Raw genomic sequence first — 57671 nt, 5'->3', positions numbered from 1 at the left:
TAGTGCACTTATTCAAGGTGAACCCGATGCTAGCTCTTTTCCCCATGGCGGTATTCGTACAACTTTTGAAGCACGCGGCTATACTGCCTGGGATGTTACCAGCCCAGCCTATATTCTAGAGAACCCCAATGGAAAGACCTTGTGTATCCCAACAAGTTTTGTCAGTTGGACCGGTGACGCACTGGATAAAAAAACACCATTGTTGCGTTCCATGCAGGCATTAAACAAGCAGGCCCAGCGGATATTAAAATTTTTTGGTCATGCCAATCCGAATCTGGTAGTTTCCACGGCGGGTGCGGAGCAAGAATATTTTCTGATCGACCGTAATTTTTATTTTGCCCGCCCGGACCTTTATATCGCCAATCGAACCCTTTTTGGAACTGAACCACCTAAAGGTCAGGAATTCGAAGATCAATATTTCGGCACCATACCCGAGCGTATTCTGGCTTGCATGCTTGAAACCGAGCATGAACTTTACAAAATAGGTGTGCCGGTGAAGACACGACATAACGAAGTGGCACCCAGTCAGTATGAACTTGCACCCGTATATGAGAATGCGAATGTGGCTACTGATCATCAGCATTTGATTATGCTGACACTGCAGCGTGTAGCTCAAAAGTATGACCTGGTTTGTCTGCTGCATGAAAAGCCTTTTCGCGGAATCAATGGTTCCGGAAAACATTTGAACTGGTCGATGAGTTGCAGTGGTATCGGTAACCTGCTTGAGCCCGGTCAAACGCCGCATGACAATGCCCAGTTCCTGGTTTTTTGTGCAGCTGTGATTCGAGCGGTTCATAAGTATTCCAAGTTGCTTCGCGTCACTATTGCTCACGCCGGCAACGATCATCGTCTGGGGGCCAATGAAGCGCCACCAGCCATTATCAGTATCTTCCTTGGTGATATGCTGACTGATGTTTTTGAGCAGATTGAGCAAGGCGCTATCAAAGGATCGAAGTTAGGGGGGTCTTTAACCGTTGGTGTGAGCACTCTGCCGCCACTTCCCAAACATAGCGGTGACCGCAACCGCACTAGCCCTTTTGCCTTCACCGGTGACAAGTTTGAGTTTAGGGCGGTGGGCTCCAATCAATCCATTGCAGGACCATTGGTGGTTTTGAATACCATTGTGGCAGAGAGCCTGGATGCTATTGCTACAACACTGGAAAACGAACTGGGTGATAGTCATACAGATCAAATAAAATTCAATAAAGCAGTCCAAAAAATTTTGCAAAAAGTAATTAAAGAACACAAGGCAGTGATCTTTAATGGTGATGGTTATTCGCGAGCCTGGCATGAAGAAGCTGAAAACCGTGGATTGCCCAATCTGAGGAATACAGTCGATGCGCTGGCTGAATTAATCAATGAAGAAAACATCCGGTTGTTTGAAAAATACAATGTTTTAAGTGAACGGGAGACTCATAGTCGTTATGAAATCTACATGGATCGCTATTGCAAGGACATCAACACGGAAGCGCATCTTTGTCTGAGCATGGCGAAACAAATAATCGCTCCAGCCGGTTACCGTTACTTGGGTGAATTGGCTGCCATAGTTTCATCGGCAAAATTTAAAAGTCTGACTCTCAGTAAAATGACTGAGCTAGTAGGCGCCCTGGAACAAAGCATTGCCAAGCTGGAGAAGGCTGTGTCGTACGAAACCAGCGTCAGTGTTTTACAGGATGCTCAGTATTATCGCGATCAGGTGATTCCCGCGATGGAAGACCTCCGCCATGTGGCGGACCAGCTAGAAAAAATCGTACCAGATGATTTATGGCCACTGCCCAGTTATCGTGAAATGCTGTTTATTAAATAAGTATTAGTACTCTATCATATTGATAGAGTACTAGGATGTTGTAAATTAGCTGTCGATTTAGTAGAGTTTTAATGTGAATTGAGCGTCATGCCTTACCATTTCCGGTGCTTTTAGGTGAATATTCCAGTGAGTCCGACAGAAACAGCTGCAACAGATCGTTTAAAAAACGCTTACCCAAATGCGTTGGCCTGATATGCCGATGGTCGCGCGTGATCAAACACCGCTGCTCAGCTTCGTCTAACTGCGGCATAACAATGCTAATGGGCAGTCCTGTGCGCTCCTGAAACAGGGCGCTCTCAAATCCACCGGTGAGGCGTAGCGCATTCATCATAAATTCAAAGCACCGGTCGTTGTTTGACAGTGTCTGCCTGCTTTGCACTGTTGTTTCGGATCCTGCACCTGCAAGCGCGGCTTTCTCAATATATTCCTGTGGTTGCTTATACCGCATTTGGCGCATAATCTGTGTTTCAAAGCTGATTTTACTGTGTGCACCCGCGCCGATACCCAGGTAATCACCAAAAAGCCAGTAATTCATATTATGTTGCGCAACACGGCCACGCTGGGAAAAGGCTGAGGTCTCGTAATGGAGATATTGATGGCTTGTAAGGGTTTGTTCAATCATCTCCTGCATAGCGGCTGATTGTTCGTCACTGGGCAGAACAGGCGGAAAGCGGTAAAAAAGTGTGTTGGGCTCCAGTGTCAAATGATAAACAGAGAGATGGGAGACGCCAAACGCGCAAGCGGTTTTGATGTCGTTGCCTGCGTCGTTAATATTCTGGCCAGGCAACGCGTACATTAGATCAAGGTTGATATTGTCAAAATTTTTCTGTGCGATCTCGATGGCCTTTATCGCGTCCTGACCGTCGTGACTGCGCCCGAGTGACCGTAAATGATCGGAATTGAAACTTTGTATACCGATCGATAGACGGTTAATTCCAGCATCCCGGTATGCTGCGAATTTTTCAGCCTCAAAAGTGCCGGGATTGGCTTCCAGGGTAACTTCCGCTCCAGGCTCCAGTGGGAACAGTGTCTTTATCGCAGTCAGCAGCGTATCAATTGTTGCGGCGCTGAACAGACTTGGCGTCCCTCCACCAAAAAATATGCTGATTAAACGCCGCCCCCAAACATGTGGCAATGTTGATTCGAGGTCGCGAATAAGCGCTGAAACATAGGCTTTTTCATCGATATCGATTCCGGTACGGACTGCATGCGAGTTGAAATCGCAGTATGGGCATTTCTTCAGACACCATGGGATATGAATATACAGGCTCAGCGGTGGTAACGCATTGAGTTTCGGTGCTTGCTTGCCTGGTAACTGCAGTTGTGAAATGATTGTTGACACGAATCCGGCCTATCCTATCTTGCGTAAAGTCAGCAAAGGTGGTGTAGTCAAGGTTGAGCGCGTGCCTATCATACCCGCTACCAATACGCCAGCAGTACTGGCGGCGATACCAATGACCCAGATCCATGGATTAAACGAATAGGCAAGATGCAGGACATGATTGCCGATTGCATAACCCAGCAAGCTTGCACCAGCGGATGCAAATATGCCGGCAAGACTGCCCAGAATGACGAATTCGGCTGCCCAGGCACGGGTCAGTTGGTCGCGTTTTGCACCCAGTGTACGAAATATTGCCGCCTCATAAATACGTTCATCCTGTGTGGCGGCAATTGCTGCATAAAGTACTATAAAACCGGCAAGCAGGGTAAACAAAAAAACAAATTCTATTGCACGTGATACCTGCTGAATCATTTCCTGCACCTGTTTTACGACTGCTGCTACATCAATTACCAGTATGTTTGGGAAGGCTTTGACAAGCTCGTGCATTGTCTTAGCTTCTTCAGGAGGAACATAAAAACTGCTGATATAATTCACCGGATAATTATCCAGAAAACCGGGTGGCGTAACGACAAAGAAGTTAACACGAAAGGAATCCCATTCAACTTCCCGCAAATTGGAAATTGTAGCCGAGAAACGGCTGCCGGCGATATCAAAGGTCAATTGGTCGCCGAGTTTAACCTGCAATGTTCGGGCGATACCTTCTTCGAGTGACAAGACCGGCTCAATGAGGGGCTGATCCGTATCCCACCAGTCACCCTGGGCAAGCAGGTTATCGTGTGGCAATTCGGCGGTCCAGGATAAATTGAAATCGCGTCTGACATGATTGGCGGCGTGTGGATCGGTGTAATCATCCGGCGTAACTTCATTATCATTAATTTCGACCAAACGTCCACGAACCATCGGGAAAACGGGTGGAGTGTCGATGGTATGCTGATTGAAAAAATTTTCCAGCGACGTTAGCTGATCAGGCTGGATATTGACCAGAAAATGATTCGGTGCATTCGGAGGAAGTGTCGTATTCCAGTTTTTAATCAGATCGTCCTGTACCAGAGTCAGCACCAGTAACGCCATGAAACCCAGTCCGAGCGAGACGGCCTGAATTATGCTGGAAATTGCGCGCCGCCTGATATTGGCCAGGCCATAGCGCCAGGCACCACCAGTCTGGCCGCGCAAACCGGTTAATATCCTGACCAGTAGCAAACCGATGAGGCCAAAAACAGCAACAGCAATTGCAAATCCGGCGATTGTAAACAAGCCGAGCTTCAGATCACCGGCTTTCCACACAAACAACAGCGTTAGTGTTGACAGTCCTAGCAGATAACCCGTAACGCTGTGTGTGTTGGGCAAACCGATGTCTCTGCGTAAAACGCGTAAAGCCGGAACACTACGCAAATTCAGTATTGGCGGCAATGCAAATCCAAGCAGCAATACCATGCAAACCAGAAACCCGTGTACGGCAGGGAGGTGGCTTGGCAGCGGCATTTCTGTATCGGTCAGATCGGAAAGCCATGCAGTAAGTATCTCCTGAGCGGCATAGGCGATCAGGCAGCCCATCAGACTGGCGATCACACCCATTGCAATAAAATAAAACAAGTACAGACTGAACAAACCTTGCTGGCTTGCACCCATGCTGCGCATGATGGCGCAACCATCCAGATGGCGCTGGGTGAATCTGCGCACAGCCAGCGCTATGGCAGCAGCTGCCAGTACCACGCTGATCAATGCCGCAAGGTTTAAAAATTTTTCTGCGCGTTCAAGCGCAGATTTAATTTCGGGTCTTGCATCACGAATACCTTCAATTCGTTCAACAGATTTAATCTGTTTTTCTGCCCAGTTGCGGTACGTCTCGACAGCAGAAAACTCACCCGCAATCAAAAGCTGATAGGTTATACGGCTGCCTTCCTGTATCAGTCCGGTAGCGGATAAATCCGCTGCATTGATCATTACCCGTGGCGCCATTTGAATAAATCCCACTGAATGATCAGGCTCTCGCATAATAAGCGCTGCAGACGTCAGTTGCGTAGCGCCGATTTCAAGCTGATCGCCGCGCCTGATATCCATGTATGCCAGCAATTTTTCGTCGATCCACAACGTTCCCTGTTCGGGAATACGGGTGGCAATACGGTTTTCGGGATTGTCGGAGGTGCCTGCAAGATATAGTTTTCCGCGTAAGGGGTAGCCTTCGGTGACAGCCTTGACCATGACCAGCTGGTTGGCATCCCCATTCGATACCATGCTCGGAAACTGTGTGATGCTGGCAGTCTTCAGGCCGCGTCGCTGTGCTTCTTCTGCATAGCGCCCGGATAGTGGACGCTTTGAAATGATCAACAAATCAGCGCCGAGTAATTGATTACTTTCCTGAGACAAGGTTTTATCAACGCGGTCTGCAAAAAATGCAACAGTGGTCATGCCGCTGACGGCAATAATGAGCGCAAGCATCAGCACATACAGCTCACCCGCACGCCAGTCGCGCCGCAGCATGAGTATGGATAATTTCAGATATCGCATATTAAAATAACAAAAACGATCAGTTGTAATGACTGGACCGTACCGGATTGATTATGCAGTTATGATACGTCTAGTCTCGGTTTGGTTTCAGAATCCGGTCGATGTATATCATCGATAAGAAATTTCAGTCGCTGCAATTGCGTCTGATTGTACTCGATTTTTTGGTCTTGCCGGTGGGAATGACTCTGTATCGATATGAGTTGTATGTAGGGTCTTAACGAATAAACTGGTTCAGGCCGAAAAAATCAACCATCATTGAACGATACTGCTCGGCTTTCCTGGTTTGCATCGATTCCAGGGGATTCAGATTGTCTGTAAGAATAACGCCCTGTGTTTGGTCTGGAACAACCAAGCGCTGTATGAACCAGTGACGCAGTAGCGGATTCAGGTGGTCGGCATTGATATTGACAGGCTGGTTGGACGCAACAAAAATAAAATCATTGAATTCTCTGTCTGGCTCGGATATCAATGCGATCTGATGTGGAAAGACTTGGGCCAGTGTTTTAGCAACAGAAGCCAGCGCTGTATTGTGTCCGTTTTCATAAAAAGCAACGAAATTCAAAGCGACGATACCATTGTCTGAAAGTAGCGACTGCAGCTGGCGAATGGATTCGACGGTCAACAGGTGAACGGGTTCTGATCCACCTGTGAATACATCCATGATAACCAGATCGTAGGGGCCTTCCAGTTTGCGTATTTCATACCGTGCGTCACCGATGATGGTTTTGCCTGTGGGCTTGAAGTCAAAATAAGCACGTGCCGCCTCTGCCACGACTGGATCGATTTCCAGCGTATCGGTTTCTATGCCGAACTGTTTGAGTGCTATCGCCATATGACCGGCACCTTGTCCGATCAGCAGTGCACGTTGCATTCCTGGCGCGAGTCTGGGAAGGTGAGTAACAACTTCCTGGTAAGACAGCGCATTTTCACCATGACTGATACTGGCGGCGCCGATAGTTGAAGCGTCCATCATCAATAAGCGGAAATTTTCCTTGTCATTGTCAACGACGCGGACCCATCCGTACAGGCTTTCTCGTTCAAACCGCGTTTGATAGTTACTGTCTTCGGCAGTTTGTCTGCTGGAATCTGTAACCAAGGGTAACAAAAAAATACTGACGGTAAACAACACGGCCACGGCAGGTAACGAAACTGCAAGTTTTATCTGCCTGCGTTCAAAATAGGCTACGCCGAATGCCAGTACCAGCAGGCCCAGGCCAAGGCCGATAAAAATTTCACGCGAACCGACCTGTGGAAACAGGTAAAACCCCAGAAAGAGCGTGCCGATGACGCTACCTACGGTGCTCACGGCATAAATTGATCCGGTACTGGTGCCAACGCCGTCCAGACTGGATGTTGCAAGCTTTACAGCAAACGGACCAACCATTCCAAGCATAAACAGTGACGGCGTAAACAGGATCAATGTGCTGATAAATGTTCCCATGCGAAGACCCATGGGGTCAGTCATTAACAGCACGGGTGCTGTCAGCCAGGGTACCAGTAATGTCAGAAAACCGGAAAGCGCAATAATGGTTGCCAGACCAACGCGTCTAGAACGGTCGGCCCAGCGGCCGCCAACAAAATACCCCAGCGCCAGCGCAATCAAGGTTACAGAGATAACCGATGTCCAGACGTAAAGGCTTGCGCCGTAAAATGGTGCGATCAGGCGTGTACCAAGCAGCTCAATGACCATGACTGCAGCGCCGGTCAGGAATACTGTGCAGTACAGCCAGGCATGGTTGGTAAAATTATGTATAGATTGTTTCATCGGTTAATTAATATCGTCATCACATTATATATTTCAATTTTTTATTGTGAGAATCAAAGCGGACCGCTGCTTCCTTAATTTCAATTAGGCCAGGTAGCAGACATACGATAAAAAACGCAAACCTAACGGAGCATTTCGCTGCGATAGCAGCTTGCTGTGTAGTATGAGGCATTTTATTATATTTTTAGATTTGTGTTTATATAACATAATGTTATGGGATAAAACCGAAACATTTGAATGATATGTATGTGAAAGACGAGAATCTCATCCTGATTTGTTCAAAAAATAATCTTGACAGTACAAATATGATAACTTGCCCGAACGCAATATCTCACTCAGGCGCAATATTTCAGCATTGTGTATTGTAATCAACGCGAATACTTCTGAGAATGCGGCAAAATGTCGCACCTGCGAGGCCAGGTGAGACAATCTGTCGCGTGTGGCATTATGCCGCATTGATTGTTTGGATCTTTTACGGGATAGTAAAAAACATTCAGTGTTTAACTGTAATCAGATAATTGTTTTACTGGCTCCCTGATAACTGGTTACTCCCTGAATGTTTGTTTCGAAAGAAACATGACGATATGTTTAACTTATCATATCTTTTCCTCCATTGATGTGTTGGTGGCGGCAGTTTGTTTTACGATGCAGGGAATTCAAGTGCATTCGAAACAAATTGCCGCAACCGGCCTTCTCAAGACTTTTCTATCTCTTATAATCGTTTTATGGCTTTCCATGGTCAGTAACGTTTCATTTCGCACGATTAATCGGGTCAGATTTTGGATGCCGTTGTCAATGCTCAGGCATTTCAGGAAAACGGATTTTTGGGCAGAATAAGAATTAATCTGTGCGGAGCATGATTGCCTAGACGGAAAAAGCATATTCAGTCAGGTGAGACAATCTGTCGCGTGCGGCATTATGCCGCATTGATTGTTTGGATCTTTTACGGGATAGTAAAAAACATTCAGTGTTTAACTGTAATCAGATTATTGTTTTACTGGCTCCCTGATAACTGGTTACTCCCTGAATGTTTGTTTCGAAAGAAACATGACGATATGTATATCTTATCGTATCTTTTCCTCCATTGACGTGTTGGTGACGGCAGTTTTTTTACGATGTAAGCAGTTCAAGTACATTTAAAACGAACTGCCGTTACCAGCCTCCCAAGTAAAGCAGCCCATACCTGATGTCACCATCACCATGATTTTTCTACCGGCAAACTTTCAATTGGCGTGTTTGGGCTGGATGGGTGAATGACGCCATCAGTCATTTCTCAGGCATTACAAAAAAAAAACGAAGCTGCTACAGAAAATGAACTGGTCTGCTGGGAGTGTTTCGAGATGAAATGTACTGTCCGGTGCGGCAAAATGTCACATTGCTAAACAGGTTATTTTCGGTAATAGTAGAAAAAGGATCAGAAACGACAGACGATAACCGGTCGGTTGATGGAGTTCCGAATCGATGATCGAATGACATTGCTGATCCTTATGTATTGCTGTTTATTGTACTCATCCTCCATGGAAGCGGTGCGGGGCAGGGCATGAGATTAACGGTAGATCCAGTTTGATTTTTTTGGATAGCCCTCTATCGTGAGCGGGATCAAATCCGGGAGTCGAATGCCTGTCCGCGCCGTTTCCACCCTTGTCGTGAGCATTTTTATTCCGGCTGCGTGCGTATATTGCCGATGGTATGACGTTTTTATTCAATCAGTCAGTGCGACACTATGTCACATTGTTTTTTTTTCTTTTTTACACCATAGTGAAGTGGATTCGACAGGAAACGCATCAAGCAGATCAAATACAGTTGTGTTTCATTCGAATTATTATTGTTTACAGCTCTCTCTCCAAGGTTGGTTGCCTGCAGAACGCTGAGTCGATTGCCGCCGGTTTATAGTTGTATTGTTGTATCGCCGGTCACGATGACAGTGCTGCTGGCAACTGCCTTTCCAGCGTTGGTCCGGTGTGGCAGATTTAAAATCGAAAGATCCAAAACTCGCAGGTGCGACAATATGCCGCATTGCTTTTACATAAGCTTTATATAAAACTAAAAATGACTGTTTTTGCTGCAATCCATTGATACCAATGCATGGTCGAATACATGCCATATCAAAATCACAGCAAAAATATTTTCAAGTTTAATCAACATACAAACAATGATGAGATGACCGGGTTATCACGATAACTTATCGTCACTTTTAAGGGAGAGAGAAAAAAAATGATGAAACTGAATAAAAGCCTGTTAACGGTATCAATTGCATCAACCGCATTGCTGGCAGTTGCCAGTCAGAACGTACTAGCACATACTCGTCTGACTGTTACCAGCACGATTGAAAGCTCGTCGGCGCATGGCACATCGGATACCGCTGTAAATGTGCCGCATGGCTGTGGTGATAATCCTGTAATCGGCAATGTTTTTTTTCTGCCGGACACCAACACGGCACCACTCGTACAGACTTCCACTGATAATTTCCAAACATTCGAAACACCCGAAGGTGCAAACGCGCTGAACTATATCGTTAATCCGCCTTTTATTCGATTGATCAAGAGCCGGGATGTGTTTGAGATGCAGGATCTTATAAACGATCCTCTGGGTAACCCGCTTGGTTTCTGGGCGGCAGGTGGAGAACTGCCGCCAAGTAACTGGGTCGCTCAATTACCGTTCAAAATAACAGCGGTTGCCATTCAGCCGGATTCCTGCGCAAATAAAGTAGTTCTGGTTCCTGCGATCGCCAATGTCTGTAAATTAACAACAATGGCGGAAATCGACAGCTCGGACTCTGATAATCCAAACGTTGATTTCTGGACTGCCCCCGATGTTGGATCGTCATTTGACGCACCTTCATGGAGTTATCCTGCCACATATACAATTGAGCGTGATCTCGCGAACAATCCGCTGCCCGAAAGCTGTGGAGAAGGTCTCGCTGTACGGATCATACCGTCAGCTGAACAAGTAAACCGCGACATGCCAGTCAAAATAGACGGTCAACAGGTCTGGCCACTGCCTTAATTCCCGTCGCCGGTAGAGAACCGGCTGAAAATTAATGGTACCAAAAATGGCTGCCTGATAGTTCAGGTGGCCATTGTCGTTTTCAGAGGCACGTAATTTTCAGGTGCGACATTTCGTCGCATTGCACTTTACGGCGTATACCCTGATACTTTCTGTAAGTGTACGCAGCCACACAGGCCAGATGCTTCCATAACAGCCCGAACGACGCGCTGATAACCATCCAGGTGTACAGCTTGAGACGCTGTACATGCAGTACATGATAAATATAATGATATCAATATGATTTAAAAGGGTAAATAATGCATAAAAAATCGATTCTTGCCGGTATTGTTGCCGGTTTGATGGTAGCGGGAGCAGCGCAAAATACTTTCGCACATACCCGATTGAATGTTCCGACTGCTACTGAAGGCGAGCGTGCCATCAACCATATTATGATCGGTCATTCCTGTAATGAAACCACGCATACGATTGGAACTTCGGTTGTTTTTCCAAGTGGTGTTGGTTCCACCATTCTGGTTGACGGTGTTCAGCATAGCGGTTCAATCACGGATTTTCTGACTAACTATGGCAATAATGCCTCATTGTTTTACGATCGTTCGGCATTTGACTACATGGATGAGAAAACCGATGCGAACGGAAACGTGGTCGGTTTCTGGGCGGGCGGAGGCTCAGGCATGCCGGGCAATTTAAGTGTGGCGCTGCCATTCAGACTGACAGCCGCAAGTATTGAACCGTCATCCTGCGCTGCAAGCGTGAAGATTTACATATCCATTGTTGATATTTGTGAAATCACCGGGGTAAACTATTTCGGGGAAGGTACAGTTGAACTATGGACACATGCAGGCCTTGGTACGCCGTATGACCGCGACCTGCATTTTGCTGTTGATGCTGGAACCGATCCCGGTCCGGCATCATTCACCATCAATCGGGACCTGGCAAATAATCCGCTGCCTGAAGATTGCGGTGAAGGCGTTGCTGTTGAAATGAAACCTTCAGCGGCCCAGATCAATCGTGATATGCCAATCAAGTTTAACGGACAACAAGTGTGGCCGTTGCCATAAGCTGTTACTACGCTGATAGACATTAATATAAATCCTGCAGCCGAACGTGGATGCAGGATTTCTTCTATATTCAAAAGGTTATTTCAGGTGCGACATTTTGTCGCATTGCTATCCATACAATTGATAAGGATAATCGATACTAACTATTAAACCATGCCGTTCCCTGGTGATTTGCAGCAATACAAATCGATATGGTCACAAGGCTGTAACGGCAGCAGATGGAGTTTGCAATGCAGAATCGATTTATTTCCAAATTTTCAATCAGTCTTTATATAACCCTATATTTACTGGTTCACGCAGCAGGCAGCAGCGCACACGGCGGCGGTGCAACAATGGATGCCGCGGGCGTGTCCCGGACGTTTACCGCCGTGGTGCTGGTTTCCTGCTTTGATGACGGTAACGGACCCGCAGAAAACCTGATAGCCCGCGTACGTGATAATTCTCCACCGGTGCCGGGGCTGCTCGTCAATTTACAGCTTTTCAAAGGCAACAAGGCAGTCAGTATTACCGATACCGTTTCCGGTGATGCCGATTACAGCCCGTATGTTACGTTGCATGGCGGACCGGGTGTTTATTATATGATTATCAACAAAACAGATGTCGGCGCGCGCTCGGTTGACGCCGAGTGGCATTGTAATACTGTCGACGGCATACATACAGGAACAGAGATATCAATATCACAATTTAATTAAGTATATGAATTATTGATGGCCTCTTTGCCTTATTTGTTTAATTGAGAACTTGAAAACATCAGTGATGAAAACAGAAACACAAGACGTGTGCGCAACGGTTATTCGTAATTTGGCGATTCTGCTTTCCTGCGTTTATATAGCGACAGGCGCGGCTGCTGCACAGCTTGCCAACGAAATGTCACCGCCATGCGAGCTTTCAACACTAGAAGGCGAGCCAGTTGTTAATGTGCAGGCATTGAAAGGTGAAGTTGTGTATCTGGATTTCTGGGCATCCTGGTGTCCGCCGTGCGTAGAATCTTTTCCGTTTCTGAACCAGTTGCATCATGAATTTAGCGAACAAGGACTGCGAATCATCGGTGTGAATCTTGACGAAAAAATGGCAGACGCTAACGTATTCCTGGGTAAGTATGGTGCGGATTTTGCCATTGCAGCAGATCCCACCAGGCAATGCGCAAAGAACTTCGACGTAATTGCAATGCCTTCATCCTACCTGATCGATCGCGAAGGCATTGTACGGTACATTCACCGCGGTTTTCGCTCAGGGGAAACAGATAAAATCCGAAAAATCGTTGAACAGCTTCTAAACCATCAACCCTGATGGCCCAATCATGAAATTCAAACATTTTTTTATAATTCTATTAATATCAGTTTCAGGTGTGCTGGCATCAGGCTGTGCGCAGGTGCCGGTCTGGGAACGCGGGCATCTTGCAAAGCACCAGATGGCTGTCGATCCGTATCCATTACAAAATCACATTCAACTGCATAATTATTCTAGTCGGGAAGCTGCTGCCAGTACCCATTCCTCCGATGGTGGCGGAGGTTGTGGATGCTATTGAGTATTTCCGGTTTAAATGGCCAAAAAGAACAATAAGCCAAAGATCAGCCTGAAACGTGCAGTTAATTCGATTGCCAGCAATAAACCAGTTACCCGTAAACGCCAACGTGGCACTGCGGTAGCAGCTGCCGGTTCAAGCAAAACGCTGCAGGCACTGACGTCGGCTGCAGTCATGCTGCCGGGGCTGTTGCTACCCTCTGCGCAGGCAGCTGACGGTGATCATATCAATTTTCAATTTAGCCGCTATCAGGAAAGCAAACGTAATCTGTTCGGTATACCAAACAGTCAAAACCCGATTCGTGCGGATATCCTGCACGGCAGCGGCCTGTTTACCCTGACTGACCGCGCCAAATTCGCGTTTAGTTACACACAGGACATCTGGTCCGGTGCAACCCCAATTGTCACTTCGCCGTTGGCGGCCAATCCTTATAGTCCGATACGTAGAAACACACCGTCGGGCACTGTTGTTGCAGGCGCATCGCCTCTCATGAATCCATCGGAGGGAGTGCTGCTTGACCGTGATTTGAATCCCCTTCAGCGCGATACAGGCATGCAGGACACCCGTTCAGTGTTGGTGCTCGCTACGGCGTCACCAGAAACGCGAAACCAGGCCAACTTCAGGCTTGGTTACGAATGGTACGAAGCTGAAATCAATGCCAGCGCGGGCTTTTCACTGGAGAATGATTACAAATCCAGCTTTGGCAACCTGGGCGGCAGACTGGATTTCAATCAGAAACTGACCAGTGTAAAGTTCGGCGCCGGTTATACCAGCAGCGATATCAGCGCTATTCTCGACCATGATGCAGCACCGTATCTGACCAAAACGGCTTTCAGCGATCAGATTCGGCGCCGGGAAGACGGCGCTGAGATTTTGCGCGCTGAACGTCAGGACTGGGCCGCCAATATCGGCGTAACGCAGGTTCTCACAAAGCATTCGTTGGTCGACGCCAATTTTGGTTATACCCACAGTAATGGTTATCTGGAAAACCCGTATAAAGCAGTAACGGTGATATTCGTCGATCCGGAAGTGTTGAACAACGGCCAGACAACACCGATACTGGGTGATGTGCGCGCTTTGCTTGAACAGCGCCCCGGACAGCGCAACCAGTTTGCGTTCAGTACAAAATATATTCAGCACATCAACCCACTGGATGCCGCGTTGCACTTTAATTACCGGTTCTCTACCGACGACTGGGGAATCAATACCAATACTTTCAGCGCAAACTGGATTCAGCCACTTCCGGGCGGTTGGATTGTAACACCGAGAATCCGTTACTACTCGCAGGATTCCGCTGATTTTTACCAGCCTTATCTGATTACGCAACAAAATTATTCAACGCAGGCCGTGGATAGCCTGGGCAGGAACATCTGGGTTGACAGTAACAATCCTGACATTGAATATGTCAGGGACGAGAACTTTAATTTACTGGACAGTGAAGGCAATATTGTTAGCGTATCGGACGTACAACCCAAAACGATTCCGTTCGATGCCGGCAAACTGCCGGGTGATTTTTCCAGCGATCACCGGCTGGCAGGGTTTGGTGCATTGAGCGGCGGTGTCACGCTACGCAAAGAGTTTGCCAAGGGCATTGCCCTGGAAGCCGGGTTCGAGTATTACACGCGGGCCAGTTCAATGAAGCTGGGCAGCGGCGGCGGCAACAGCTTTGCAGATTTTGACTATTATGTCGCGAATGCTGCATTGACAATTAATCCCGGAATTATGAGCCTGCCGGGCTCAAGCGGTCATGCGCACCACCATGCGCATACCGGTAAAGATAACTCCCACAAACATAGCCGTCATCATCTTCAGCCGGCGGGCCTGATGTTTGCACACATGCTGGACAATCCGGGTGAATTCATGGTGGGGTACAATTTTATGTACAGTCGCATGGGCGGAAACATGCTGCACGGCAGCAATACCGTCAGCGATCCGACGATTGTCAGCGAGGGCTGCAGTACTGAAATTTTATGCACCTTCAAGCCTGCGGAGATGGACATGCGTATGCATATGCTGGACATCATGTATGCGCCGACCCGCTGGCTCAATCTGATGTTGATGCCACGTTTTATGGATATGGAAATGCATCTGCAGGAGCTCGAAGGCAGACCGCCTCCTGAACCGGGTGAGCATCAGCATTTTGGCGGTCATACGACTGGCGTGATCGGTGATACATTAATCGCATCGTTGATCAAACTGTATGAAAAGCAGGGACATCGTGTTCACGCGGGCCTGGGAATCAGCGCACCAACGGGGAAAACCGACTTGGAGATACGGCGGGTTTTCAGGGTTGATGGTGGAGCGATACATTTCGGTATGCAATTGGGAAGCGGCACATGGGATTTTGTTCCGAGTCTGACTTATACAGGGGAATATAATCGATGGAACTGGGGTGCTCAGGTCAGCGGTGTAAAACGTATGGAAGACCGTAACGAGTCGGGTTATCGCCTCGGTGATCTTTTTCAGGCGACGACATGGGGTGGAATTGATCTGACGTCCTGGCTGACAGCTTCCGTTAGGGGCTTGTATACATTACAAGACCGGATTCACGGAGATTTTAATACGTTAAATGCGCGCATCGGTCCTATGGATTTTCCGTCCAACTATGGCGGACAATTTTGGAATATCGGATTGGGTGTAAACGCTATCATACCCGATGGCCGGTTTGCAGGTCACCATTTCGGCTTTGAATGGTTACAACCCGTGCACACGGATGTCAACGGGTTTCAGCTGGACCGCAAGGGCGCATTGACAGCATCCTGGAGTTACCGGTTCTGACATTTGGGTGGTGCTTGCCATGGTTTGTTGATGGGTACGCCGAACTGTGCGATAAATAACTATGGCGCGACTAAAATATTATCCCTACAGTTTCAAGGCAATGGGATCTCCCTGTTTGATTCAGCTATATGCAAAAAGCAAAAAAAAAGGTCAGGAAGCTGCCGATGCAGCCATTGCAGATATCAATCGGCTTGAGTCACTGTATTCCCGCTATCGCGCGGACAGTTTCTTATCAAAAATCAATCGGGTAGCTGCAGATGCCGGCAGTATTGCTGTTGACGACGAAACGGCCGGTTTGCTGGATTACGCAGCAACGTGTTACCAGCAGAGTGATGGGCTTTTTGATATTACTTCGGGCATATTACGCCAGGTATGGGATTTTAAATCTGATCAGTTGCCGACACATGCAGAAATAGACAAGATAAAGAAAAGAATTGGCTGGCACCGGTTAAAATGGGAACGGCCGGTTTTATCGTTTGGGGTGCCGGGAATGGAAATTGATTTTGGCGGTGTAGTCAAGGAATATGCCGTTGACCGGGCTGCTGCACTTTGTTTTGATGCTGGTATCGAACATGGCGTTGTCAACCTGGGTGGAGACATCAAGATTATCGGCCCTCATCCGGACGGCAGCCCCTGGCGAATTGCAATTCAGCATCCACGCAACCCCGATGTGGCGCTGAAAATTTTGTTGCTTCAATCGGGTGCACTGGCCAGTAGTGGCGATTACGAACGATGCATTACTATTAACGGCAGACGTTACGGACATGTGCTCAATCCAAAAACAGGCTGGCCTGTCAGCCATATGGCAGCGGTCAGTGTTGTGGGAGAATTCTGTGTCGTTGCAGGCAGCGCGTCGACCATCGGGATGCTCAAGGAGGCGCTGGGAGCGGACTGGCTGCGAGATCTGGGTTTGCCACATTTATGGATTGATACCAAGGGTGGTACGGGCGGTTCTTTACTAGATGCTGAGTGACGTATAAATACGATACAGGGGAGTGTGAGGTGACGATACCTCAGCACGATGCTAGTTACTCTATCAATATGATATTGCCAGGTACAGCGTTGCCGTGGTGTTATGGAGCAAGACACAGTACGCGGGAAAGGTCGTTCCCTTTTCAAGAACTGTAACGCGGCTGCAGGACACCACGGTAGCGCCCTGTGGGTGAGCTTGTCAGCGCCCATGGACTGCGTTGCGTCTTTTGGTAATAGAACGACTATTTCCTGCAAGACACGCCTTGCCATGAACACTGACAAGTTCACTGAACCCGGCAATATCATATTGATAGAGTACTATCACCTATCAGTATTATAATTTTGTTCATAATGTGGATATAAACGGGTAACCAGCAGCATTAAAGCCGCCGCAATAACAATGGCAAAGATCGTGCCATAGATCAGCAGCAACCAGTTATCCGGTTTAAGTACCCCAAGCATGACAATCAGGAGCAGGATCGGCAAATCAAGAAAATGTGTAAATGTTGGAATGTTTTGCGCGCGAGTCCGCCTCAGTTCCGGCGTGAAATTACCTGTTTGCAAGGCTTTTTCTGCCAGGCGGTTTAACCGGACAAAATAAATGCGAGTCACTGTATTACCTTCAATAAATTCAAAGATGAATAGAAGCACCATGCCGGCAAGCCATGGAGTACGAATGAAGCTCCAGCCGTCATAGAAAACAGCGATCAACCAGCTGCCCGAAATGAGCAATATAATTGCACCCGGTACGACCACTGCATCGTAAAATAATGCAATGTTGCGTACGGATTCCGAGAAACGGACCAGCTCGCTGGTTTGACGTGATCGCATATCGTGTATCCAAACGCCGATTAAACCGCCGCCAATCAGAATGGCGCCGATGATATGTGCCAGTTTAAGTAATTCATAAATCATTTTCTAATCATATAAATAAATGATACAGCTCATGTACTTAAATCAATTAAAGCCTGTTGATCACAGCTTATAAAGCTTTTGGCAAAAAAACAATACAGAGCGTTCAAGATACTTTAGGCTACAATTGAAGTTTGAATATTGAGCAATATCTTTATCCGCATGGAGTTCAACCAATGAATGATCGACAGGAGTTTGCATACAATGACTGAGTATATCCTATGGTTTGATCAGCTGAAGATGAACGATGTGGGGCGCGTGGGTGGTAAAAATGCTTCACTCGGAGAAATGATTTATCATCTTTCTCGGGCCGGGGTCAATGTACCTCCCGGTTTCGCGACGACGACTGCGGCTTATCAGGAATTTCTGGAAGTCAACCAGCTTGTCGATCGCATCAACAGTGTACTGGACCCGCTGGATGTCGACGATATCTCAGCGTTGACCGCAGCGGGCAGGACAATCCGCGAGTGGGTCTATCAATCGACCATACCGGACAGCATTAGACAGGCAGTGACACACGCCTACGAGAAACTGACTGCCGACGTAGCGGACAGTAAAGAATTATCATTCGCCGTGCGTTCTTCAGCAACTGCTGAAGACCTGGAGGACGCCTCGTTTGCAGGGCAGCAGGAGACCTTATTGAATGTTAGCGGGCTGGACGCCTTGTTTGAAGCAATCAAAATTGTGTTTGCCTCGTTGTATAACGATCGGGCTATTGCGTACCGGGTTCATCAGAATTTTCCGCACGACAAGGTGTATTTGTCGGCAGGAATCCAGAAAATGGTGCGCAGTGACCTGGGTGCCAGCGGCGTCATGTTTACACTGGACACCGAGTCCGGCTTCCGTGACGCTATTTTCATCACGGCGGCATACGGTCTTGGAGAAACCATTGTTCAGGGTACGGTTAATCCGGATGAATATTATGTTTATAAAACCGGATTGAAAGCTGAGCGGCCCGCGATACTTTCACGGCGCCTGGGTACCAAGGCCGTAGAAATGATCTATGCTGACAGCCGCGCTCCCGGTGAAGCGGCGACACTGATTCGTGACGTTGATGATGAGCGAAGCAAGCGATTTGCCTTGTCTGATAGTCAAATTGAGGCGTTGGCGCATCAGGGGCTGATCATCGAACAACATTATGGCCGTCCGATGGATATTGAATGGGCGCTGGACGGTGTGGATGGCCAGTTATATATTGTTCAGGCAAGACCAGAGACTGTAGAAAGCCGGGACAAACCGGTCATGGAGCGTTTTCGACTGATTGACAAAGGTACAGTATTGGTTGAAGGGCGCGCAATCGGGCAGAAGATAGGCCAGGGGGCCGCGCGCCAGATCATGAGCATTGATCAAATGCACGAAATTCAGCCTGGCGACGTGTTAGTCACTGACATGACGGACCCGGATTGGGAACCCATTATGAAACGTGCTGCTGCTATCGTTACCAATCGTGGCGGTCGTACTTGCCATGCCGCCATAATTGCAAGAGAGATGGGTATTCCGGCGGTGGTCGGCTGTGGCGATGCAACGACCAGCATTCAAAATGGCGCTGCTGTGACGGTTTCCTGCGCCGAGGGCGACACAGGTTATGTGTATGCTGGTAAGTTAAATTACGAACATAGCAGTGTCAGTGCCGGGGAATTACCTGAGCTTCCGGTTAAAATCATGGTAAATGTCGGCAACCCGTCATACGCATTTTCATTTTCCCGTATTCCCAATCATGGCGTCGGTCTTGCACGACTGGAGTTCATCATCAGTAATACCATTGGTGTGCATCCGAAAGCGCTGCTTGAATTCGACCAGCTTCCCGATGACCTGAAGAGGGAAGTCGGCAAGCGCGCCGCCGGTTACAAAAATCCCGTCGATTTTTATGTTGAGAAGTTAACTGAAGGAATTGCTACTCTGGCAGCTGCATTTTATCCTAACCCGGTTATCGTGCGAACGTCTGATTTCAAATCTAACGAATATGCAAATTTGATCGCGGGTGACCGGTATGAGCCGCATGAAGAAAATCCCATGATTGGTTTTCGCGGCGCTTCCCGTTATTTTTCTCCCGATTTCAAGGACTGCTTTGAACTGGAATGCAGGGCACTGCGCAAAGTACGTAATGAAATGGGGCTGACCAATGTTGAGATCATGATTCCGTTCTGCCGCACAGTGCAAGAAGCCGAGCATATCACAACGCTGCTGGCATCGCAGGGGCTCGAGCGCGGCGCTAATGATCTGCGATTGATCATGATGTGCGAGATTCCCTCCAATGCATTGCTCGCAGATGAATTTCTGCAATTTTTCGATGGTTTTTCCATCGGATCAAACGATATGACGCAGCTGACGCTTGGTATTGACCGGGACTCAGCCCTGATTTCACATGTGTTCGATGAGCGCAATCCTGCGGTGAAAAAATTGCTGAAAATGGCAATCGATGCCTGTCGCAAACAGAACAAATATGTTGGTATCTGTGGGCAGGCTCCTTCGGATTATCCTGATTTCGCACACTGGCTTTATGATCAGGGTATCAGCAGCCTGTCGCTCAATCCGGATTCGGTTATGCAGACATGGCTTGATCTGGCAAAAATCCGGCATGAATAAACAGCAACGGACCGTTTTCTATCTATCCGACCGTACTGGAATAACCGCGGAAACGCTTGGCCATAGCCTGTTGACACAATTTGATGGTATCGCATGGGAAGTCGTCAGCGTACCCTTTCTGGATGATATCGAAAAGGCCCGGGCGGTATCGATAAAAATCAATGAAGCTGCCGAGCAAGATGATTGCCGGCCACTGGTGTTCAGTACGCTGCTGAATCCTGAAGTACTCGAAGTTATCAAACAGTCCAACTGCCGTATTTTTGATTTCTTTGAAACGTTTATCCGCTCTATCGAGGAGGAACTGCATCTGCCGTTTGCCCGCATGGCCGGTCGCTCTCACGGGTTACAGCATCATTTATCGTATTTCAAGCGGATTGCCGCCCTTAATTACGTACTTGCTCATGACGACGGTATCAGGCCCAAGCACTATGCAGAGGCTGACATTATTTTAATTGGTATATCACGTTCGGGAAAAACGCCCACATGTCTGTACCTGGGGTTGCAATATGGAATCGCTGCCGCCAATTATCCGCTGACACCCGATGATATGCATAGGCATGCCTTGCCTCAAGTATTGGAAAACGTCAAGAGCAAACTATTCGGACTGACTTTGAGTCCAGCACAATTGCATTCAATTCGTAGCGAGCGTCGTCCGAACAGTCAGTACGCATCGCTTGAACAGTGTGAAAAAGAAATTCAGTGGCAGGAATCGCTGTTCCGTAAATGCAGTATTCCATATCTCGATACGACGCGGATCTCGATCGAGGAAATCAGCGCAATTATACTGACGCGCTGTGGTCTGAGGCGCCAGTTATACGGATAAAAAAACAGGGTAATCCATACCGCATCATACTAATGCGCGTGGTCGTCGGGCGGCGGCATGATTTCATCTTCCTGGTTAAGCAGTGCCAGCTGCTGCGTCAATGCATTGATATTTTGCCAGCCAAAGCCCTCGAACTGCGCGTTCCATCGCGCACGTAAATAACCAAAACGGTCAATCATGAATTCCATATGTACCGGCATCAAACCAGCACCGTTTAAATCCGGCACAGCCCTGACCCGGCGATAAAGCAGGTATGTGTCGGTGATTTCTGCAGATTCTTCCGTGACAACCGGAAAGGGGACAAGATCGCTAATTTCCAGTAACTCCTGTTGGTCGAGCTGTTGCATTGGAATCGCAAGAATTGCAGCATTATGGTCCTGGGTTACACGCTCATGAGCATGTTTGAGCTGAATCAGTCGCTGTTGCGACTGCGGCCAGGAGAAAAAAACCAGTATGGTGTTCTTTTTATAACGAAAATCCTTAAGATCGCCACTGCTGCCGTCACTGGCCGAGTAATAAAAAACCGGTGCAGCAATAGCCGGTACTTCAGGAATAATCATGGTGCCGAGCAGACGAGCGTCAAATCCGCGTGACAAGGCATGCAGGTAATTGACCACATCCCAGATATCTTCATCGGTCAGAATTTCGGCGAAACCTGGCATGCTGGTGCCAGGTACACCGTGCGCTATCCAATGATAAAAATTACCAACGGTGTGCCGGACTGTGTGTGGTTCGGTAAGCAGATCGGCCGGGCTGGTTGATAATGTCTGGGCGAGCCTGCCGTTGCCTTTACCCTGTGGACCATGGCAATCTGCACAGTGTTCGGCAAACAGTTGCGAGCCATGTGATATTGACAGTGTATCAAGGGGAATCTGTGGTTTCATATAGGTTTCAGGATAGGCCTCGATTGTAATCGGTGGCAGTGCAATGGCCATTGCAGCAGCAGCCAGTGCGCTCGGCAGGAAAAATTTATTTTTCCAGTTCCAGCGTAAATGCATGCCCATCCAGGCAAGACACAGCGCAATCGAAAACAGTAGGAAACCGGACCAGAACAATGCTTCATCGAGCGATTCTTCCGATGCGCTGTCAAATGCGAAGCGGAAAGGAAACGGCCAGTGTTCTATAATTGCGTGCTTGGCGGGCAGTGTGTTGGCAAGAGTGGTGGCTACGAACATCAGCGCCAGAGCCAGTATTAATTCAAGCCGTATCCATTTCCTAAGATGAGCGATCCCCCGCCTGATCTGATCATTGATGTCAACCTGTGAAAACAGAGGCAGCCATGTGTTACGCACCTTGTATGCAATGGCCAGAATGAACATCAGGATCATCAGTTTCAGGTTTAACAGCCAGCCATAGGGGCTTGATACCAGGGTATGATAATCATCTTCTATCATACGATCGGTCACGATTAATCCTGTGACTATCAGCAACACCATAACCGGTAGCGCCATGTCGGAGAATTTCTCCAGAAATGTGGCGTTGAGTACACGCGTGACTTTGTCAAATTCTCTGTTACTGTTCAGAATAATCAACATAAACACAGGTAGTCCGCCAAACCATATTCCGGCCAGCAGTATATGCAGAGCAAAAGGCGCGATAGAAACAAGCGACATTTCGTCAGCGCTTGAATGGCTGACAAAAGTTCCTGCAATCAAGGGTAATGATGCAAACAAGGCGCAGACGCCATAATGCCAGCGTGCCCGGTTTTTACGTAGCAACCCGGCAATTACAATGAATAGGATTGTAGCCAGTATGACACGGATCAACGCGATAAATCCGACCTTGGTCTGCCAGATAAACTGCTGCCATGCTGCAGGATCCAGCGCATTGGATACATTTCCAGTCGCTTCTCCAGTCGTTGATGCCAGAACAACGACCAGGCCAATCACAACCAGCGCCGCCAGCCAGGTAAACCCTTTTTCGAGCCGGGAAAGCCATGAAGACGGAATTTCAAGTACTGCTTTTTTCTGCCAGGTAATGGCAAGAAAAAAACAACTGCCAAACAAAATCAGGTTGGCTGTTAACTGCGCCCACCGGCCCAGATTAGATATAAATTCGAACATAGTAATTATTGTAGTTCTGCTTTATCGTTACAGATGTTGATATATGTATCCACGATCAGGTTGAAGATAAAAGCCATACATGCCACTGCTGTAGACAAAATGTGTGATATTTTACCTTGAGCGGATGGATATTCAAGCAGGTTTAGCGTTTAACCGAATGTTGCCTTTTATACAGGCAACGGATTATTGTTGTGCTAGCCTGTTGCGTTTATTGCTTTGCCAAACTATAAACTTTAGTAAAATAGTAAACCAGATTAACTAATACGAAAGAAAAAATATGTCAGAAATTGCAGACGTGGCAGTCATTGGTGGCGGGCCAGGCGGATATGTTGCAGCGATTCGCTGTGCGCAACTTGGCTTGAGTACAGTGTGTATCGACGCGTGGAAAAATGCGCGCGGACGTGCAAGCCTCGGTGGAACTTGTCTTAATGTCGGTTGCATTCCTTCAAAAGCCTTACTCGAATCATCGGAGCAATATTTTCAAGTCAAACATAAAATTTCGGCACATGGTATTCAGGTAGAAAACGCTACCGTTGATGTTCCGGCGATGATTGCCAGAAAAGATAAAATTGTTACAACGTTTACTACAGGTATTGCTTCTTTGTTTAAAAAAAACAAGGTTAAGTCGATGCTGGGTACCGGAAGACTGCTCAAGCGCACTGACAAAGATGATACCTGGCGTGTAGAGGTTAATGACGGCGAGCATAAACAGACCATTCAGGCCAGATATGTCATAATAGCCACAGGCTCGGTACCACGGCAATTACCGATGATTGACATTGACAATGAAAAAATACTCGATAATGTTGGTGCACTGGATTTGCCAGAAGCGCCAGCGCATCTGGGAGTGATAGGTGCAGGTGTTATTGGCCTGGAAATGGGCAGCGTTTGGCGTCGTTTGGGTTCGGAAGTGACGGTGCTGGAAGCAATGCCCGATTTTCTTACGGCGGCAGATGATCAAATCGCAAAAGAAGCAAAGAAAATCTTTTCCAAGGAGCCGGGTTTGGCTATCCATACGGGTATTGAAATAGAATCCATTAAAACCAGCAAAAAATCCGTTTCAGTCCAGTATCGCGATGCAGATGGTAACGGTCAGAAACTTGAAGTTGACAAATTAATTGTTGCCATTGGCAGGGTGCCGAATACGGCGGACCTGGGAGCCGATGAAAGCGATCTTGATCTGGATGAGCGCGGTTTTATTGCTGTAGATGAGTACTGCCAGACAAATTTGACGAATGTTTACGCCGTAGGTGATGTGGTGCGTGGGCCCATGCTGGCGCACAAGGCTTCCGAGGAGGGTGTTGCCGTTGCCGAGGCTATAGCGGCCAGAGAGAAAGGGCATCAACTCAAATCGACCGAGCCGGTTAACTTTGACACTATTCCGTGGGTCATTTACACCGCACCTGAAATTGCCTGGGTAGGCAAGACTGAGCAGGCGCTCAAAAAAGCAGGCGTTGCATATAAGGTCGGTCAATTCCCTTTCATTGCCAACGGCCGTGCACGTGCTATGAATGCAACATCCGGTTTCATAAAGGTTATTGCAGATGCCGATACAGACCGCATACTTGGTATTCATATGCTCGGTCCGCATGTCTCGGAGCTTATTTCCGAAGCGGTCATGGCTATGGAATTTGCCGCCAGTAGTGAGGATATTGCCAGCATTGTGCATGCGCATCCTTCATTATCAGAAGTATTGCATGAAGCTTCACTGGACACTAATAAAAGGGCGCTGCATATTTAATGATACCGGTTTGTGCTACCGGTTTGCGGTTGCTGCCCGTCCGGTAATGTCGCCTGTAATATCCGTCTGGTCTGTTTTGTCAGCTGAAAGAGGCAGGAGAATGTAAAAACGGCTATAGATAAAATTTATTATGTATAGCCGCTTTAAAAAGCATTGTTAACTTTTAAGGAAGGCAATTCTGACTGTTTGGATCAACGCCGCAAGACCAGCGCAATTCCCTGATACCCGCCGTTTTATTAAACAGGTAATCCGCTTTTAATTGTTTGTTCTGCTCAGCGGTCAGGGCGGCGCGTTCTGGTATGTAGCGCGCGTCGCTCCAGAATCGTACTCTGCAGAATTCGTCCTCGCCCTGGCATAAACGGGAAATAGCGTTGCTGTAAACGGTTTTGTCGGTATGCCGTTTTTGTTCAACAAGGACCATGTTTACTTTTTTTCCTGATTTACCCAGTTCGGCGATCAGCACGGTTTTCCATCCGTTTCCGCTTTCCAGTTCATTTATTTCCTCCGGTTGCGCTTCTGCCTCGGTTTCAACAGTATCAGAATTTTCTTCTTTTGTACTGGCAAAAACCGTAAAGGGAATGCTCAGCGCCAGAAATAAAAGAACGTAAGCTGTATTTTTTTTCATAAAAACTCCGTGACTAAATTTTACTTTCACCTAAATTGCTAGTGTGAGATAGTTTAAAAATCAATAAGCTGAAGTATGATGTGCAAAACATTGATTTTACACTGTACATCACTAGCAGCCGAAGTATACCCCCAAAATATCATGTTGCACAGTTCATTGTTTTTCGATGCAAAACAAAATAAAAATGCCATTCACGAACAAGATAAAATAATCGGCACCAGAAAGCGCATGATATTTGTCCCATCTGTCTCAATCCGTTGAGATGAAGTACTTTTGTGAACATATTCACGTTAGAATGGACAAATTAACTACATGGATAGTATTTAAATACGCTTGATATTATAATGACGGGTTTTTCATTCTTTGCGATTTTCGCCAATTGCTTATACATTAAATTTTCATGCAGCTATTTGCCTTTGGTATAAACCATAATACAGCACCGCTGGATGTGCGCGAACAGGTGACGTTTCCTGAAAATACCATGGAAGATGCCTTGCATGATCTGGCCGGTCGTAATCAGATAAAAGAAGCGGCTATCGTTTCAACCTGTAATCGTACAGAAGTCTATTGCAGTACGGACAAACCTGAAGAAGCCATGAACTGGCTTGCTGATTTTCATCATTTGTCAGCGAATGATCTGGAACCTTATCTGTATAAGCTGATGCGTGAACATGTTGTCAAGCATGCGTTTCGCGTTGCCAGCGGTCTCGATTCCATGGTTCTGGGCGAACCACAGATTCTTGGGCAGCTTAAAAGTGCTGTAAAGTCTGCAGAAAATGCGGGCACATTAGGAATGCTGCTGCATAAATTATTCCAGCATACATTTTACGTTGCCAAGGAAGTCCGCACATCGACCGAAATCGGCACGAACTCTGTGTCCATGGCTGCTGCGGCTGCGCGGCTTGCTGAGCGTATTTTTGGTGAAATCAGCGAACAACGCGTACTGTTTATAGGCGCCGGTGAAATGATCGATTTATGTGCCAGTCATTTTGCATCGCGTAGTCCTAAAAATATTACTGTCGCAAACCGGACCATTGAACGCGCCCAGGCATTATCCAAGCGATTTAACGCCCGAGCGATTACACTGGCTGACTTACCGGAGCAACTGGCTTTGCACGACATCGTCATAACCTGTACAGCCAGTCCGTTGCCGATTCTTGGAAAAGGCATGGTAGAACGGGCTATAAAAACGCGTAAACACCGACCTATTTTCATTGTGGATCTGGCCGTGCCTCGGGATGTTGAGACAGAAGTATCGGAATTGGACGATGTTTTTCTGTATTATGTAGACGATCTTTCAGATATTGTCAAAGAAGGCATGGATGCGCGACAAAGTGCGGTTGCGCAGGCCGAAGCGATTATCGACAACAATGTCATCAATTTCATGCGCTGGCTGGAAACGCGTGAACTGGTTCCGACTATTCGTGCTTTACGTGACCAGGGTGAGCGTTACCGCCGACATGAACTGGAGCGTGCCAGCAAGCTTTTGGCCAAAGGCGAAGATCCGATGAAGGTCATGGAATCCCTAAGTCAAGGCCTGATGAATAAGTTTCTGCATATACCATCGAGTTCATTAAATCATGCCACCACTGCGGAACGCGAGCAGCTGGTTGAACTGGTTAACAGGCTTTATCAGTTGCATCGACCGCAATGAAATCCAGCCTGACTAACAGACTTGAACGCCTCAGTGTGCGACTGGAAGAACTCAATCAGTTGTTGAGCAGCGAGACTGCAACTGATGATCTCGACAATTTCCGCAAACTGACACGCGAACATGCCGAAATAATACCTATTGTTGATTTGTATCATGCTTATCAGCAAACCGAGCAGGATATTAAAACTGCCAGGGAAATGTCGAGCGATCCCGAAATGAGGGAATTTGCTGAAGCAGAAATGCAGTCAGGCAGGGATAAGCTTGCGATAATTGAGACTGAATTGCAAAAACAATTACTTCCCAAAGATCCCAACGACGACCGTAATATTTTTCTGGAAATTCGAGCGGGAACTGGTGGTGACGAGTCTGCACTGTTCGCCGGTAATCTGTTTCGAATGTATACACGCTATGCCGAGAGACAAAACTGGCAGGTTGAAATTATTTCTCAAAGCCCCTCTGACGTGGGCGGATTCAAGGAAATTATCGCCAAAATAACGGGGCAGGGTGCTTATTCACGATTGAAATTCGAATCCGGCGGTCACCGTGTTCAACGCGTACCCGTTACCGAGACGCAGGGGCGTGTCCATACTTCGACATGCACGGTTGCGGTAATACCGGAAGCGGACGAAATCAGTGAAGTGGAATTGAATCCGGCTGAATTGCGAATTGATACATTTCGTGCTTCAGGCGCTGGTGGTCAACATATCAATAAAACCGATTCTGCAGTCAGAGTTACCCATTTGCCAACCGGTATTGTGGTGGAATGCCAGGATGGCCGTTCACAGCATAAAAATAAAGCGCAGGCGATGAGTGTACTGGCGGCACGAATTCATGCAAAGCAAATGCAGGCACAGCAGGCCGAACAGGCAGCAACCCGGAAATCGCTGGTTGGAACAGGAGAACGCTCGGAACGTATACGCACATATAATTTTCCACAAGGGCGTGTAACTGATCATCGCATCAATTTGACATTGTACAAGATGGATCAGATTATGGATGGTGATCTCGATGAAATATGCTCCGCATTGATGGCCGAGCACCAGGCAGATCTACTGGCTGCCTCAATGGAAGAATAATCGTACGTTTTTGCTATTTGTTTATTCCACAAAACTGTGACGAATCCAATATTACGTGAACAGTGTATGCTAACCGGTTTTTCCCTGACCATTCAGCAAGCATTGGACTGGTCATGTCGAAAAATTGATTGGATTGACGCGCGTCTGTTGCTGCAGCATGTTTTAAGAGTGAATCACGCATTCTTGATAGCACATGCAGAAAACAAAATGGTTATGGAAGATATCGAGCAGTTCCTGAAACTGGTTGTACAACGTGAACAGGGTATGCCCGTTGCTTATCTCACCGGTAAGCGCGATTTTTTTGATCTTACATTCAAAGTTTCCTCTGCGGTGCTGATTCCGCGCCCCGAAACCGAGTTGCTGGTAGAAATCGCGATCGCGTGCATTTCAAAGTCACGGCCATGCCAAGTGCTTGATCTTGGCACCGGAAGTGGTGCAATTGGCATAACAATAGCCAAACATCGGCCGTTGGCACATGTGACCGCTGTGGATGTCTCAATGGATGCCATTGAAATTGCCAAATGGAATGCCAGGAAGCTTTCTGTGGATAATATACATATCATTCAAGGAAACTGGTTTGACACACTTACCGCAAATATAAAATTTGATTTGATAGTATCCAATCCACCCTATGTTGCAGAGAATGATCCTCATTTGTTGCGGGGAGACTTGCGTTTCGAGCCCGGCCTGGCGCTATCAACGCAGGAAAACGGTTTAGCCTGCATTCGCCATATAATCTCAACCGCCCCCGTATTTCTGGTTGACGGGGGCGAATTGTTATTGGAACATGGATATAATCAGGCTGTAGCCTGTCAACAGTTATTTAAAGGAAACGGATTTCGGAAGATACATTCGCATTTGGATCTGGCCGGGATAGAACGAGTAAGCGGTGGCAGTTACAGCCATAGTAGCTAAACCGGGCTGTGCTGGCCTGGCCTGATACAGTGATGACCGGTCTCTATAGCAGCTGTCATTAATTAATCAATTACTGTAACAGACAATTGGTACAAGTACTCTATCAATATGATATTGATAGAGTATTAGTTAAGTTTGTAAATAATAAGGAGCATATTCAAGATGAACGTAGAAGACACTATTGAGCAGCAAATTAAAAACAATCCTGTAGTGTTGTATATGAAAGGTTCGCCCGAGCAGCCACAGTGCGGTTTTTCAGCAAATGCTATAAACATTCTGAATGCCTGTGGAGTGAAGAATCTGTTTACTGTCGATGTACTGCAGGATCAGGAAATTCGTCAGGGCATCAAGGATTATTCGGACTGGCCAACTATTCCTCAGCTTTATGTGAAAGGCGAGTTTATTGGCGGGTCAGATATTCTTACAGAAATGTACCAGAATGGCGAACTGCAGAAATTGTTTGAGGACAACTGATAAAAAAACTGTATTTGCTAAATGAACGATGCGGCCACAGTATTGGCCGCAGCAGCGACTACCCAGTAACGGACGAATTTTCCAGCTGCCATGAATAACATGGCCGACAGCCAGTTTATTCTCAACCAACCGGCAGCAACGCATAATGCATCACCGATGACCGGCGTCCATGATAGCAACAGGATGGGCGCACCATGGCCATGGACCCAGTCCAGACCGCGTGAGCTGCCGCCGGTTTTTTTCAGCAAAGCTTCTTTGTCAGGCAGTAAACGTCCAATTAAATAAGAACTCATACCACCCAGCGTGTTACCGATCGTTGCCAGAATCATCGCATTCCAAAGCAGATCGGGGTATGCTACCAAAACACCGACGAGAACGGCTTCTGAACCACCCGGCAGTAACGTTGCGGCAAGAAAACTGCTGGTAAACAGTGCGAACAAGCTTGATTGTTCATCCATAGAATTTTTTCAGTGAAAAAAGAGTGTGAGTTTACTATATAAATCCATATTCTAAGCTGGTTTTGAAGTATAGACGTATTAATCCTTAAGTGCGTTACTGGCTGAATGCTGGCCGACCTGCATAAATTTCATAATATAGGGTATCGATTTGTCACATGTTCTCATGGCCAGAAACAGCTGTTGAGAGAGGCCGCGCTTTCCGATTGGTTTTTTTGTCAATTTCAAATGTTTCATTTTTATGTCTGCCAGCCATTCCGGTAAAACACAAACGCCGCGCTTTAATGCGGTCATCTGGAGCATAATTTCGAGTGATTCAATTCGTTTAATTTTTGCCGGTTCAAGATGAGCAGGTGTCAAATAGCGCGTTAAAATATCCAGCCGTTCCATTGAAACCGGAAAGGTAATGAGAGTTTCCCGGCTCAGGGTCTCCGGCGTCAGCGGTTTTTCCCCCGCTAGTGGGTGATCGGAGGAAACCAGCAGCATGAGTTTGTACTCGGCTAAAGTTTCGTAATGTATTTTTTCTTTTTTTATCAAATCGGGGGTGATTAACAGATCAATGTGGTGATTTAATAGTCCCTCCAGTCCCGAGAATTTAAATTTTTGTACAATGTCAATGTCAATATCCGGCATTTGTCGCATAAATTCCCCGATCACAGCGTTCAGCCATTCAAAGCAGGGATAGCATTCAACACCGATACGCAGAATACCGCAACGACCTTCGCTGTAGGCTGCAAGCGTTTGCTCGGCCTGAGATAATACCGGTAACACCTGATTTGCCACATCCAGTAACAACAGGCCAGCCTGCGTCAGACGCAAATTGCGGCCTTCCTTTTGCCATAACGCAATACCGAGCTTCTTTTCCAGATAACTGATTTGATGTGAAAGCGCTGGCTGGCTCAGACACAACCTGTTGGCCGCCTCAGTCAGTGTGCCGTTTGTATGTAAGGCCTGAATAATCTTGAGATGACTGTGTTCAATCATTTATAAATAAACCTAATTAAAATTATAAAAATCATCATTATTATGCATCATTATTTGTTTGTACAATTGATAAATCCTTATTGAAAATAAAATGGTGATGAAACAATGGTAACGACACACAATCTGGGGTTCCCGCGTATTGGCAAAAATCGGGAATTAAAATTTGCTTTGGAAAATTACTGGAAGAAAAGCATTTCGGAAAAAGATTTATATAAATCGGCGTCGGAACTGCGCAGGCAGCACTGGAGCGATCAATCAAAACTGGACTGGTTGCCCGCAGGAGATTTTTCACTGTATGACCATGTACTCGATACCAGCTTCCTGCTTGGAAACATACCCGGTCGCGTTTGCTCACGGTCTGGAGACAGGCTTGATTATTATTTTCGCGCGGCGAGAGGCCGAGGGGTTACAGATACTGCGAGTGATTACAGTATCAATGCTTGTGAAATGACCAAATGGTTCGATACGAATTATCATTATATCGTCCCGGAATTTGATAAAAACACAGCCTTTTCCTTGCAAGCCGGGCAATTAATCGAGCAAATTAACGAAGCGCGTGCGCAAGGCTTCAAGGTAAAACCTGTTGTTCTGGGTCCGGTGACTTATCTATGGCTGGGCAAGTCTAAAGATGGCAGTAATAAACTGGCTTTGCTTGACAACCTGGTCAGCGTTTATGCAGAATTATTATCAACGCTTGAGCGTATCGGTTGTGAATGGGTACAGATCGATGAGCCGGTACTTGTTCTGGAACTCGATCAGGACTGGCAGCATGCTTTGAGAAAAGCCTATTACCAGTTACAGTCCATACCGGTTAAATTAATGCTGGCGACATATTTCGGGGAGTTGCTGAACAATTTGCAACTGACGTGTGAACTGCCTGTAAACGGATTACATATTGATGCGGTCACGGCCACAGATGAAGTGGCAAAAGTCATTGACTGGTTGCCGAATCATAAGGTTTTATCATTGGGGATCATCAACGGTCGGAATGTCTGGAAAGCTGATTTATACCGATTGCTGGAATGGCTTGAACCTATTCACTCAGCATTGCAGGATCGTTTATGGCTTGCGCCATCGTGTTCGCTGCTGCACATACCGGTTGACCTGGAAAGCGAAGCAGCACTGGACAGTGAAATCCGCTCCTGGCTTGCGTTTGCAATACAAAAACTGGACGAAATCGACATATTGGCAAAAGCTTTGAATCATGGCAGAAGCAGCGTTTCGTCACAATTAGAAGAAAATTCGATCGCTTTAAACAGCCGCAGACAGTCAGCCCGTGTGCACTTGTCAGCAGTGAAAGCACGTATCAATAAAATCGATGATAAGACGGCAGTCAGAAAATCACCTTATCGAGAACGTGCCATACAGCAACGCAGCAAAATTAAACTACCTTTTTTTCCGACGACGACAATTGGTTCATTTCCACAAACACAAAAAATCCGCCAGGCCAGACTGGATTTGCGGCAATCCAGACTGTCGGAGAAAGAATACCGAACGTTGATGCAACAGGAAATAGAAACGTGTGTGCGCGAGCAAGAAGCGCTGGGGCTGGATGTCCTCGTACATGGAGAACCTGAACGAAATGATATGGTAGAGTATTTTGGTGAGCAGCTGGCCGGGTATGCTTTTACTCAATTCGGGTGGGTGCAGTCTTACGGGTCTCGATGTGTCAAACCACCGATTATCTATGGTGATGTTGCTCATACACATGCAATCAGTACCGAATGGATACAGTATGCGCAGTCACTTACCAGTAAACCAGTGAAAGGTATGCTGACAGGACCGGTTACGATGCTCAACTGGTCATTTGTGCGTGATGATCAGTCCAGAGAACAAACCTGCCTGCAGCTGGCTTTAGCTGTTCGGGATGAAGTGCTCGCTCTTGAAAAAGCAGGGATTGGTATTATTCAAATAGATGAGGCTGCTCTCAGAGAAGGTCTTCCGCTACGGAAATCGCAATGGAAATCCTATCTGGATTGGGCTGTACGCGCGTTTCGCATTGCTGCCAGTGGCGTACAGGATACTACCCAGATTCATACACACATGTGTTACTCTGAATTCAACGATATCATTGTAGCTATCGCCGAAATGGACGCGGATGTGATTACCATTGAAAATTCCCGGTCGGGCATGGAACTCCTAAGTGCTTTTGATCAATTTCTATATCCCAATGAAATCGGTCCCGGTGTTTATGACATTCATTCTCCGAACATACCTTCAGTGGATTCAATTATCGAACTGATGCAAAAGGCCGCACAACGGATACCCATTGATCGGTTGTGGGTTAATCCGGATTGTGGATTAAAAACACGCAGCTGGGACGAAGTCAGGCCGGCGCTGCGTAACATGGTTGCCGCGAGCCGGCATTTGGCGAGCCATTTCAAAACTTTCAGAGTCAGCTAAATTTGACTTGGTGGTATTAATTAGCGATGATATGCGAACTAGAATATAGCTTATAGTAACAAAACTGTTAACACAGTTTCTTTAATGAAAAAGGAAAATCTAAAAGGAAAACCTATATGACAACCCATAATCTATTTAAGCAAAAAGTCAGTGATGCAATCAGTGCCAGACATCTGCTGAAACATCCCTTTTACGTGGCCTGGACAGAAGGGAAACTGACAAAAGAACAATTACGTCATTATGCTGAACAGTATTTTTATAATGTGCTGGCAGAACCTACCTATTTAAGCGCCGTTCACTTTAACACGCCGCATTTCAGTACAGAGTCGAACTCCGGTGATATCAGCGTGCGTCAGGAAGTATTACAGAATCTGATTGATGAAGAACACGGTGAGACCAATCATCCGGCGTTGTGGAAGAAATTCGCATGTGCTTTGGGTGCAGACGACAAAAGCCTGACGAATGCAAAAGCACTGCCAAATACAGAGAAACTGGTTTCTACATTCAGAGATATTTGCCTGAATCGGCCGTTTTATGCCGGTCTGGCAGCATTACATGCATTTGAGTCACAGGTTCCGGACATCGCAGCAGTCAAGATTGACGGTCTGGCCAAATTTTATGGAATGACCGATCCCAAAGATTATGCTTTCTTTTCGGTACATCAGCAGGCGGATGTTTATCACTCTCAGGCAGAGTGGGAGATCATTGAGCGCTTTGCGGACACGCCTGAAAAACAGGAAGAAGTACTGGCAGCCACGCGTGAAGCATGTGATGCTTTATGGGGTTTTCTTGACGGTATCCATAACACCTACTGTGCTAACCTGAAGTGCGAATCTGAAAAAGAATCTGCAACGATTCATTAATCAGTACACAAAGTCAGCAATTACAATGGCCTTATTCGATTTCGCCGAATGACACTGACACTATCGCGGGAGAATAAGGCCATTCCAATCCAGCTTTGTTGAGTACACACTTGATAATACTCGTCTGGTTATGAAGTTTTATCTTTGTTGCTTGCATTCTCCTGCTCGTTGTCCGGAACTTCAGACGCATTAGCCTCTGCAGGTTTTTCAGAATCAACACTTTTCGCAACAGTATCATCAATTTCCTCAGCTTCTAAATCATCTGTCTTTGCTTCTTCCTCTTCTGACCGGCGGGAATTCCACATAAAATATACTGCACCTAGCGAGACAATGATCACCGGCATGATTACATAGGTGAACAGTGCTGACTCGACGGTGATATCCAGCGATGCCGGTGGTGGTTTGGTCACAATCATATACGCGTGTGCGATGGCCACGGCAACAACAGGAACAAGAGCAGCCATAAATCGGTTTGTGACCAAAGGGCGGACAGAAAACATATTAAAAATTGCCGACCCGTAATAGCCTATGAAATATACAAAAATATAAAAAAAGATTGCGCCCATGGGTTTTCCTTATACTGGTTTGAAGCCGTTATTATTAGAATCTATTAGTAAGCTTCACGGTTTTTGCAAGCGGTTTGCACTTCCTAAAAAAACATCAATATATCAATCTTTACCGTGCCACTTTTATGATACACAACAACCTGTGAAAAATCACGATTTGTTTGTGGAAAAACAGGCTGCTGCAGTGACAGTCCGGCAGATTATACTCAAATAGTACTCTATCAATATGACGCATCTGCACCGTGTCCATAGCAATGGCGCCCCATTATGTATACTGCTTCTACCACTCGGTCATCAGCAAGCATCATCAAAACAAACAATCGTTCAGACAGCGACTGTGTATGCAGCATACGAAACTGTAGCAGTGGCGTGGCTTCAAGATTCAGAATGATGAAATCACCTTCCTTGCCAGGCTGGAAAGAGCCCAGCTTATTGTCCAGATATAAGGCGCGCGCCGCGCCCAGTGTGGTTAGATAAAATGCCTTAAAAGGGGTCAAGTGTGCTTCGTTTTCGGATTGTATCGGTTGATGGGTTGACCGCAGCAGCTGAACAACCTTGTACGCTTCATTCATGGTCTGGAACATGGAAAAACTGGTTCCCGCACCAATATCGGTTCCTATGCCAAGCAGTATATTTTTCTGGTATGCTTTGTTGAAGTTGAACAATCCACTTCCAAGAAACAGATTGGAAGTCGGGCAAAAGGATAGAGCGGCCTGTTTTTCTGCCAGTAAGTTGAATTCATCTTCCGTTAAATGTATACCGTGCGCAAACAGAGATCTTGAACCGACAAGACCAAAATCATCATACACGTGCAGATAGCTTTTTGCAGAGGGGTAAAGCTGTTGAGTCAAAGCTATTTCATGTAAATTTTCAGCAACATGTGTGTGTAGATACAGATCGTCACGTGCATGATACAACCTTGCCGCAACACTCAGTTGCGCCGGGCTGGAAGTAATCGCAAAACGTGGCGTGATAGCATATTGAATACGGCCTTTGTTATGCCATGTTGCGATTAGTGCTTCATTGTCTGCGTTGGTAGTTTCTGGTGTATCGAGTAGATTCTCCGGAGCGTTTCTGTCCATCATCACTTTCCCACCGATAATGCGAAGATTCAGTTTTTCAGCCTCGCTGAACAATGCGTCTATCGAAATTTTATGGACGGAGCCGAATATCAAAGCAGTTGTGGTGCCGTTACGAAGCAATTCATGAAGAAAAAAACGACTGACTGCCTGCGCGTATGATCTGTCCGCAAAACGGGATTCGGCCGGATATGCGTATTTTTCCAGCCAATGAACCAGTTGTTCGCCGTAAGCGGCTATTATTTCAGCCTGAGGATAATGAATATGGGTATCGATGAAGCCGGGTATAACCAGTCTGCCGCTGTAGTCGGCAATCTCATTTGCAAGCAACTTGTGTTTTGCTTTTGTCTGGGTGCTCGGTCCGACATCCAGTATATGGCCATCGTCTCGCAGTACGAGAATGCCGTCTTCATAATATTCGTAACAGTCTTGCGGATCGGATTTGGAACCCGGATCATCCGTCAGAAAGAAAATGGAGCCGCGTACTGCCTTGGGTTTGCTGATTGATGGATCAGACTCAGATGTCGATAGCATAATCAGCGCAATTCCGTTTGCTGTTACCTGTATATGTAATTCATCAGGTAGGATTTGTGGAATAAATTGTCAGAATGCCACATTGACTTGTGTGTGTTACTTTTCCTCGAAATTGTGATACCAGGTCGTATAAATCTCGTCCGGCCATAAGGACTTGATCCATACGATGACATCATCCACTTGTTGCTCGGTCAGAATGCCTTCCCAGGCAGGCATTGTACTGAATTCAGGCGGCCCACCTTGCAGAATTGTTTTTTTCAACACGGCCGTGGAGTGATGCCATGCATGTGCGGTGCCATCTAACGGGGGTGGTGGAAACTTGCCATCTGCTGTTGGTGTGCGCCAGTCTGCCGTGCCCGCTGCATTTTTGCCATGACAGTTTTCGCAGTTTGCCTGGAAAACACTCTCTCCACGTTTAATCTGCTCGGGATCAAAGTTCCTGACTACGCGCTCTGAATTCAGATTAAGAATTTCCTTGAGTGAACGCGTTTCCTGCTGCCCGGCATCATCACAGGCTGCGAGCAGGAAACCACCGACAAACATTAGCAAAATGCGGATAGACATGTTGAGTTCGTTTAATTCTTCAGACGCATTATGGAAGAGAAACCTTCAGTATCATTTTTTGACGCAGGCGCGGCCGGAGCAGTCGATGCGGCTTTATTGGCATAAGGATCATATCGCTGATAAATCTCAGCGTCTCTGCGGGTATCTCCGGGCGCGTTGACTTTCAATACATTATAAGGATCGACGCGGCGTCCTTCCATACCTGGCGATCCGTGGGGCATGTCGGGTACCGCCAGTCCCAGTGCATCCGGTTTCTCCTTTAGAAAACGGATAATATCAGGCGCCGGGATATGACCTTCCATCACATATCCGTTGACCAGGGCGGTGTGGCAGGAACCGAGTGTTTCGGACATACCGACTTTTTTGCGTATTTCCTTATTCCCAACATCCTTGGTTATTACAGTAAAGCCATGATCACGCATATGATCTACCCACTTCGAACAACAGCCGCAGGTTGGGCTTTTATAGACTTCTATGGTTGTCGTTGCGTGTGCCGGTGCTGTTAAACTCAGCATGCCAGACGTTATAATAAATCCGGTTATTAAAGTACATATATGTTTTTTCATTTTGTCTCCACATAAATCATTCCACGCATACCCTTGAAATGGCCCGGCAGAGGGCAGGCATATTCGATAGCGCCAGCTTCGTCAAAAAACCAGACCAGCTCTTTTTGTTCACCGGGCCTTAATTGTACCAGTCCCGCTTCCAATTCATTTGGGTTGTCAATATGTTTGCGCCGTGCTTTGGCGGCTTTTCTTAGATCATCATCAAGACCGATAAGCATTTCATGGTTCTTATCTCCGCCGTTTTTTATCACGAAACGAACCGTTTCGCCTTTTGCTACCCAGATTTCATTAGGCAAGAACATGTATTCCAGAAGCGTCAATTTAATGGTTCGTGTAACTTCACTGGCAATACCGGGTTTGCCGATACTGTCTGCCGGAGGAATATAATCCATCTGTCCATTCGTGCCAGCTGAATACAGGAACAACACAGCCAGTGTTATAATCTGCAGATGTTTATTCTTCATGAGGTGCTGGTAAAATTACCGTTGGAATCTCTTTATCCAATTGTAGTTAGAAACCTTCAATGCTAAATTGTTCCAATTATTTTGTCCAATAAACTGCGCAGCTGAACAATAACTTTGTGACTGATGTTACCCCAGAAAAAACGTTACCAAACTAATAAACTGCATAAGCGCCTGAGACGATTGGTCGGTACTGCGATCGCAGATTTCAATATGATCGAAGCCGGAGACCGCATCATGGTTTGTTTATCCGGTGGTAAAGACAGCTATGTTCTGCTTGATATATTATTGAACCTTCAGGCGCATGCACCAATGGGATTTGAACTGATTGCTGTCAATCTTGATCAGAAGCAGCCTGGTTTTCCTGAAAAAGTCTTGCCGGAATATCTTGGGGAGCTTGGCATTCCATTCCGTATAGTCGAACAGGATACCTATAGCATCGTCAAGCGTGTTGTGCCGGAGGGAAAAACGACATGCAGTTTATGCTCACGTTTGCGTCGCGGTGTTTTGTACCGCGTTGCCAACGAGCTTGGAGCAACAAAAATAGCTTTGGGCCATCATCGTGACGACATTCTGGAAACGCTTTTTCTAAACATGTTTTATGGTGGGAAACTTAAAGCAATGCCACCCAAGCTGGTCAGCGATGACGGCCGGCATATTGTGATACGCCCGCTGGCTTATTGCAGGGAAAAAGATATTGCAGCGTATGCTGAAAGCGCTGCTTTCCCGATTATTCCATGTAATTTATGCGGATCGCAGCCAAATCTTCAGCGACAGGTTATTAAAGAGATGTTGCAGCAATGGGACAAACGTTTTCCCGGCAGACTTGAAACGATGTTCAGATCACTGCAAAACGTACAGTTATCGCATCTTGCTGATACGGCAAAATTCGATTTCAATGGTTTGAAAACACAGGATTCTCCTTATGTAAATGGCGATACGGCATTTGACGAGGAAACTTTCGACCAGCCAATTGAAGAAATGATGCTCTCGCTCGTTGAAAAAAACGGGAATTCCGGTTAATTGGTTGCTCGGCCAGTGACTTACTTTTAGTTATGTTTTGGCGGCACCAGCTTAAATGTCAACGCCACGATACAGGCAAATACAACGTAGATGATCGTGAATACATATTCCGGGAAACTGTAAAACAGAATTTTATGCACCCAGAACTGGATAAAACTGCTTTCTGTTTCAACCTGTCGCAGCAGGTTTTCTAATACAGTAAGGGGGCAAGCTACACCGAGCAGGGATTCAACGACGACAAACAAAATCGCAGCCAGGTGCAGATAGCGAAACCAGGGATTCCTGACAAATGTTTTCTTTAAATACGCACCTATCCAGATGACAGGAAGGCTGCCGACCACAAACAGCACATACAGCAGATGGAGTAACAGGACAATATCAGCTAGCAGCATGCACGCTGAAATTACAGACTCGGTTGCTCGGTACGTTCGGGTTCTGCCCGATCAGAATGCAGTAGCGGCATAACGGATTTTTCCAGTGTTTTTTGATGAACGCGCCCCAAAAAAGTATCGGAAATCTTTCCCTGTCTGTCAAAAACGATTGTATATGGTAAAACAGACATTTCGTTACCAGCTGCCTCAGCAAAAGACATTGCATTCAGACCACCGACCAGGACTGGATAATTGATACCCAATTCCTTGCTGTAGGGCAAGACTTTTTCTAACTGATCAACCGCGATACCAATGAAAGTCAGACCCTGATCACCATATTGCTGCTGCATTTCGATAAACTCAGGTATTTCTTCGCGACATGGCGTGCACCAGGTAGCCCAGAAATTGGCGACGATCACATCGCCTTTCCATTGTGCGATCGGTTGCGACACGCCGTCGAGATCCGGCAGATTTGCCGATAATATGGCTTCGGCACCCTGTTTGTTCATTTCTTCGGACAACGGCGGCTGAGGGCCGTCCATAAAATACGCCCGTAACCAGACACCGGCGGACATGGCCACAACAGCGGCTGCACAGAACAGGATAATTTGACTCAGTTTGGACATTTATATATTCCTTTTGATAGCGGTGATCTGCCGCACTGTAGCGTCGAACGACCGTAGGAGTGTGTGAAGCGATATTAAATCAGCACAGCGTTTAAAACTGTCAGGAAATCGGTTTTGTTGAGGAATCCGATAATTCGTATGTCAGGTATTTCATTGCCATTCTGGTCTATAAAAAGAATTCCGGGCGGACCGAACAGGTTGAACCGCTGCAGCAGGGCAGTGTCATCGGCTGTGCCATGGGTAACGTCAATCTGAAGGAGTTTGACATTTTTGAGTCTGTCCTTCACTTTTTCATCAGATAACGTAAATCGTTCCATTTCCTTGCAGGAAATGCACCAGTCTGCATAAAAATCAACCATAACGTACTGATTGTTTTCGCTGGCCTGGCGTATCTGTTCATCCAGTTCGGCGATTGTTTTTACACGTTGGAATGGAATATGGCTGTCTGAATATTCATAACCTGACGTGTTGTTTACTGCCGAAGTTGCAATGTTGAATTTGGATAATGGCTGCAACACATCACGGCTGCCTGATAAAACGCCAATTAATAACGCAATGCCGACCAGTAACGCAATGACACCAATACCTTTTAGGAATTTTCTTAAACCGGATGATCGCGGTGGCAAGGGATCAATCGCATGAAGATAAATGGCCGAGATAATCAGTAGCGCAGCCCATAACAGCATGTGCGCAACTTCATTAATGACCGGAGAAATCAGCCAGATTGCGACAGCGAGCAGAAGTACACCAAAAAACTGTTTGATCGACTCCATCCATGGGCCTGCCTTTGGCAGCAAAGCGCCGGCTGAAGCGCCCAGTAACAGCAAAGGCACACCCATCCCCAGCGCCATCACAAAAAGAGCTGAGCCACCCAGTACAACATCACGCGTTTGACTGATATAGAGCAGTGCACCGGCGAGTGGTGCGGCTACGCACGGGCCGACAATCAAGGCAGACAATGCTCCCATACCGAAAACACTGGTTAAGTGACCGCCTCTTAAACTTCCTGCCTCCTCAGATAATTTGCTTTGCAGGCTGCCCGGCAGTTGCAACTCGTAAAAGCCAAACATCGAAAATGAGAGCAAGACAAAAATCAATGCAAAGGTTCCTAGCACCCAGGCATTCTGCAAGGCGGCGGAAAGCATTGAACCGGAAAGTCCGGCAATCACACCGACTATTGCATAGGTAATAGCCATACCCAGCACGTAGGATAGTGCCAGTGTTAGCCCCTTGCGCCTGGTCATCTGCTTGCCTTTCTGTGCAATAATGCCTGATAAAATTGGGAACATAGGAAAAACGCATGGCGTAAATGCCAGTAGCAGTCCGATACCGAAAAAACCGCTGAGTATCAGCCAGAAATTGCCTGTTTCAAACATGCGGTCGATTTTATAGGCCTCGGTTTCAATGGCGGGTGATCGAGAAGAGGATTGTGAGGGCATTTGAAACAGTTCTGCAGCAGGATCAAATGGCGTTGCGACAGCCGCTCCGCTGACTGCGTTTGCTACAGCATTGACCGCCTGCATGGCGGGCAAAGTCAGATCGAATTCCTTTTTGATCGGCGCGTAGCAGACACCCACGGGGTCATTACATCCCTGATACGTTGCGGCGAGTGACAAAGGCTGTTCAGTCAACGCCTCGCGCTTCAGTGTAATGACAGCCTGTATCGGTTTGTAATAAACCTCGACATGACCAAAAGTCAGGTCTTCCTTCATTTTGCCCTGAGGCAATGTAACCTTTTCTATCTGGGTATTCGGCGATTGAGGTTCAAAAGCGATCTTGTCGCGATAAACATAATAATTCTTGGCAGGTGCCAGGTTGGCAATCAGTGTCTTTGCATCTTTCACTTCCAGCGTCATCTGGAATGCTTCATCCGGGGGAAGTAATTCCTGCTGGTTGTTTTGCCCCAGATTAATGCCGAGTTCTTGTAATTTTGAAAACAGACTGCCAAATGAATTGCTCTCCTGTGCAGCAACATTTGGACTGGCTAAACAAATCAGTACAATTAGAATTGGAAATAGGCGCATTTTTATTACAGTTTTGTCAGATTGTTTCTTCAATAATCCATCGCAAATAAGCGGGATGCCCATCGGAAATAGGGACAGTTATCACTTCAGGTAGTTCATAGGGATGCATCGATAAAATGAGTTCTTCCACAGACTGATATCTCGCTGAGCGTGTTTTTATGAAAACAGGAATCTCTTCTGCGGTATCGATACTGTCCTGCCAGCGGTAAACGGATGTGCATGCAGACATCACATTCACGCAGGCCGCCAGTTTTCTGTCAATCAAGGCTTGCGCAAATACCAGCGCACTCTCTTTATTTGGAAAGTTGGTTATTACAAGAATGGCTTCGGTCATAATGACAGTTATTATAAAATGTTTGTATTGCTTTGTCTTTTTATTCCTTGACACTCCACGACCGATGGAACGAAATGTGATTACTTCAGGGTACGACGAGTAATTTTATGCACGAAGGCCTTGAAGGTGGCAGCCTTATTGCTCAGAATAGACGAGTACTACCTATTTTTTGTGTTAACAGGGTTAAAAAGATATGAAACGTTTTTTTTTACTGATACAGCTGCTCGCAATGTTGGCACCGGTGACTGTATTCTTCGGGTATATCCTGATGGATGAAGGCGATCAGTTTACTGCCGAGCATTATATGATTACCGGTTTAAGTGCGCTGCCATTTGGTATTGCCATGCTGGTCAAGTTTTTAATGTCAGATGTGGATAAAAAATCCAATTGATTGCTGTAGTTTACAATAAATAACAATATCGTTTCAGGTGTAAATAACCAGCCATGAGTTCCGTAAAAAACCTGGCGCTGCTGGCCATTGATCAGGGAACCACCAGTACGCGCGCCATATTGTTTTCAGTTCAGGGTGAAATTCTCGCAGTCAGTCAGAAAGAACTGAAATTACTACACCCACACAAAGGATGGATCGAACAGCACCCCGGCGATCTTTGGGAGGATACGCTGTGGGTCTGCCGGAATGTGATTGCTGACGCACAAAGAAGCGATATCAAAATCGCCGGTATCGGTATTACAAACCAACGTGAAACAACCGTGATTTGGGATCGAGAGACCGGAGAGCCGATTTATAATGCGATTGTCTGGCAGGACCGCAGAACTGCTGATTTATGCGACACAATAAAAAAATCCGGACATGAACAACAGATTACGAAAAAAACCGGATTGTTGGTCGACCCTTATTTTTCGGCTACCAAAATTGCCTGGATACTTGATCACATTGAGGGTGCGCGGCAACGGGCAGAAAAGGGTGAACTTGCTTTTGGTACGGTGGATACGTTTCTACTGTGGAAGCTGACACAGGGGAAAGCGCATACGACAGATATAACCAATGCATCACGTACTCTGTTATTTAATATTGTCACCCGGCAATGGGATAATGATCTGCTGCAGTTGTTTAATATACCTGCCGGCATGTTGCCGAATGTTAGTGACAACGTTGCCTTTTTTGGCGAGACAAAGCCGGAATTGCTGGGAGCTGCCTATGTCATAGGCGGGATGGCCGGAGACCAGCATGCAGCGCTGGTTGGGCAGGGATGTTTTGAATCCGGTATGATTAAAGCAACCTATGGCACCGGTTGCTTTGCATTGATGAATACCGGACACAACTGTACAATTTCCAGTAACAAGCTGTTAACGACTATTGGTTATCGAATCGGCGGGGATACCTGTTATGCACTTGAAGGATCCATTTTTACGGCCGGTGCGGCAGTTCAGTGGCTGCGTGATAATCTTGGGCTGTTGTCTGATGCAGCACAAAGCGAAGCTGTTGCACTGTCGGTTACTGACAGTAATGAAGTTTATTTTGTTCCCGCATTTACCGGGCTTGGCGCACCGTATTGGAAGCCGAATGCGCGTGCTGCTATCACAGGAATCAGCCGGGAGAGTACCAGCGCACATGTCGTTCGCGCAGCTTTGGAGGCTCAGGGGTATCAAAGCCGTGATTTGATTGAAGCCATGGAGTCCGAATTAAACAGTACCGATACATCAGAGGCGCTACGCATAGACGGCGGTATGGCAGGTAATACGTTTGTTTGCCAGTTTCTCGCTGATATGCTAGGTCGTACGGTCGAAATACCTGAAGTGATGGAGAGCACAGCCTGGGGAGCAGCTGCTTTGGCTGGTTTGTACAGCGGGCTTTTTAACAGTCTCGACAATATTTCCAGAACCTGGGTTTGCGCTCGGCGCTACACACCGCAGATGGCAGAAGACGAACGAAATAAACTGTATGCTGGCTGGAAACACGCTGTGCAGGCTGTATTAAACTGATTGTTTTCGCTGCTTCATTAACATATTCAACCGGATCGTATTTTCGTTGCACCCTAATCGATATTTGAGCGTCTTTTTAGAAACGTCTTGGCATTTAATTGCGCAAGTTAATTTTAGTTGATCATTCGACCTATATAGCATTGCTTATAAAACTGGTTCAATTACCCCGGTCAACCTGATGGAAAAATCCAATAACAATAACAGTCACACAATTTCAGTCCAGAAGAACGATAAAATTGTGTTGATTGGTGGTTTGTTGCTGATGGGTCTTACACTGATTACGGGTGTTGCTGTTTACAGTGTGATGCGTCAGCAAATTGAATCGTCGCTTGGCAGAGGGCTCGATGTGGCATTGCAGGGCAAAGCGCATTTGCTCGAGAGCCAGATTGAAAAGGGTTTGGCTGACACACGTGCACTGGCTACGCGGCCTTTTTTGATTCAGTCGATACAGCAACTGTATGGCCAGACGGAAAATCAAGCAGCACGCGGTGATCTCGAAAGCAATATCCATTCATTGATTCAGTCCGGTTTTACAGCGGCAGTTGTCTACGATGCGCAAGGCAACCAGTTGGTAAAAGCAGGGCGGTTTTCAGAAAAACACACACAGGCACTACCTCTTGGCGAGAAGAATGAAACCACATTAATATGGGACGGCGAGTTTGTTCTGCACACGCGTGAGGCAGTGTTCGATCCAGACGGTCAGCATATCGGCGGCATCATTACGGAAACGACTTTGCCGCAATTGACGCGCAGTTTCAGTGAAATCAGGTCGATCGGCGAAACCGGCACATTTATGTTATGTGCTCCTCCCTCTGTAAGTGATCAGAAAATGGCTTGCCTGATTAGCCAGATTGATGGTGTACGGTTTAAGTCTCTGACACGAGTGGTGGAAGGAGGCGTGTTACCGATGGACTACGCGCTCGACGGCAGAAGTGGTGTTATTGCAGTTATCGATTATCGGAATGTGCCGGTTATTGAGGCCTATGCACCCTTAGAGGCTATTGGTCTGGGTATGATTCTTAAACTGGATGAAGCGGAACTGTTCAAGCCTGTAACTGAAGAACTCAAAATTATTATGGTTTATCTCGGTATTCTGATCATCGCCGAGGTGCTGCTGCTGAACGGGTTTATTCGCAAATTGATTAAGTCAGAACAGAGCGCAAAACTGGCGAAAGACAAAGCCGAGCAGTTTTCATTTGAATTGAGTCTGAAAGAACTTGAGCTTCGCGAGCGTTTAAAAGAGATCACCTGTCTTTATGAAATTCGGCGCAGCATTGGAACGGAATTATCGGTTGAAGAAGTATGTCAGCAGATTTTCAAGCATCTGATTCCTGCCATGCAATACCCGGAATCAGCCTCGGCTTTGATTGAGATCGACGGAAAACGCTTCGATTCAGCTGCCGGCAACCCGACACACAGTAATGCCCTGGTTTCAAGTATCAAAGTCAATGGAAAAGTATGTGGTCAACTCAGTGTTTTTTATTCCGGAGACAAGGAGTTCCTTGAAATTGAAGAACAAAAGCTCATAGATACCATAACAGTCGATCTGGCAAACTGGCTTGAGCGAAAACAAGTCGATGAGATGCTGCGTGAGCGATTGAAAGAAATTACTTGTCTCTACGAAATACGGCGAGGTATCAGTACTGAGCTTTCAGTAGATAAAGTCTGCCGGAATATTTTCGATTATTTGATACCTGCAATGCAGTTTCCAGAAATTGCTACGGCAGTCATTGAAATTGACGGCAGACATTTTGAATCCGGAAAATACGATATTCGTGATGGAAAATTATTATTTCCCAGAGCCAGTAGTGAACGCGTATGCGACGACTGTTACCAATCCCGCGATTCCGTAGGTCATGTTTTGCAATCGGATATCAGCCTTGGTGGCAAAAAATACGGTTATATCAAAGTGACATACCCGGAAGACAAGCCGTTTCTTATTCAGGAGGAACAAAAACTGTTGGATGCGATAGCCAGCGATCTGGAGAGCTGGCTTGACCGCAAGCGTCTGGAACAGACGCTGGTATTTGTTGCAGAAGAACAGGCGCATACCATTGGACAGGAACTGCACGACAATCTTGGTCAGCAAATTGCGGCTATCGGATATCAAGCCAGGGCGCTGGAGAAAAAAATTGCTTCTCAGGGTAATGACTCGATGGCAGCGATCGCAGCTTCTATAGCAGCGCAGGTGCAAACTGCTGTCGTACAGATAAAACAATTGGCCCAGGGTTTGCTGCCATTTGAACTGGAAGCGAACGGCGTAGTTGCTGCACTTGAGAAACTGGCTACAAGAATTGCCAAAACCTATTCAATCAAATGTGACTTTCATTGTGACCACACAATACGAATCAACGATAAGAATCTGGCGCTGAATTTTTACAGAATCGCCCAGGAAGCGGCAAATAACGCAATTCGTCACGGTGAAGCCCGGCATTTGACAATATCTCTTACTGCGAAAAATGATAAACTGATCTTATCTATCCTTGATGATGGCTGTGGTTTTTCTCTGAATACAAGTGACCCGGAGACATCTGGAATGGGTATTAAAATCATGCAGTATCGTGCCAAACAATTGGGTGCCAAACTCAAGTTTCTGTCAGGTGTGGAGGGTGGCACCGTAGTACGTCTCGAAATGAGGATGGTTTAAAAATGCCGGATTCAATAGCACAAATTCTACTTGTTGACGATCACCCGATGATGCGTCACGGGATGGCCATGCTCATCAATATGGAGCCTGATCTCGAGGTCTTTGCAGAAGCCGGGGATGGCGAAGAGGCATTGGCAATTCTCAGAAAAAATAAACAAATTGATGTGGTTTTGCTGGATGTCACGCTGAAAACCATCTCCGGGTTAGAGGTCATAAAAAATATTCATAGCCACTATCCTGATCTGCCTGTGCTTTTTGTTTCCATGCACGATGAAACGATTTATGCCGAACGTGCCCTGCGTGCAGGTGCACGCGGCTATGTGATGAAACAGGAACCTGGCGAGGTATTGATCAACGCCATTCGGGAAGTTCTGCAGGGCAAAATATATTTGAGTGAAAAATTGCACGAAAAACTGCTCAACCGGATTGTGGCGGGCCAGGCCGAGCCGGAGTCACCGATCAATAAACTCACTCCCAGTGAGTTTGAAGTGCTGCATCTGATTGGTGCTGGGCACAGTAGTCAGGAAATCGCCAACTTGTTGAAGCGCAGTATTAAAACAATTGAAACCCATCGCTTTAACATACGTACCAAATTAAAACTGAAAGACAGCGCTGATTTGATCCGTTTCGCCACTCGCTGGGCTTCCGAAGAAAAGCAATGATGGCTGCAATTGCTATTGAAAACTGCCCATTAGCAAATAACGCCTAATGGTTTCTCTTACCAAAAAACAATAGTTTTCCCAATATTAAAACTGATCTGACTTGGCTAGTATGGTACCTGTCTTGAATTCGTTGGGGAATTATCAATGAAAACCATAACAGTTAAATACTTAGCAGTTTTTACTATTTGCATTTTGGCTGCCGCATGTGCGCCGATGGCTCAACATACGTCAGCAAATAAAGGTTTGGAAAATGTTAACCATGCCGCACTGACAAAATATCATGAGAATTTGGCCAGAACAATGCAATCCAAGGCTGAAGAACAGAAGCAAATAGTAAAAAACAGATCTCGGGTCCGCAAATTCGGCAGGAATGCACAGCTTTCAAGAAATCGCGTTATCTGGCGGATTAACAAATATGAAAAAGAAGCTGAGCTAAACTTTGCCAAGGCGGCTTATCATAAGAAAATCGCTCAGGAGCAGGCTAGTCATGATAGATACAGCAAGCCGGGTGCTACCAAGCAGATTGATAAAGCGAGAATCAGACAGGAAAAAGGCGTTCCGTCAAGGGCAGATGATTTTCATGACGCCTTGTAACATTCTGTAGCTAACCGGTTCTTCATCAAAGCAACATTTAAAAACCCGACCAGGCTGTATTGCTTGCCTGGTCGGGTTTTTAACATATATGCAATCCGCTACACACTTAAATTCGACATGCCTGCAGGCTCAAAAAACCTGTTGTTTGAAAAAATTTAATCTAATGGTTTCCCTGATATGAAAACAATAGTTTCCCCAATAGTTCTGTTAAAAAAAAAGAATTATTATGTTTAGCGTAATCCATGAATGACGATTTTGTTTTTTATTACATTACTTCTCTTTTTCTACATGTAAGCCGTTTCCAGCCATTCTCGACGGCTTACTTTTTTTGTGGCCTGCCAGAAAGTTGATAGTGGAGCATATTGTCATGAAAATTGAGCTAAAAAACATTGTTGTTGCTTTGTGTATTGTTGCTGTGGCTGGAAAATACCTGACTGCCCTTACAATGCTTTCAGTATAAGTCGCAGGCTTTCATTGCCATGCCTGCAGTGATTTCAGAGGTAACTACAGCAGCAGCTTTGTCAAAGCAATCTGGTATATTTTCGCCAGTCGTTCCAGATCTTCCACATCTACGAATTCATTCAGTTTATGGATGGTTTCGTTGCGAGGACCAAATTCCACAACCTGTTTACAAATATCAGCGATAAAACGTCCGTCCGAAGTGCCGCCTGATGTGGATAGTTGCGGTTCAAGTTCTGTTACCTGGATAACGGCCTCGTGTAGTGCGTTGGCAAGTTCTGCCCTCGGCGTTAAAAAAGGTTTGCCGGAAAGCTCCCATACCAAATCATATTCCAATCCGTATTTATCCAGCACTGCATGGACTCTGGCTTTCAATGAATCTACGGTACTGGCAGTCGAGAAACGGAAATTAAACAACATATTCACAGTACCCGGTATGATATTCGTGGCACCAGTCCCGCCGTTAATATTGGAAATGTGCCATGTGGTCGGCGGAAAATATTCATTGCCGTCATCCCAGCGGACTTGCGAAAGTTCGGTGATCGCCGGTGCGACCAAATGAATCGGATTTTTTGCCAGATGAGGATAGGCGATATGGCCCTGTACACCTTTGACGGTAAGATTTCCTGACAACGAACCCCGTCGGCCGTTTTTGATGGTATCGCCAAACCGATGCGAGCAGGTCGGTTCCCCTACAATACAATAATCCAGTAACTCGTCGCGTGCTCTGAGTGTTTCCACAACTTTTACAGTACCGTCTACGGCGGGTCCTTCTTCATCTGAGGTAATTAGCAAAGCAATGGACCCTTTATGCTCTGGATGCAAAGTGACGAACGCTTCGATTGCAGTGACAAACGCGGCCAGCGATGACTTCATGTCTGCCGCACCGCGTCCATACAATCTGCCGTCGCGGATAACCGGTTCAAACGGATCGCTGTCCCATTGTGCCAGAGGGCCGGTGGGGACAACGTCGGTGTGTCCGGCAAAGCACAGCACAGGTGAAGCGTCGCCACGCCGGGCCCAAAGATTATCTACTTCCCCAAAACGCATATTTTCAATGTGAAAACCTGCTTTTTGCAATCGTCGTGCGAGTATTTTCTGGCAATCGCTGTCATGCGGAGTTATGGAACGTTGTTTAATCAATTGGCGAGCTAAATCCAATGTTTCGTTGGTCATAAACTTTCCTGTAAAAACTGGAGATCAAATCACTACGCGCAAGAACAGTGTATGTATTTAACAACACTTTCAGTTCAAAACTTTTATACGGGTGTATGGATTTGGGTGATTATCATGTAAATTTAGGGTTTGCTGCTAAAAGCGGATTCTACACGCCTGATACAAAATTCGCACTGAGTGATGTGCAATAAAGCGCTCAATTAATTGAATTCGATCATAAGGGGAAAAGATGCTCGAGTCACTATTACTTGTTTTCATATCATTGCTGGTGATCGTCGCCTTGGTTTTATTCGTACCGTGGTTAAGGCGCCTGATCATTTCCAACCAATTGTTGAAAATATTTCGCAAAATGCTGCCACCTATTTCTCAGACCGAGCAGGAAGCGCTGGATGCCGGCACTGTATGGTGGGATGGTGATCTATTCAGCGGCAAACCTGACTGGAGTAAACTGCTGGCTTATCCAACGCCGCAATTAAGCGACGAGGAGCGGGCTTTTCTCAATGGCCCTGTCGAACAGCTTTGCGACATGCTCGACGAGTGGAGGATTACACACGAACTGAAGGACCTGCCGCCAGAGGTCTGGCAATTCATAAAAGATAATGGTTTTTTTGGATTAATTATCCCAAAGCAGTATGGCGGACGTGGTTTTTCGGCACTGGCGCATTCCGAGATCGTCATGAAGATCGGTTCACGCAGTGGAACGGCAGCGGTAACAGTCATGGTGCCCAATTCGCTGGGTCCTGCTGAACTATTGATGCATTATGGTACGGACGAACAGAAAAATTATTATTTACCGCGTCTGGCCCAGGGATTAGAGGTTCCCTGTTTTGGCCTGACATCGCCGGATGCAGGATCGGATGCCGGCTCCATACCCGATTACGCCGTGGTATGTAAGGGAGAATTTGACGGCAAGCAGGATGTACTGGGCATGCGTGTCACCTGGGAAAAGCGTTATATTACACTGGGGCCCGTAGCAACCATTCTTGGACTGGCTTTTAAATTGTATGATCCCGATCACCTGCTTGGTAATCAGGAAGATCTGGGCATAACACTGGCGCTGATTCCGACCGATACACCGGGGCTGCATACCGGACGGCGCCATCTGCCGCTTGACGCGGCATTTCAAAACGGACCGAACTGGGGCGAAGATGTATTCATACCCATGGACTGGATCATCGGTGGCCGAAATGGTGTCGGGCAGGGATGGCGCATGCTGATGAACTGTCTGGCGGTCGGACGTTCGATTTCATTACCGGCCACCAGTACCGGCAGCGCAAAACTTGCCGCGAGAACAAGCGGCGCGTACAGCCGGGTACGTGTACAGTTCAACCTGCCCATCGGGTATTTTGAAGGAATTGAAGAAGCGCTGGCGCGCATCGGTGGCAATACCTATATGATGGATGCAGCGCGTATCATGACAGCCGGTGCTGTAGATCTGGGTGAAAAGCCATCAGTGATTTCCGCAATCGTCAAGTATCATCTGACAGAACGGGCACGCCAAATCATTAATGATGCGATGGATATACACGGCGGTAAAGGTATCTGTATCGGGCCGCGCAACTATCTCGGACGAACCTATCAGCATATGCCTGTCAGTATTACGGTCGAGGGCGCCAACATTTTGACGCGTAACATGATTATTTTTGGACAAGGCGCGATCCGCTGCCATCCGTATATACTTCAGGAAATCACCGCAGCACACGACACAGACAAAAAACGTGCTTCCAAAGCATTCGACTCAGCTCTGGTCGGTCATGTTTTATTCAGTATGCGCAATGCAGTCAAGTGTCCGGTGCATGGCTTGTTTGGCAAATATATTAAAAGCAATGTTCCTGAAAACTCCAGTCCGGAGACAGCGCCGTATTTTCTACAATTAAGCCGGTTTGCCGTGAATTTCGCATTTCTTGCCGATGTTGCCATGATAAAGCTGGGCGGCGCCTTAAAACGAAAGGAGCGTTTATCCGCGCGCCTGGGAGATATTCTCAGTCTGTTATATCTTGCATCGGCAACGCTGAAACGATTTGAAGACAATGGCCGGCCACAAGCCGATTTACCGTTGCTGCACTGGTCTGTTCAGGATGCCATATACCGCATTCAACAGGCCTTTGACGAATTACTGAGTAATTTTCACGGTAACAAGGTATTTGTCTGGCTGTTGAGAAAATGTATTTTCCCGCTGGGAAAACCGTATCTGCCACCAACCGATAAGCTTGGACATGAAGTATCCCAGTTATTGCTCGAACCGAATAAAGCGCGTGACAGGCTGACAGCGGGTATTTATCTGCCAGCCCGATCGGGCGAACCGATGTCTGACCTGGAGCAGGCACTGGAGTGCGCGATCGAAAGCGCACCACTCGAGGCAAAAGTGCGTAATGCCGTGAAATCAGGCAAGATTACCGCGCAGCAGAGTGAAAAACAGATTACGCAGGCATACCATCTTAACGTGATAAGCGTAACTGAGGCGGACTTGCTGCACAAGATGCGGGATTTGCGCAGCAGGGTTATCAAAGTAGATGATTTTTCGCAGGACTTTTCCTATGAAGTGCCTGGGTCAACTGACCGTACAGAATCGCCGCCGCCAGCTACATCTTCGGTTGCAGCGACAGAGTCGACTATCGCGGCAACAACTGCAACCGCACTTACATCTTCCGAACCGGAACATTCCGATGTTCCCGGGGCCGAAGACCAGGACGAGCAGTTGGCTACTGACATCGAACGCTCCAATGTTCTCGAATCCGGACAGTTAAGTGAAATCGCGTCATCTGATCTCTTTAAGGACGAAGCACCGGCGTCTGAACAGACACCAGAAAATAACGACACAAATACACAGCATGCCGCATCGAAGCAAGAACAACATTCCGGTTCCGCTGATCAGGAAGAGTGGCGGCAAACTGATGAATCGCCAACCGAGAAAACTGGATCCGGGCAGATGAAACAAGGTGAAGGTATTCATACAGAAGAAACCAAAAACCATTAGGCAATATAGTTATGAGCCAAACAATTTCTGTCGAGCAAGCGAAAACTCTGGATGGATTATTTAAGGAACGTGTCCACGCAACACCGCAAGGCGAGGCCTATCGTTATTACGATGAAAAGCAGAAAGCATGGTGTGTTCATACGTGGCAGGCCATGTATACGCATATCGCTCAGTGGCAGGCGGCGCTGATCAGAGAATCATTGACACCCGGTGACCGTGTTGCTGTAATGATGCGTAATCGACCGGAATGGGTCATGTTTGACCAAGCGGCACTTGGGCTTGGTCTTGTTGTCGTGCCATTTTATACCGAAGACAGGGCGGATAATGTCGCCTATATGCTTGCGGATGCCAAGGTGAAACTACTGCTGCTGGAAAAATCCGCGCAATGGCTTGAAGTGTTTGAGGCCGGCAGTAAGGTTGACAGTCTGCAGCGTGTTGTGCTGATTGACCCGGTCAACGTTGAAGATTCCGATTTGGGGCCCGAAGCGACAGCGGCAGATAGCCAGCACCTGACTGTGTTATCAGACTGGTTGCCGGAAAATACTGAAGCTGTTCAGCATATCAATGATGATCCCAACACGCTGGCCACTATTATTTACACGTCCGGGACAACCGGACGCCCCAAAGGCGTGATGCTGAATCATCACAACATCCTGTCAAATGCTCATGGCAGTCTTCAGGCCGTACAGGTGAATCCCGATGATCTGCTGCTGTCTTTTTTGCCGCTGTCGCACACGTTTGAACGAACCGTTGGCTACTATCTGCCTATAATGTGCGGTGCGACTGTCGCCTATGCACGTTCGATTCCGTTATTGCAGGAAGACCTGCAGAACGTACGTCCGACCATACTGATTTCTGTACCTCGGATTTACGAGCGCATTTACGCGGGCGTCCAGACTAAGCTTGATGAAGGTTCAGCTTTTGCCCGCTGGTTGTTTAATTTCACTGTTGAGGTTGGATACAGCCGTTTTGAATACCGGCAGAATCGTGCGGGCTGGCGTCCGGCATTCTTGATATGGCCGTTGTTAGACAAGCTGGTGGCTGCCAAACTGATTAATAAGCTTGGCGGACGATTGCGCCATGCCATGAGTGGCGGGGCAGCATTATCGGCTGAAATCTCTCGCGTTTTTATCGGGCTTGGGCTTCCGATATTGCAGGGTTACGGCATGACTGAAAGCAGTCCGGTTGTCAGTGTTAACCGGCATAGTGATAATGTGCCATCCAGCGTAGGTGTGCCGATCGCAGGTGTGGATGTCAGAATTGGAGATGATGGTGCGTTGCTGATTCGTGGACCGAATGTGATGATGGGATACTGGAACAACTCACAGGCGACAGAGGCCGTTCTCTCTGCTGACGGCTGGTTAAATTCAGGCGATATCGCCACGATTGATTTGCAGGGCCATATTACGATTACCGGTCGATTAAAGGATATCATCGTGCTGTCAACCGGTGAGAAAATACCGCCTGGCGATATGGAAGCAGCTATTATGCGCGACCTCATATTCGACCAGGCACTGGTCATCGGTGAAGCGCGTCCCTATCTGTGCGCACTCGTTGTATTAAACCCCGAAAACTGGAAAAAATTTGCCCGCCAAAATAACATTGACACAGACATAACTGGCAACGAACAAATAAAACACATTGAAGAGATTCTTCTTGAAAAAGTCACGCAACAAACGCACGAATTTCCGGGTTATGCGCGTATCCGAAAAGTTCTTGTCATTCCTGAATCCTGGTCCATTGAAAACGAAATGATGACCCCGACGCTAAAACTGCGGCGAGCCAAGATCCTGGAGCAGCATAAAGTCGAAATTGAAAAACTGTATGCGGGCCATTGATGTTATGTAAATAAATACTCAGTGTTTAAATATTATAACGCGACTCCTGCCACATACAGCGCCTGTATAGAGCACTGATGTAGGAATAATTTGTTGTTTATACAAAATAATTTCCACAAAATCAGGGGTGACACTTTACACTTTATTTAAATGCAAAGTGTAAATATGTGGCTGCTTTTTTAATGTCGAATAGCACATGCTTGTTTTTGATTTCTCTCGATTGGCAGCAAGTTTTTATTCACCTGATATCTTTTTGGTAAACCCATCGTCAATATTTATTTTGGTTGCGTTTGCCAGATGATTATAAAAAACACCCATACCTGACATTGCAATAATTTCCATAATCTCCTCGTCATCAAACCCCAACTTTCTCAATGACTCAAAATCCTGTTCACTTGATGAATGAGAATCTTTCGCGAGCCTCACTGCAAAATCAATTGCGGCTTTTTCTTTTGGATCGGCAGTGTCTGTTGTGTAGTTTTTAATCAAGCTTTCAATTTGATCTGGTGTAACACCTATACTCAGACAGAAGGCGTGATGAGCGGCCTCACAGTAGTGACAGTCCTTTAGTGAAGATATTGCTACGAAAATCATTTCCTTGAGTCGGCGGCTTACACGACCACTTGTCAGTATATGGTTCATTACCGGCCATATGCCTTTGAGTGATTCAGGCGATACCGCCCATACCCGGAAAAAATTCGGGGTAAAAGGTGCTTTAAGCGCTTTTCGTATCTTGACAAAGGTCTCATCAATTTCAGGTGAAACTTGACCGTCATCTATAATTCCGCTAATTGTTCGCATTTAAATTTCCTTATTAAGTTTTTTGGAGGAAGTACAAACCATTCAATGGTCGAATATGTAAGATATTGATCTAATTCTGGTTTCTTTCGCTTATTAATTCCATAAATTATCTGGGTAAATTTAAGGCCACCCAAATCATGGCAACCCAAGGACCCTGACCATATCAGAATACGCACATAGAGAATGTTATGCATATAACAATGGATGTCGATAATCTTGCCATTGTCGTTTCTCATTTAATAAATAATGCGGAAAAATGATTTTTTAATTTTCTGTAAGAAAACAACACAGTATATGCGTTATGGTTAATTCGCTAAAAGCGCCATTTTTATAGACGTTATTTTAATTTTCCAATAAATAATTGCTGATTAAAATTTAATTTTAGTCTCTCGGATATTAAAACAATGCCTTTAAGAAAACTTGTCAGAGAATTCAATATGTATCTAAAAAATAATGAATCCTTACTAGAGCGCGATTTCAAACATGTTGCGGAAAAGATTGAATTGCACTGGGGATATCCGGAATTTTATCCTTTCATAAATAAATTGCTGGTCAACGATCATGACCGAAAAAGAAATGGTTTTCCTCAGGAAGTAATGGAAGAGATACATACTCTTTATGAAATCCATTGTGAAAAATATCCTGAATTACGCTCAGCTTTAAAGACAGACAGTCAACGCTACCAATAAAAACGGATTTCGTTCACCATGAGCCACGCCACCCTGCGGCGCGGCTCGTGTGATGACTATAAATAACTGTTTAAATAAATCTTTTACAAATAAAGATTATTTATATCAATAAGGGGTTTATTTTTCATGAAACAGGACGTTAATAAAGTTTTAGGTCAGAGGAGACTGTTAAATGGAAACTATGGATGTGGTATTAACTCGACTGGATCATGATTTTACGATGATCTTTATTACGACATTCCTGTTGCTGTTTTTTTTCTCAACTTTAGTCAAATCCATTAAGGCAAAACAAGCCAATATTACATATCGATCGGTATCCAACCTTTTTACGCCCGCTGAATTATCTTTTTATCATGTATTGAAAAAGGCTGTTTCAGAACAATTCGAAATATTTGGGAAAGTACGAATCGCCGATGTGATACAGCCTGGAAAGCATTTGAATCAGAAATCATGGCGAATAGCCGTTAACCGAATCCAGTCGAAACATTTTGATTATGTTATTTGCGATCCGGAAACATTGACCATTATGGCTGTTATAGAACTGGATGACGCAAATCATAACGCTGAAAACAATTCAAACCGAGATCGCCTGGTAAATGAGATCTGCCAGAGCGCCAACATCCAGCTTATACGTTTCGATACAAAATCAGCGTACCAGGTCGGGTATGTTCGTGAAGCGATTAATGATGTTTTAAGCAGCAGATCTTAAGACGATTAGAGAAAAATGGCATTCGCACGTTTAGACCTCAGTGCTGAAAGATGATCACAAACCAAGCAAGATAATCCAAATAAAAATTATTTAGCAAATACCCCATTTATTTATGTAATTGCTAATAATTTATATTATGTAAAATTAACCGTAGACGTTACAATAGAAGGCTTACGGACAAAATACAAAACTTCTTTTTCAATCTGTGGCTTACTATCCATCCATTCCACCCTTCAAGCTAGATTCAAATCCATTATTTTATTTTTCAGCATTGCATTTCCAGAAAACCTGATTTCTGACAAGTGATAACAACTTTTAAATTAGTAAGTTATATCACTTTTGTTTGATATTTCGTCTGGTTTCTGAATTTGCAATGATTTCTGTTTAAAAATAACCAACAAAAAATCATGAACGAACTTATTCAAGGTATCAGCGTTCCAGCCATTGAGGAAATCACCGGAGAAAGCCCGAGAATTATCAGGCAATGGAAAAAAGGTACAAGAAAAATTCCTGAATCTGCTATTCGTTTACTTCGCTTGTATTTGAATGGTGATGCCAGCGCGATCCTCGGCAAAGACTGGGAAGGACATTTTTTTAACGTGAAAGAAACCGCTAATCAGGCGCACATAATCCTGACCAGCTAAGGTCATCGCAGAATTGGCATTTTTAAACTTGATCTGGTTTGATAA

48 protein-coding genes (1 of these 48 running past the window's edge) are annotated in these 57671 nt (G+C 46.3%); 29 read left to right on the top strand and 19 right to left on the bottom strand.

Annotation, left to right across the window (positions count from 1 at the left end):
- Positions 1-1807: the 3' portion of a glutamine synthetase III family protein gene (locus BMY62_RS09410; RefSeq protein ID WP_090658962.1), read on the top strand. Its footprint begins 365 nt before the window's first position; the window shows 1807 of its 2172 coding nt (coding positions 366-2172); the start codon falls outside the window, past its left edge; the stop codon is at positions 1805-1807.
- An 85-nt stretch (positions 1808-1892) separates the two neighbouring features.
- Here the strand turns inward: BMY62_RS09410 and hemW are convergent, their stop codons facing one another.
- From hemW to BMY62_RS09395, 3 genes are all read right to left on the bottom strand, one after another.
- Positions 1893-3149: a radical SAM family heme chaperone HemW gene (hemW, locus tag BMY62_RS09405; protein WP_177170348.1), complete on the bottom strand. Its 1257-nt coding sequence runs from the start codon at positions 3147-3149 to the stop codon at positions 1893-1895.
- 9 nt (positions 3150-3158) lie between these two features.
- Complete coding sequence (locus BMY62_RS09400; protein WP_090658960.1) at positions 3159-5657, bottom strand: ABC transporter permease; 2499 nt, start codon at positions 5655-5657, stop codon at positions 3159-3161.
- A gap of 214 nt (positions 5658-5871) precedes the next feature.
- Entirely contained in the window at positions 5872-7422 is a 1551-nt protein-coding gene (locus tag BMY62_RS09395) for a fused MFS/spermidine synthase (RefSeq protein ID WP_090658957.1), read from the bottom strand.
- A gap of 2214 nt (positions 7423-9636) precedes the next feature.
- Here BMY62_RS09395 and BMY62_RS09385 point away from each other — a divergent pair.
- From BMY62_RS09385 to BMY62_RS09355, 7 genes are all read left to right on the top strand, one after another.
- Complete coding sequence (locus tag BMY62_RS09385; RefSeq protein WP_090658953.1) at positions 9637-10428, top strand: hypothetical protein; 792 nt, start codon at positions 9637-9639, stop codon at positions 10426-10428.
- Between the two features lie 299 nt (positions 10429-10727).
- Positions 10728-11489, top strand: coding sequence for a hypothetical protein (locus tag BMY62_RS09380; RefSeq protein ID WP_090658950.1), 762 nt, complete (start codon positions 10728-10730; stop codon positions 11487-11489).
- 230 nt (positions 11490-11719) lie between these two features.
- Positions 11720-12181 carry a hypothetical protein gene (locus BMY62_RS09375; protein ID WP_090658992.1) on the top strand — a complete coding sequence of 154 codons (462 nt, stop codon included), beginning with the start codon at positions 11720-11722 and terminating at the stop codon, positions 12179-12181.
- Between the two features lie 64 nt (positions 12182-12245).
- Entirely contained in the window at positions 12246-12779 is a 534-nt protein-coding gene (locus BMY62_RS09370) for a TlpA family protein disulfide reductase (RefSeq protein WP_090658948.1), read from the top strand.
- 10 nt (positions 12780-12789) lie between these two features.
- A complete protein-coding gene (locus BMY62_RS09365) occupies positions 12790-13017 on the top strand; it encodes a DUF4266 domain-containing protein (protein ID WP_090658946.1) in 228 nt (75 codons plus the stop codon).
- A 15-nt stretch (positions 13018-13032) separates the two neighbouring features.
- Positions 13033-15792, top strand: a complete 2760-nt coding sequence (locus BMY62_RS09360; RefSeq protein ID WP_090658944.1) for a DUF3570 domain-containing protein — start codon at positions 13033-13035, stop codon at positions 15790-15792.
- A gap of 61 nt (positions 15793-15853) precedes the next feature.
- Positions 15854-16765 carry an FAD:protein FMN transferase gene (locus tag BMY62_RS09355; protein WP_090658942.1) on the top strand — a complete coding sequence of 304 codons (912 nt, stop codon included), beginning with the start codon at positions 15854-15856 and terminating at the stop codon, positions 16763-16765.
- Positions 16766-17085: 320 nt separating this feature from the next.
- On the opposite strand, the gene BMY62_RS09350 is transcribed toward BMY62_RS09355, so the two are convergent.
- The gene (locus tag BMY62_RS09350; RefSeq protein ID WP_090658940.1) at positions 17086-17679 is read right to left on the bottom strand and encodes a DUF2269 family protein; all 594 of its coding nucleotides are present in this window, start codon (positions 17677-17679) and stop codon (positions 17086-17088) included.
- A gap of 201 nt (positions 17680-17880) precedes the next feature.
- Here BMY62_RS09350 and ppsA point away from each other — a divergent pair, with 201 nt between their 5' ends.
- Complete coding sequence (gene ppsA / locus BMY62_RS09345; RefSeq protein ID WP_090658938.1) at positions 17881-20262, top strand: phosphoenolpyruvate synthase; 2382 nt, start codon at positions 17881-17883, stop codon at positions 20260-20262.
- Positions 20255-21085: a posphoenolpyruvate synthetase regulatory kinase/phosphorylase PpsR gene (gene ppsR, locus BMY62_RS09340; RefSeq protein ID WP_090658936.1), complete on the top strand. Its 831-nt coding sequence runs from the start codon at positions 20255-20257 to the stop codon at positions 21083-21085. The genes ppsA and ppsR overlap by 8 nt, the downstream gene beginning before the upstream one ends.
- A gap of 29 nt (positions 21086-21114) precedes the next feature.
- Here ppsR and BMY62_RS09335 read toward each other — a convergent pair whose 3' ends face one another.
- On the bottom strand, positions 21115-23148 hold the full coding sequence (locus BMY62_RS09335) for a c-type cytochrome (RefSeq protein WP_090658934.1): 2034 nt from the start codon (positions 23146-23148) through the stop codon (positions 21115-21117).
- Between the two features lie 277 nt (positions 23149-23425).
- Here BMY62_RS09335 and lpdA point away from each other — a divergent pair, with 277 nt between their 5' ends.
- The gene (gene lpdA, locus BMY62_RS09330) at positions 23426-24889 is read left to right on the top strand and encodes a dihydrolipoyl dehydrogenase (RefSeq protein WP_090658932.1); all 1464 of its coding nucleotides are present in this window, start codon (positions 23426-23428) and stop codon (positions 24887-24889) included.
- A gap of 163 nt (positions 24890-25052) precedes the next feature.
- On the opposite strand, the gene BMY62_RS09325 is transcribed toward lpdA, so the two are convergent.
- Positions 25053-25514 carry a hypothetical protein gene (locus tag BMY62_RS09325; protein ID WP_090658929.1) on the bottom strand — a complete coding sequence of 154 codons (462 nt, stop codon included), beginning with the start codon at positions 25512-25514 and terminating at the stop codon, positions 25053-25055.
- 400 nt (positions 25515-25914) lie between these two features.
- Here BMY62_RS09325 and hemA point away from each other — a divergent pair, with 400 nt between their 5' ends.
- The 4 genes from hemA to grxD all read left to right on the top strand — a co-directional run bounded on the left by hemA (position 25915) and on the right by grxD (position 29633).
- Complete coding sequence (hemA, locus tag BMY62_RS09315) at positions 25915-27168, top strand: glutamyl-tRNA reductase (RefSeq protein WP_090658926.1); 1254 nt, start codon at positions 25915-25917, stop codon at positions 27166-27168.
- Positions 27165-28244 (top strand): peptide chain release factor 1, encoded by a 1080-nt coding sequence (prfA, locus tag BMY62_RS09310; RefSeq protein WP_090658924.1) that lies wholly within the window; start codon positions 27165-27167, stop codon positions 28242-28244. Before hemA ends, prfA begins: the two co-directional genes overlap by 4 nt.
- 36 nt (positions 28245-28280) lie before the next feature.
- Complete coding sequence (gene prmC / locus BMY62_RS09305; protein WP_256207535.1) at positions 28281-29159, top strand: peptide chain release factor N(5)-glutamine methyltransferase; 879 nt, start codon at positions 28281-28283, stop codon at positions 29157-29159.
- Between the two features lie 162 nt (positions 29160-29321).
- Entirely contained in the window at positions 29322-29633 is a 312-nt protein-coding gene (grxD, locus tag BMY62_RS09300; protein WP_090658920.1) for a Grx4 family monothiol glutaredoxin, read from the top strand.
- Between the two features lie 17 nt (positions 29634-29650).
- Here the strand turns inward: grxD and BMY62_RS09295 are convergent, their stop codons facing one another.
- Positions 29651-30091 carry a YqaA family protein gene (locus BMY62_RS09295; protein WP_090658919.1) on the bottom strand — a complete coding sequence of 147 codons (441 nt, stop codon included), beginning with the start codon at positions 30089-30091 and terminating at the stop codon, positions 29651-29653.
- A 78-nt stretch (positions 30092-30169) separates the two neighbouring features.
- Positions 30170-31072, bottom strand: a complete 903-nt coding sequence (locus BMY62_RS09290; RefSeq protein ID WP_090658918.1) for a LysR family transcriptional regulator — start codon at positions 31070-31072, stop codon at positions 30170-30172.
- Between the two features lie 105 nt (positions 31073-31177).
- Here BMY62_RS09290 and metE point away from each other — a divergent pair, with 105 nt between their 5' ends.
- Positions 31178-33475: a 5-methyltetrahydropteroyltriglutamate--homocysteine S-methyltransferase gene (gene metE, locus BMY62_RS09285; RefSeq protein WP_090658916.1), complete on the top strand. Its 2298-nt coding sequence runs from the start codon at positions 31178-31180 to the stop codon at positions 33473-33475.
- A gap of 116 nt (positions 33476-33591) precedes the next feature.
- A complete protein-coding gene (locus tag BMY62_RS09280) occupies positions 33592-34338 on the top strand; it encodes a 4-aminobenzoate synthase (protein ID WP_090658914.1) in 747 nt (248 codons plus the stop codon).
- A gap of 128 nt (positions 34339-34466) precedes the next feature.
- Here the strand turns inward: BMY62_RS09280 and BMY62_RS09275 are convergent, their stop codons facing one another.
- Positions 34467-34802: a hypothetical protein gene (locus BMY62_RS09275; RefSeq protein ID WP_143058784.1), complete on the bottom strand. Its 336-nt coding sequence runs from the start codon at positions 34800-34802 to the stop codon at positions 34467-34469.
- A 100-nt stretch (positions 34803-34902) separates the two neighbouring features.
- On the opposite strand from BMY62_RS09275, the gene BMY62_RS16130 reads away from it, so the two are divergent.
- Positions 34903-35118 (top strand): hypothetical protein, encoded by a 216-nt coding sequence (locus tag BMY62_RS16130; RefSeq protein ID WP_090658910.1) that lies wholly within the window; start codon positions 34903-34905, stop codon positions 35116-35118.
- A 7-nt stretch (positions 35119-35125) separates the two neighbouring features.
- Here BMY62_RS16130 and guaD read toward each other — a convergent pair whose 3' ends face one another.
- The 4 genes from guaD to BMY62_RS09250 form a co-directional block, all read right to left on the bottom strand.
- Positions 35126-36517 (bottom strand): guanine deaminase, encoded by a 1392-nt coding sequence (gene guaD, locus BMY62_RS09265; RefSeq protein WP_090658908.1) that lies wholly within the window; start codon positions 36515-36517, stop codon positions 35126-35128.
- A gap of 96 nt (positions 36518-36613) precedes the next feature.
- On the bottom strand, positions 36614-37081 hold the full coding sequence (locus tag BMY62_RS09260; RefSeq protein WP_090658907.1) for a cytochrome c: 468 nt from the start codon (positions 37079-37081) through the stop codon (positions 36614-36616).
- An 11-nt stretch (positions 37082-37092) separates the two neighbouring features.
- Entirely contained in the window at positions 37093-37647 is a 555-nt protein-coding gene (locus BMY62_RS09255) for a DUF411 domain-containing protein (RefSeq protein ID WP_090658905.1), read from the bottom strand.
- Positions 37644-38111 (bottom strand): cupredoxin domain-containing protein, encoded by a 468-nt coding sequence (locus BMY62_RS09250; RefSeq protein ID WP_256207533.1) that lies wholly within the window; start codon positions 38109-38111, stop codon positions 37644-37646. The genes BMY62_RS09255 and BMY62_RS09250 overlap by 4 nt, the downstream gene beginning before the upstream one ends.
- Positions 38112-38234: 123 nt before the next feature.
- On the opposite strand from BMY62_RS09250, the gene ttcA reads away from it, so the two are divergent.
- Complete coding sequence (ttcA, locus tag BMY62_RS09245) at positions 38235-39131, top strand: tRNA 2-thiocytidine(32) synthetase TtcA (RefSeq protein WP_090658903.1); 897 nt, start codon at positions 38235-38237, stop codon at positions 39129-39131.
- A gap of 26 nt (positions 39132-39157) precedes the next feature.
- Here ttcA and BMY62_RS09240 read toward each other — a convergent pair whose 3' ends face one another.
- The 4 genes from BMY62_RS09240 to cutA form a co-directional block, all read right to left on the bottom strand.
- The gene (locus tag BMY62_RS09240; RefSeq protein WP_090658901.1) at positions 39158-39523 is read right to left on the bottom strand and encodes a DUF2784 domain-containing protein; all 366 of its coding nucleotides are present in this window, start codon (positions 39521-39523) and stop codon (positions 39158-39160) included.
- An 11-nt stretch (positions 39524-39534) separates the two neighbouring features.
- Positions 39535-40128: a TlpA family protein disulfide reductase gene (locus BMY62_RS09235; RefSeq protein ID WP_090658899.1), complete on the bottom strand. Its 594-nt coding sequence runs from the start codon at positions 40126-40128 to the stop codon at positions 39535-39537.
- 74 nt (positions 40129-40202) lie between these two features.
- A complete protein-coding gene (gene dsbD / locus BMY62_RS09230) occupies positions 40203-42152 on the bottom strand; it encodes a protein-disulfide reductase DsbD (RefSeq protein WP_090658897.1) in 1950 nt (649 codons plus the stop codon).
- A gap of 16 nt (positions 42153-42168) precedes the next feature.
- Positions 42169-42486 (bottom strand): divalent-cation tolerance protein CutA, encoded by a 318-nt coding sequence (gene cutA, locus BMY62_RS09225; RefSeq protein ID WP_090658895.1) that lies wholly within the window; start codon positions 42484-42486, stop codon positions 42169-42171.
- A gap of 193 nt (positions 42487-42679) precedes the next feature.
- Between cutA and BMY62_RS09220 the strand changes: the two genes are divergently transcribed.
- The 5 genes from BMY62_RS09220 to BMY62_RS09200 all read left to right on the top strand — a co-directional run bounded on the left by BMY62_RS09220 (position 42680) and on the right by BMY62_RS09200 (position 48333).
- The gene (locus tag BMY62_RS09220) at positions 42680-42877 is read left to right on the top strand and encodes a hypothetical protein (protein ID WP_090658893.1); all 198 of its coding nucleotides are present in this window, start codon (positions 42680-42682) and stop codon (positions 42875-42877) included.
- Positions 42878-42930: 53 nt separating this feature from the next.
- Positions 42931-44430 carry a glycerol kinase GlpK gene (glpK, locus tag BMY62_RS09215; RefSeq protein WP_090658891.1) on the top strand — a complete coding sequence of 500 codons (1500 nt, stop codon included), beginning with the start codon at positions 42931-42933 and terminating at the stop codon, positions 44428-44430.
- A 178-nt stretch (positions 44431-44608) separates the two neighbouring features.
- Positions 44609-47077: a sensor histidine kinase gene (locus tag BMY62_RS09210; protein ID WP_256207531.1), complete on the top strand. Its 2469-nt coding sequence runs from the start codon at positions 44609-44611 to the stop codon at positions 47075-47077.
- Positions 47078-47079: 2 nt separating this feature from the next.
- Positions 47080-47739 carry a response regulator transcription factor gene (locus BMY62_RS09205; RefSeq protein WP_090658890.1) on the top strand — a complete coding sequence of 220 codons (660 nt, stop codon included), beginning with the start codon at positions 47080-47082 and terminating at the stop codon, positions 47737-47739.
- A 144-nt stretch (positions 47740-47883) separates the two neighbouring features.
- Entirely contained in the window at positions 47884-48333 is a 450-nt protein-coding gene (locus tag BMY62_RS09200) for a hypothetical protein (protein ID WP_090658888.1), read from the top strand.
- Between the two features lie 504 nt (positions 48334-48837).
- Here BMY62_RS09200 and dapE read toward each other — a convergent pair.
- The gene (dapE, locus tag BMY62_RS09195) at positions 48838-49968 is read right to left on the bottom strand and encodes a succinyl-diaminopimelate desuccinylase (RefSeq protein ID WP_090658886.1); all 1131 of its coding nucleotides are present in this window, start codon (positions 49966-49968) and stop codon (positions 48838-48840) included.
- A 229-nt stretch (positions 49969-50197) separates the two neighbouring features.
- On the opposite strand from dapE, the gene BMY62_RS09190 reads away from it, so the two are divergent.
- The gene (locus BMY62_RS09190; RefSeq protein WP_090658884.1) at positions 50198-52945 is read left to right on the top strand and encodes an acyl-CoA dehydrogenase; all 2748 of its coding nucleotides are present in this window, start codon (positions 50198-50200) and stop codon (positions 52943-52945) included.
- An 11-nt stretch (positions 52946-52956) separates the two neighbouring features.
- Positions 52957-54783, top strand: a complete 1827-nt coding sequence (locus tag BMY62_RS09185) for an AMP-dependent synthetase/ligase (protein ID WP_090658882.1) — start codon at positions 52957-52959, stop codon at positions 54781-54783.
- Positions 54784-55017: 234 nt separating this feature from the next.
- On the opposite strand, the gene BMY62_RS09180 is transcribed toward BMY62_RS09185, so the two are convergent.
- Positions 55018-55584, bottom strand: a complete 567-nt coding sequence (locus BMY62_RS09180) for a carboxymuconolactone decarboxylase family protein (protein WP_090658880.1) — start codon at positions 55582-55584, stop codon at positions 55018-55020.
- A gap of 404 nt (positions 55585-55988) precedes the next feature.
- Between BMY62_RS09180 and BMY62_RS09170 the strand changes: the two genes are divergently transcribed.
- The 3 genes from BMY62_RS09170 to BMY62_RS09160 all read left to right on the top strand — a co-directional run bounded on the left by BMY62_RS09170 (position 55989) and on the right by BMY62_RS09160 (position 57626).
- Positions 55989-56273, top strand: a complete 285-nt coding sequence (locus BMY62_RS09170; protein ID WP_090658877.1) for a hypothetical protein — start codon at positions 55989-55991, stop codon at positions 56271-56273.
- A gap of 172 nt (positions 56274-56445) precedes the next feature.
- Positions 56446-56982 (top strand): DUF2726 domain-containing protein, encoded by a 537-nt coding sequence (locus BMY62_RS09165; protein WP_090658875.1) that lies wholly within the window; start codon positions 56446-56448, stop codon positions 56980-56982.
- A 407-nt stretch (positions 56983-57389) separates the two neighbouring features.
- The gene (locus tag BMY62_RS09160) at positions 57390-57626 is read left to right on the top strand and encodes a hypothetical protein (protein ID WP_177170347.1); all 237 of its coding nucleotides are present in this window, start codon (positions 57390-57392) and stop codon (positions 57624-57626) included.
- Positions 57627-57671: the final 45 nt, after the last annotated feature.

The sequence above is a fragment of the Nitrosomonas marina genome, assembly GCF_900111605.1.
In the GTDB taxonomy this organism is placed as follows: Bacteria; Pseudomonadota; Gammaproteobacteria; order Burkholderiales; family Nitrosomonadaceae; genus Nitrosomonas; species Nitrosomonas marina_A.
This window is presented reverse-complemented; position numbering and strand designations above follow the sequence as displayed.

What these genes read in the sequence shown, in the direction of transcription:
- BMY62_RS09170 (WP_090658877.1), top strand. Translation starts at nt 55,989, where the DNA reads ATGCCTTTAAGAAAACTTGTCAGAGAATTCAATATGTATCTAAAAAAT.
- BMY62_RS09260 (WP_090658907.1), bottom strand. Translation starts at nt 37,081, where the DNA reads ATGTCTATCCGCATTTTGCTAATGTTTGTCGGTGGTTTCCTGCTCGCA.
- BMY62_RS09335 (WP_090658934.1), bottom strand. Translation starts at nt 23,148, where the DNA reads ATGTTCGAATTTATATCTAATCTGGGCCGGTGGGCGCAGTTAACAGCC.
- guaD (WP_090658908.1), bottom strand. Translation starts at nt 36,517, where the DNA reads ATGCTATCGACATCTGAGTCTGATCCATCAATCAGCAAACCCAAGGCA.
- BMY62_RS09180 (WP_090658880.1), bottom strand. Translation starts at nt 55,584, where the DNA reads ATGCGAACAATTAGCGGAATTATAGATGACGGTCAAGTTTCACCTGAA.
- metE (WP_090658916.1), top strand. Translation starts at nt 31,178, where the DNA reads ATGGTAACGACACACAATCTGGGGTTCCCGCGTATTGGCAAAAATCGG.
- BMY62_RS09220 (WP_090658893.1), top strand. Translation starts at nt 42,680, where the DNA reads ATGAAACGTTTTTTTTTACTGATACAGCTGCTCGCAATGTTGGCACCG.
- BMY62_RS09385 (WP_090658953.1), top strand. Translation starts at nt 9,637, where the DNA reads ATGATGAAACTGAATAAAAGCCTGTTAACGGTATCAATTGCATCAACC.
- BMY62_RS09275 (WP_143058784.1), bottom strand. Translation starts at nt 34,802, where the DNA reads ATGGCTGCTCTTGTTCCTGTTGTTGCCGTGGCCATCGCACACGCGTAT.
- ttcA (WP_090658903.1), top strand. Translation starts at nt 38,235, where the DNA reads ATGTTACCCCAGAAAAAACGTTACCAAACTAATAAACTGCATAAGCGC.
- BMY62_RS09325 (WP_090658929.1), bottom strand. Translation starts at nt 25,514, where the DNA reads ATGAAAAAAAATACAGCTTACGTTCTTTTATTTCTGGCGCTGAGCATT.
- ppsA (WP_090658938.1), top strand. Translation starts at nt 17,881, where the DNA reads ATGACTGAGTATATCCTATGGTTTGATCAGCTGAAGATGAACGATGTG.
- prfA (WP_090658924.1), top strand. Translation starts at nt 27,165, where the DNA reads ATGAAATCCAGCCTGACTAACAGACTTGAACGCCTCAGTGTGCGACTG.
- BMY62_RS16130 (WP_090658910.1), top strand. Translation starts at nt 34,903, where the DNA reads ATGGGTTTTCCTTATACTGGTTTGAAGCCGTTATTATTAGAATCTATT.
- BMY62_RS09400 (WP_090658960.1), bottom strand. Translation starts at nt 5,657, where the DNA reads ATGCGATATCTGAAATTATCCATACTCATGCTGCGGCGCGACTGGCGT.
- grxD (WP_090658920.1), top strand. Translation starts at nt 29,322, where the DNA reads ATGAACGTAGAAGACACTATTGAGCAGCAAATTAAAAACAATCCTGTA.
- BMY62_RS09380 (WP_090658950.1), top strand. Translation starts at nt 10,728, where the DNA reads ATGCATAAAAAATCGATTCTTGCCGGTATTGTTGCCGGTTTGATGGTA.
- hemA (WP_090658926.1), top strand. Translation starts at nt 25,915, where the DNA reads ATGCAGCTATTTGCCTTTGGTATAAACCATAATACAGCACCGCTGGAT.
- dsbD (WP_090658897.1), bottom strand. Translation starts at nt 42,152, where the DNA reads ATGCGCCTATTTCCAATTCTAATTGTACTGATTTGTTTAGCCAGTCCA.
- BMY62_RS09190 (WP_090658884.1), top strand. Translation starts at nt 50,198, where the DNA reads ATGCTCGAGTCACTATTACTTGTTTTCATATCATTGCTGGTGATCGTC.
- BMY62_RS09160 (WP_177170347.1), top strand. Translation starts at nt 57,390, where the DNA reads ATGAACGAACTTATTCAAGGTATCAGCGTTCCAGCCATTGAGGAAATC.
- dapE (WP_090658886.1), bottom strand. Translation starts at nt 49,968, where the DNA reads ATGACCAACGAAACATTGGATTTAGCTCGCCAATTGATTAAACAACGT.
- BMY62_RS09200 (WP_090658888.1), top strand. Translation starts at nt 47,884, where the DNA reads ATGAAAACCATAACAGTTAAATACTTAGCAGTTTTTACTATTTGCATT.
- BMY62_RS09375 (WP_090658992.1), top strand. Translation starts at nt 11,720, where the DNA reads ATGCAGAATCGATTTATTTCCAAATTTTCAATCAGTCTTTATATAACC.
- BMY62_RS09185 (WP_090658882.1), top strand. Translation starts at nt 52,957, where the DNA reads ATGAGCCAAACAATTTCTGTCGAGCAAGCGAAAACTCTGGATGGATTA.
- BMY62_RS09240 (WP_090658901.1), bottom strand. Translation starts at nt 39,523, where the DNA reads ATGCTGCTAGCTGATATTGTCCTGTTACTCCATCTGCTGTATGTGCTG.
- cutA (WP_090658895.1), bottom strand. Translation starts at nt 42,486, where the DNA reads ATGACCGAAGCCATTCTTGTAATAACCAACTTTCCAAATAAAGAGAGT.
- ppsR (WP_090658936.1), top strand. Translation starts at nt 20,255, where the DNA reads ATGAATAAACAGCAACGGACCGTTTTCTATCTATCCGACCGTACTGGA.
- BMY62_RS09235 (WP_090658899.1), bottom strand. Translation starts at nt 40,128, where the DNA reads ATGTCCAAACTGAGTCAAATTATCCTGTTCTGTGCAGCCGCTGTTGTG.
- glpK (WP_090658891.1), top strand. Translation starts at nt 42,931, where the DNA reads ATGAGTTCCGTAAAAAACCTGGCGCTGCTGGCCATTGATCAGGGAACC.
- lpdA (WP_090658932.1), top strand. Translation starts at nt 23,426, where the DNA reads ATGTCAGAAATTGCAGACGTGGCAGTCATTGGTGGCGGGCCAGGCGGA.
- BMY62_RS09250 (WP_256207533.1), bottom strand. Translation starts at nt 38,111, where the DNA reads ATGAAGAATAAACATCTGCAGATTATAACACTGGCTGTGTTGTTCCTG.
- BMY62_RS09395 (WP_090658957.1), bottom strand. Translation starts at nt 7,422, where the DNA reads ATGAAACAATCTATACATAATTTTACCAACCATGCCTGGCTGTACTGC.
- BMY62_RS09290 (WP_090658918.1), bottom strand. Translation starts at nt 31,072, where the DNA reads ATGATTGAACACAGTCATCTCAAGATTATTCAGGCCTTACATACAAAC.
- BMY62_RS09360 (WP_090658944.1), top strand. Translation starts at nt 13,033, where the DNA reads ATGGCCAAAAAGAACAATAAGCCAAAGATCAGCCTGAAACGTGCAGTT.
- BMY62_RS09255 (WP_090658905.1), bottom strand. Translation starts at nt 37,647, where the DNA reads ATGAAAAAACATATATGTACTTTAATAACCGGATTTATTATAACGTCT.
- BMY62_RS09370 (WP_090658948.1), top strand. Translation starts at nt 12,246, where the DNA reads ATGAAAACAGAAACACAAGACGTGTGCGCAACGGTTATTCGTAATTTG.
- BMY62_RS09355 (WP_090658942.1), top strand. Translation starts at nt 15,854, where the DNA reads ATGGCGCGACTAAAATATTATCCCTACAGTTTCAAGGCAATGGGATCT.
- BMY62_RS09350 (WP_090658940.1), bottom strand. Translation starts at nt 17,679, where the DNA reads ATGATTTATGAATTACTTAAACTGGCACATATCATCGGCGCCATTCTG.
- BMY62_RS09165 (WP_090658875.1), top strand. Translation starts at nt 56,446, where the DNA reads ATGGAAACTATGGATGTGGTATTAACTCGACTGGATCATGATTTTACG.
- BMY62_RS09280 (WP_090658914.1), top strand. Translation starts at nt 33,592, where the DNA reads ATGACAACCCATAATCTATTTAAGCAAAAAGTCAGTGATGCAATCAGT.
- BMY62_RS09295 (WP_090658919.1), bottom strand. Translation starts at nt 30,091, where the DNA reads ATGGATGAACAATCAAGCTTGTTCGCACTGTTTACCAGCAGTTTTCTT.
- BMY62_RS09205 (WP_090658890.1), top strand. Translation starts at nt 47,080, where the DNA reads ATGCCGGATTCAATAGCACAAATTCTACTTGTTGACGATCACCCGATG.
- BMY62_RS09365 (WP_090658946.1), top strand. Translation starts at nt 12,790, where the DNA reads ATGAAATTCAAACATTTTTTTATAATTCTATTAATATCAGTTTCAGGT.
- BMY62_RS09210 (WP_256207531.1), top strand. Translation starts at nt 44,609, where the DNA reads ATGGAAAAATCCAATAACAATAACAGTCACACAATTTCAGTCCAGAAG.